The sequence below is a fragment of the Dapis hubbardiae BLCC-M172 genome (genome assembly GCF_050016015.1).
In the GTDB taxonomy this organism is placed as follows: Bacteria; Cyanobacteriota; Cyanobacteriia; order Cyanobacteriales; family Microcoleaceae; genus Trichodesmium.
On the sequence record NZ_JBNHEQ010000035.1, the window covers coordinates 1 to 45172 of the forward strand.

General features: G+C 34.5%; 26 protein-coding genes and 1 pseudogene. 8 read left to right on the forward strand and 19 right to left on the reverse strand.

The window, feature by feature from the left end; all coding sequences use genetic code 11:
* Positions 1–338 precede the first annotated feature (338 nt).
* Positions 339–905: a DUF1802 family protein gene (locus tag ACP6PK_RS03855; protein WP_426557912.1), complete on the reverse strand. Its 567-nt coding sequence runs from the start codon at positions 903–905 to the stop codon at positions 339–341.
* Positions 906–2471: 1566 nt separating this feature from the next.
* Here ACP6PK_RS03855 and ACP6PK_RS03860 point away from each other — a divergent pair.
* The 3 genes from ACP6PK_RS03860 to ACP6PK_RS03870 all read left to right on the forward strand — a co-directional run bounded on the left by ACP6PK_RS03860 (position 2472) and on the right by ACP6PK_RS03870 (position 11331).
* Positions 2472–3635, forward strand: coding sequence for a calcium-binding protein (locus tag ACP6PK_RS03860; RefSeq protein ID WP_426557914.1), 1164 nt, complete (start codon positions 2472–2474; stop codon positions 3633–3635).
* Between the two features lie 466 nt (positions 3636–4101).
* On the forward strand, positions 4102–10290 hold the full coding sequence (locus tag ACP6PK_RS03865; RefSeq protein ID WP_426557916.1) for a tetratricopeptide repeat protein: 6189 nt from the start codon (positions 4102–4104) through the stop codon (positions 10288–10290).
* A 390-nt stretch (positions 10291–10680) separates the two neighbouring features.
* Positions 10681–11331, forward strand: a complete 651-nt coding sequence (locus ACP6PK_RS03870; RefSeq protein ID WP_426557918.1) for an SDR family oxidoreductase — start codon at positions 10681–10683, stop codon at positions 11329–11331.
* Positions 11332–11662: 331 nt separating this feature from the next.
* On the opposite strand, the gene ACP6PK_RS03875 is transcribed toward ACP6PK_RS03870, so the two are convergent.
* The 10 genes and pseudogenes from ACP6PK_RS03875 to ACP6PK_RS03920 form a co-directional block, all read right to left on the reverse strand.
* Positions 11663–12946 carry a tetratricopeptide repeat protein gene (locus ACP6PK_RS03875; RefSeq protein WP_426557920.1) on the reverse strand — a complete coding sequence of 428 codons (1284 nt, stop codon included), beginning with the start codon at positions 12944–12946 and terminating at the stop codon, positions 11663–11665.
* 390 nt (positions 12947–13336) lie between these two features.
* The gene (locus tag ACP6PK_RS03880; protein WP_426557922.1) at positions 13337–13594 is read right to left on the reverse strand and encodes a sensor histidine kinase; all 258 of its coding nucleotides are present in this window, start codon (positions 13592–13594) and stop codon (positions 13337–13339) included.
* A gap of 36 nt (positions 13595–13630) precedes the next feature.
* On the reverse strand, positions 13631–13921 hold the full coding sequence (locus tag ACP6PK_RS03885) for a sensor histidine kinase (protein ID WP_426557924.1): 291 nt from the start codon (positions 13919–13921) through the stop codon (positions 13631–13633).
* 24 nt (positions 13922–13945) lie between these two features.
* Positions 13946–15397: a HAMP domain-containing protein gene (locus ACP6PK_RS03890; protein ID WP_426557926.1), complete on the reverse strand. Its 1452-nt coding sequence runs from the start codon at positions 15395–15397 to the stop codon at positions 13946–13948.
* 156 nt (positions 15398–15553) lie between these two features.
* Positions 15554–15805: pseudogene (locus tag ACP6PK_RS03895) on the reverse strand (Uma2 family endonuclease); the annotation flags it as partial.
* Positions 15806–15904: 99 nt separating this feature from the next.
* Positions 15905–16129, reverse strand: a complete 225-nt coding sequence (locus ACP6PK_RS03900; protein ID WP_426557928.1) for a hypothetical protein — start codon at positions 16127–16129, stop codon at positions 15905–15907.
* Between the two features lie 540 nt (positions 16130–16669).
* Entirely contained in the window at positions 16670–16810 is a 141-nt protein-coding gene (locus tag ACP6PK_RS03905; RefSeq protein WP_168186520.1) for a hypothetical protein, read from the reverse strand.
* A gap of 251 nt (positions 16811–17061) precedes the next feature.
* Positions 17062–17901: a substrate-binding domain-containing protein gene (locus tag ACP6PK_RS03910; RefSeq protein ID WP_094673836.1), complete on the reverse strand. Its 840-nt coding sequence runs from the start codon at positions 17899–17901 to the stop codon at positions 17062–17064.
* Between the two features lie 271 nt (positions 17902–18172).
* Positions 18173–18607, reverse strand: coding sequence for a hypothetical protein (locus ACP6PK_RS03915; protein WP_094673835.1), 435 nt, complete (start codon positions 18605–18607; stop codon positions 18173–18175).
* Positions 18608–18610: 3 nt separating this feature from the next.
* Positions 18611–20038: an SLC13 family permease gene (locus ACP6PK_RS03920; protein ID WP_426557931.1), complete on the reverse strand. Its 1428-nt coding sequence runs from the start codon at positions 20036–20038 to the stop codon at positions 18611–18613.
* A gap of 324 nt (positions 20039–20362) precedes the next feature.
* On the opposite strand from ACP6PK_RS03920, the gene cysC reads away from it, so the two are divergent.
* Positions 20363–20944: an adenylyl-sulfate kinase gene (gene cysC, locus ACP6PK_RS03925; protein ID WP_094673834.1), complete on the forward strand. Its 582-nt coding sequence runs from the start codon at positions 20363–20365 to the stop codon at positions 20942–20944.
* 751 nt (positions 20945–21695) lie between these two features.
* Here cysC and ACP6PK_RS03930 read toward each other — a convergent pair.
* Positions 21696–22844, reverse strand: coding sequence for a phytanoyl-CoA dioxygenase family protein (locus tag ACP6PK_RS03930; protein ID WP_426557933.1), 1149 nt, complete (start codon positions 22842–22844; stop codon positions 21696–21698).
* A 1453-nt stretch (positions 22845–24297) separates the two neighbouring features.
* Entirely contained in the window at positions 24298–25416 is a 1119-nt protein-coding gene (locus ACP6PK_RS03935; protein ID WP_426557935.1) for a RuBisCO accumulation factor 1, read from the reverse strand.
* 653 nt (positions 25417–26069) lie between these two features.
* Here ACP6PK_RS03935 and ACP6PK_RS03940 point away from each other — a divergent pair.
* The 4 genes from ACP6PK_RS03940 to ACP6PK_RS03955 all read left to right on the forward strand — a co-directional run bounded on the left by ACP6PK_RS03940 (position 26070) and on the right by ACP6PK_RS03955 (position 31766).
* Positions 26070–27008 carry a response regulator gene (locus tag ACP6PK_RS03940; RefSeq protein ID WP_426557937.1) on the forward strand — a complete coding sequence of 313 codons (939 nt, stop codon included), beginning with the start codon at positions 26070–26072 and terminating at the stop codon, positions 27006–27008.
* A gap of 29 nt (positions 27009–27037) precedes the next feature.
* Complete coding sequence (gene ubiE, locus ACP6PK_RS03945) at positions 27038–27739, forward strand: bifunctional demethylmenaquinone methyltransferase/2-methoxy-6-polyprenyl-1,4-benzoquinol methylase UbiE (RefSeq protein ID WP_426557939.1); 702 nt, start codon at positions 27038–27040, stop codon at positions 27737–27739.
* Between the two features lie 1005 nt (positions 27740–28744).
* Positions 28745–29971 (forward strand): DUF445 domain-containing protein, encoded by a 1227-nt coding sequence (locus tag ACP6PK_RS03950; RefSeq protein ID WP_094677148.1) that lies wholly within the window; start codon positions 28745–28747, stop codon positions 29969–29971.
* A 1531-nt stretch (positions 29972–31502) separates the two neighbouring features.
* A complete protein-coding gene (locus ACP6PK_RS03955; protein ID WP_426557942.1) occupies positions 31503–31766 on the forward strand; it encodes a DUF3493 domain-containing protein in 264 nt (87 codons plus the stop codon).
* A gap of 761 nt (positions 31767–32527) precedes the next feature.
* Here ACP6PK_RS03955 and ACP6PK_RS03960 read toward each other — a convergent pair.
* The 6 genes from ACP6PK_RS03960 to ACP6PK_RS03985 all read right to left on the reverse strand — a co-directional run bounded on the left by ACP6PK_RS03960 (position 32528) and on the right by ACP6PK_RS03985 (position 44772).
* Positions 32528–32758: a hypothetical protein gene (locus ACP6PK_RS03960; RefSeq protein WP_426557944.1), complete on the reverse strand. Its 231-nt coding sequence runs from the start codon at positions 32756–32758 to the stop codon at positions 32528–32530.
* A 1077-nt stretch (positions 32759–33835) separates the two neighbouring features.
* Positions 33836–36964: a translation initiation factor IF-2 gene (infB, locus tag ACP6PK_RS03965; RefSeq protein WP_426557946.1), complete on the reverse strand. Its 3129-nt coding sequence runs from the start codon at positions 36962–36964 to the stop codon at positions 33836–33838.
* 1370 nt (positions 36965–38334) lie between these two features.
* Entirely contained in the window at positions 38335–38586 is a 252-nt protein-coding gene (locus ACP6PK_RS03970) for a YlxR family protein (RefSeq protein ID WP_426557948.1), read from the reverse strand.
* A 956-nt stretch (positions 38587–39542) separates the two neighbouring features.
* Positions 39543–40865: a transcription termination factor NusA gene (gene nusA / locus ACP6PK_RS03975; protein ID WP_094672529.1), complete on the reverse strand. Its 1323-nt coding sequence runs from the start codon at positions 40863–40865 to the stop codon at positions 39543–39545.
* Between the two features lie 794 nt (positions 40866–41659).
* Positions 41660–42121, reverse strand: coding sequence for a ribosome maturation factor RimP (gene rimP / locus ACP6PK_RS03980; protein ID WP_426557950.1), 462 nt, complete (start codon positions 42119–42121; stop codon positions 41660–41662).
* A 1223-nt stretch (positions 42122–43344) separates the two neighbouring features.
* Positions 43345–44772, reverse strand: coding sequence for a hypothetical protein (locus ACP6PK_RS03985; protein WP_426557952.1), 1428 nt, complete (start codon positions 44770–44772; stop codon positions 43345–43347).
* Positions 44773–45172 lie beyond the last annotated feature (400 nt).

Genomic DNA, 45172 nt, shown 5'->3' on the forward strand with positions numbered 1-45172 from the left:
CAGGCAACAGGCAACAGGCAACAGGCAACAGGCAACAGGCAACAGGCAACAGGCAACAGGGGGAATAAATTGCCGATAATATAAGACTTTTAGCTCTTTGGCCTCTCCTGCAATTTGTAAATATACCAGCGCTCATTGCTATATTTAAGCTAATAGCTAATAGCTAAATTCTGAATGCTTAACAGACAAATCCGGGTGCATCTCATATTTGCCAAAATACTTTTTCCCTATTCCCTATTCCCTATTTCCTGTTCCCTGTTCCCTGTTCCCTGTTCCCTAAAAGCGATAAATTTTTGGCTTTCTTCACGCATTGAGATGCACCCACAAATCCTGATTGTTTAATCTATAAAAAATTGACAAATTTCTGAGGATAAGCTACGATAATTATCATCATTTAAAACAGGAACTAAGTCGGTAATATTGATTGGTATAGCTAACTCAATCCAAGAACGACAGCCACCATATTCAGGGCGGTAAAAAATCTCATAAACTTTCTCAAGTTTATAAGTTCTCAAAAGTAAAATATAAAGCTTTTGTTGGGTTTTCCATTTGAGGCGATCGCTGACAAACTTTTCATTCCAAATATGGTAGAAAAACAACTTATTTAAAATCGAATTATCCCTTACTGGTAAAATATTTGTAATCTCAGCAAAACTACTAATTTTAATTTTTTCAGGATGCCAACCAGAATCTACAATTTGTACCTGGTTAGCATATTCTGGTTTGAGTAAATTTGACTGTTGATGTTCAAAAGTCGGGTAGAGTAAAACCTGTTTATGCGCAACAGTAAATTTACCGCCCTCTTCTCTAATTCCACCCTTTCTTAGTAACATAATTGTGTTGCCATTTTCTAAAGCATTTACAGCAACATTCCATTCTTTAAGAGCAGCAGTAGTAGTTTCCATAATTATTTGCTTATACCTATAAATGAAACAATTGATAGTTATCTGAAAATCTGTTTAATTATTGATGATTAAACTAATAATTGTATTATGTCCGGCTAATTAGGGATCAAAAAATAACTCTATCTTCTTTTTTCTTACTTTAGTAGTCCTATAAAGGAAAGGATGAAATTTTTGAAGAACCTTGATATTTCAATAATTGATAATGGATAATTGATAATTGATAATTGATAATTGATAATTACCTCTGGTTAAAACCGCTCTTGATTGAAGATTGGGAAATATCATTTCTTTTTTTCCCCTTCAAAGGGGAGGCTTTAAACCACAATTATTTAATTAACAATTAATAATTAATAATTTGGTAAAGATTGATTCAGGTGAATATGCTTTCCTATTTGGCACTACTTTTAGCTTATGCTATTATAATAGCCATCTACTATCCTCCTTTCTCCCTCTGTTAGCTCCTGACTCCTATCCCCATTATTTATTTATCAGTATTCTACTGGAGATGATATTAGTTAATCTGCTTTTGTCTATACTTTTAATTCTAGCTACGAGAAAGTAATGGAAGAAGAACAAAAGCTGATGGCTCATGGATGAATGCTAATTATTATATTTATTATTTAATGAGCTATAGAGTTTGGGGACAATAGGGAACAAAGCGGAAGGAATAGGACTCAAAGAATAGGGTACAGGGAACATAGATTAAGATTAAGATTACACTATACTTCACTATCCTAAAAAGTGCTGTAATTTCCCAAAAATGGCCTATAAAATTAGCAATTTTTTGGCAAAATTTGAAGATATTAACCGGAAGTTGCAAAAAGTCTAAGAAGATATTTGTAAAGTATCTAGTCGATCTAGGAGGTAGAAAGTATGTTATGGCTTTTTGAGATGGGAAATAGGAGAAATGTCTTAGGGATGAACAATGTATGTAAAAGTTTGGATATACCAGCTTTACAAACATCCTCTAAGTATTACATTACATACAAAAGCGACTTAAATTGAAAGCAGGAGATGGGTTAGGTCGTAGGTCATACCTCACATAATTTTTAGAGGAAAGAAGGAGTAAGAAAAAAGTAAAGGTAGATATAAGTAATACTCTGTACCTAACACTAAATCTTAAACTTCTAAATTTTGAATATAGCTAGCAATAGGCTAAATCAAGAAACAAAATCAAGCTATCAAAAGTCTACTATATAAACAAAATATAATAAGTAAATCAGGACTTACGCACACCAAACTTCTCAAACCCAGTTATGCCTGTAGATGTCTATTTTTAAAACCAAAGATTTCTCATAGCAACCAGGTCTCACATCGTCAATTATTCTAAATAATAGAACATATAACTATTATCAATATATCTAAATGAAGGAATTATTACGAGTTTTTTATCTGATTAAATCCTCTATTTTAGATTTCAAAATCATCAGTGTGAATCTACCAATTACCATCTATGTCAACCTAAATATTTATTAGTGAAGTTACATTTTAGGGATACATTTGATGTTTGTAATTATACTTAAAACTTCACATTAACTGATGAAATTATCAATATAAATAATTAGTATGTCTACACACAATTTTGGAGTTCTAAACGCTGCGGATAGTTTGATTGTTCCAGATATTGTTCCAGATTTCGATAGCAACCCGATCGTCCCTCTTCCTCAACCATCAAATAATATAATTGGTACTTCTGGTAACGACTCACTTCTTGGGACAGAGAGTGGGGACTATATAGAAGGTAAAGAAGGAGACGATCGGATAGAAGCAAGACAAGGGCAGGATATCATTTTTGCTGGAGCAGATAACGATACTGTCTATGCAGGAAAAGATAATGACTGGATCGATGGTGGCGAGGGAGATGATGAACTCTACGGCGACGAGGGTTCAGATACTGTTCGAGGTCGTGCAGGTAACGATACTGTTTATGGAGGTAGTGGTAATGACTTAGTTAGAGGCGAAGAAGGAGACGACTTCATCTTGGGAATGCGAGGATTCGATCGTGCCATAGGAGGAATAGGCAATGATACGGTTTACGGTGGTAAAGATGATGACTGGATCGATGGTGAAGAAGGAGATGACTTACTTTCTGGAGATGAAGGCCATGATACTGTTTTAGGAGGTATTGGTAATGATACTGTCTATGGTGATGCAGAAAAAGGGGACGGTAATGACTTAGTTGATGGAGAAGAAGGCAACGATCTAGTTTATGGAAACCGTGGTAATGATACGGTTAGAGGGGGTAGCGGTGATGATGCAGTTTACGGAGGAAAAGGAGATGATTTAATTGAAGGTGGTCTGGATAACGACCTCTTAGTAGGTGGTAGAGGTAACGATACCCTCATCGGAGGTGAAGGAGCAGATATCTTCAGTTTTGAGTTTTTTGAGGATGAGAGCTTTATTTCCGATGGCACTCAGGAATTTGGCTTAGATACCCTCAACAGTTTTGTTCCGGGAGATACTGGAGTTGATACTCTCACTGACTTTACTCCAGGAGAAGACAAAATACAACTTGATGCTAATAGCTTCGATGAGTTAATTGTTGATGGTAATTTCGACCCCAATGAATTTACTACTCTTGCTGAGTTTACCGAAAACCCAGATGCGAATCTAGTTTACGACTCAGACCAAGGCTTAATGTACTATATTGATGAAAAGGGCAATGCAATAGAATTCATACAATTAGATCCTAACTTAAGTATTAGTCCTGATGACTTTGAAACAATATAAAATCCTATTATGTCTGATTGAATACTTGTACTACTGAATTAAGTATTACAGCGCTTTTCATGTAAGTAGACCACAATGTAGGGACGTTGCATGCAAGGTCTCTACAGGGTTATCGTTTTTTTGTGTGGTTCATTTACCTGAAAACTCCTGTATAGGGGATTTTATCAAGTGTGTTGTACAGCTATCACAGGCAAGACGCCTATGGTATAAAGATTTTATCATTAATATTTGTACTTCATATACTAGACCTAGGCGTGAAAAAGATCTAGATTTTTTGGAGGGGTAGGGAACAGGGAACACTTAACTGGGAACAGGTAAGATATTTTTACGAAAAAGGCAGTAAAAAGGATTTTTTCTGGTGACTTTTTCTTTCTTTAGCTAATATAACTAAAAGGTTTATTTATTTTCCACCAGATGTCTACTAGAAATCCGCTGTATTTATAATGCACTACCACCTAAATTAAATATGAACAACAAATCTCCAGAAAAATTTAAGTTAGCTCAAGAAAAAGCATCAAGGGGATTTTTATATCAAAAACAGGGCAAATTAGAAGTTGCTATATCTTTATATAAGGAAGCGTTAACTTTAGCACCAAATCTCCAATTCGTTCACTATAACTTAGGCATAATTTTTTACCATCAGGGAAATTTATCAGCAGCTTTTACTCATTATCAGCAAGAGATAATTCTTAATCCTAATCATATTCAAGCTCACTATAATATTGGCATTATTTTACAACAACAAGGTTTGCTAGTTGAAGCGATTTCTAATTATCAAAAAGTAATTAATTTATCTCAAACTCGGAATGAAAATATTTTAATTCAAGTTCAGGCTTATGGTAATTGGGGTAGTATTTTAGTTAAAGAAGGTAGATATAACGAAGCGAGAGAAATCTTGCAACAAGCAATTACTAAAAAACCAGATGATGCCAGTCTCTACAATAATCTGGGCAAAGCATTTTTAGAACTAGGAAAAGTAGAAAAAGCGATTGCGAATTATCAGCAAGCATTAGCATTACAGCCTCAATTAATAGTAAGCCGTTATAATCTGGGCAAAGCTTATCAAAAACAAGGTTTACACTCACAAGCTATTGTTCATTTTCAGGAAGTAATTAAACAACAACCAGAAAATATTTATGCCTATAGCGACTGTGGTTTTTCTTTCTTAGAATTAGGGGAAATTGAAGCAGCAATACCCTATTTACAAAAGGTGATTAACAATAATCCTTTTGTGGAAAGTTACTGTAAACAAACAGATTTATTAACAGAGTCAGATGAGTTAGAAAAAGCAAAAATAGCTTGTACTAAATTTCTTAGAACACTACAAAAATCAGATTTAGCAGAAGTCAGAAAAAATTTAACTTTAATCTACTTATATTTAGGGAATGTATTGTTTGAGTATGGCGAATATTCACAAGCTGAGAATTATTACAAAAAAGGATTAGAATTTCAGCCATTTAATGTTGAATTGTATATAAGATTAGGCGAGAGTTTAGTTAAACAAAAACGCTTTAATACCGCTATTATAATTTACCGCTTGGGGTTGACTGTTAAACCTGATAACTATTTGATTAACCAAGCATTAGAAAAAGTTTTAGAAGTACGAAATAATTCATCGAAAATTTCAAATGCAGATGGTGTCAAAAGAATATTAAATCTAGAGTTAGAGGGAAAATATTTATCCACAACTATTGAACTAGAGCATAAGGATAATTTGGGTAAATATTTAATTCCAAGAAAATTTATACACTGTTTAAACAATGAAGTTTTTCACCCCAAGACAGCCAATTTCCTCACACCTAATACCCAAGACTCAACTCCTAAAATACCTAAAACATTAGAGGGTAACAACGAGAAAATTCCTGAAACTGAATGTCATGGATTAAACTGCAAATCTTGTCTCAAACGAATCTTTAAACAACTTCAACCAATTCATTTAGGAAATGGTATCCATAGTTTTTCAACCACAGAAATACAAACATCTACAAATATTTCATCTGTTGATTTTCCAGAAACACCAAAATTTGTCATAGAAGTAGAAAATGGTAGAGCATGGATAGTTCCCCAAAAAAATTATTGGATGGTTTGTAATGCTATTGCCATTATTAATGAGAATAATCAATTATTAGCTGAAGTCTCCCGCGAATATCCTGGTCAATTACCAGGATGTGAAAAATACGATATCAATAACCATCAGTTTTTTACTACAGAAAAATTACCACCTTTAGAGCAAATAAACGGTACCGTAGCAGTTTTATCGGGGTTATCAGGAAATGTTTATTTTCATTGGATGGTAGATATATTGCCCCGGATTGAAATATTAAGACGTAATGGCATAAATTTTGAGCAAATAGATTGGTTTTTAATTAATAGTATTCAACAACCATTTCAAAAAGAAACTCTCCGGATTTTAGGAATACCAGAAGAGAAAATTATAGAAAGCGATCGCCATCCTTATATTCAAGCTAAAAAATTAATAGTTCCATCTTTTTCTGGCCATTTGGGGTGGCTAGAAAGATTTGCTCTGGAATTTTCTCGTCAAACATTCTTAAATAAGTCAAATATTGCTTGGATAAAAGATGGTTTGAGATTAGGAGAAAAACTAAATAATCAAGTAGATTATCCCTATCCTGAAAGGATCTATATCAGTAGGAATAAGGCTAAATATAGAAGAGTTATTAATGAAGAAAAAGTCGTTGATTTATTAAGTCAATACGGCTTTATAACCATTGAACTAGAAACTCTTTCTGTTTTAGAACAAGTAACATTATTTGCCAATGCCAAAGTCATAGTTTCTCCTCATGGTAGTGGGTTAACAAATATTATGTTTTGTCAACCAGGAACTACCGTAATTGAATTGGTGTCTCCTAATTATATCAGACATTATTACTGGGTCATCAGCCAACAATTAGGACTAAAGTATTACTACTTGATGGGAGAAGAATATTTCTATTATCCTATCCGCCAAATCATGTATCCTAATCCTCTAACCGAAGATATTCTTATTAATTTTAGTAAACTGGAAAAAATGCTATCTCAGGCAAGTATAATCAAAATAGATTCTCAGAAAAAAAATAACTTTTATAGTACAGAAAAAACTTCTCCAGAAATGATGATTTTTGAGAAAAAATTCTCTAATACTGAAGTTGATACTTCTGCTTTCTCTCAGAAACAGAAAGGAGATAATACAAATAGAACTGCAGTAAGTGATAAAATGCTATCCAATGTTAATTTAGCAGAAGCCGCTGCTCACTTCCACAAAAAAGCTCTATTTCATTTAGAGCAAAAGAAATTAGATGAGGCTAAAGCAGCTTGTGAACAAGCTATTAAAAATCAACCAGAATTTGCCCCAGCTTACAAAACAATGGGTATTATTCTCCAACACCAAGGGCAGATAGAAGTAGCCTTTGAGTGGTATTTTAGAGCTATTAAAATTCAACCAGATTTTACCGAAGCTTATGTTAATATTGGCACTATATATGCCAAAAAACAACAATGGCAAGAAGCAATTAACTATTATAAAAAAGCAATTTCTCTCAAATCAGATTTAATTCCAGCCTACCGTAATATAGTCAAAGCATATCAAAAATTAGGCAAGGTTTCTGAGGCAGCAAATTATCAATATCAAGCCTACTGTTTACAACCTGAAAAAATTATAGAACCAGAATATATAAACTTAGGAAATACTCTCCTGCAACAAAAGCAATTAACAGAAGCTATATCTTGTTATCGTAGCGCCCTAAAGTTAAATCCTAATTCCGCAGTAGCATATCAAAATCTTGCACAAGCATTATCCCAAACAGGGGATTTTGAAGAGTCAAATATCTGTTACCAAAAAGCAATTAAATTAGGGATAACAAACCCATCAAATATTAATCATAACTCAGTTAAAAAATTACCTCATTCATCTTCTAAAAATTCAGTAATTTCCATCAACTCAAAACGTCATAAAAAAGAAATATACCCAGAAAAAAACAATAAATTAATCAACCCAACTGTAAATCAAGATGCTGTAGAAGCTTATAAACAATTAGGCAAAATGCTGCAAAGCCAAGACAAACCAGCAGAAGCTTGGCAGTGGTATACAAAAGCTATATCTATTACACCAAAAGACCCAGAAATTTACCGAGATTTAGGTAGTTTGTACGGACAACAGCAACAGTGGCAAGAAGCAATTAAATGTTATCAAAAAGCCTTGGAAATAAATCCAAATATGGGAGATGTTTACCGTTATTTAGCAATAGCATTAACTAATGTTGGTAAACAGGCAAAAGCATCTGAATTTTGGCAGCGAGCTTATTCTCTAGAACCAGAAACAGAACCAGAAAGAGCAACAGCAACAGCAGAAGAAAACTTCATTTTGGGGAATACTATGCTGCAAATGAATATTGTAGATCGAGCAATATCATTCTACTGCAATGCCATAAAAATTAATCCCAAATTAACAGTGGCATATCAAAATTTAGGGGAAGCTTTAAAACTTCAATCTCATGCTCAAAACTCAAATTCACAATCTCAAACTTATGCAAATCATAATTATCTAAAACCTCAGATTTATAGTCTGAAGGATGGTATAGCAGATAAATATGATGCACAAATAAATAATCATCAAATAAATTATAATGAGCTTAAATTAGTAACAAATTCTGGTCTTGTTCAAAAAACATTAAAATATGTTGGTAGGTCTTTCAATAAGCTAGTTAGTCAAGTAAACTCTGTGCTTAATGCTAATAATCAATTGCCAAGAAAAGATTTACAAGCATCTGCAAATATTCCCAGACTTCAGGGTGAAAATAATTCTTTTCCTTTAAAAGGAGAAATAGATTTTCATATCAAAGATACAATAGAATTTTCTATTGAAGAGTTAAGTTTTTATGATCAAACAAATTTTAGCAATACTAATGGTAATGGCTATCAAAATGCAGCACAAAAAATAGATCAAACACAGAATTTATCCCCTATTGACCAAATAGAAGACACCGAGCAAACAGCCATACAGATAAATGCTCATCCTGTTGAGAATAAAGGATCAGAGATGTCACTAGCATTAGAGATATCCCTAGCAGATATTCATATTCAAAATGCTACCACTTATAACCAAGAAGGATTATATGAAAAAGCGATCGCTGAATGTCAACAAGCAATAGCAGTTAAACCAGAGCTAGCAATAGCTTACAAAATATTAGGTAATATCCAGCAAAAAATGGGTAGTGCTAGTCAACGTCAGGAAGCGAAAAAAAATTACCTAAAAGCAATATCTCTTGATAGTAAAGATGCTTCAATTCATTCTAACCTGGGCAGTCTGTATGCACAAGAAGAATTATGGGAGCAGGCAATACCCTGTTATCAGAAAGCGATCACTCTTAAACCAGATTTTGCTGGAGCATATCGCAACTTAGCCAAAGCATGGTCTCAGGTAGGTAAACAAGCAGAAGCAGCAGACTGTTGGTATCAAGCATATACCTTGCAACCAGAAAATATTACTCCTGACCAATATCTAAATTTAGGTAATACTCTCTGTCGTCAAAGTCAATTCACTAAAGCTATATCTTGTTATCAACGGGCGATCAAATTAAACCCAAATTATGCTGCTGCTTATCATAATTTGGCTGCTACTTTGAAGCGTCAGGGTAAGTTAGATGAAGCTCTAATTTACGAGCAAAAAGCTAAAGAGGTAGCTAATAATAAAGTAGAGGTAGAAGTTAATAGTCATAAACCTCAACATATTCATCCTGAAGATATTTTGCAGTCATCTTTAGACCACAAAGGAAAAGAGAAGTCGCCTAAAGTGGATCGAGCAAACTTAATTAAACAAGCAGAGGCAAATTTAGCCAATAGTAAATTCTATCAAGCGATCGCTACTTGTGAAGAGATAATTTCTCTGAAACCTAATGCTGTAGCTTATCAAATAATGGGTAAAGCTTGGGTAAAGATGAATAAAATAGATGAAGCCATGGGTGCTTATCAAAAATCCTTAGAAGTGCAACCAAATTTTCCCGAAGTTTATATCAGTTTAGGAGAATTATATGTTCAACAGCAGCGACAGTCAGAAGCGATAAGTGCTTACCAAAAAGCAATTAAACTGGCACCCGACTTAAAAGATGGTTATCGCAATTTAGTTGAGTTATTGCTAGCTCAAGGAAAAGTTGATGAAGCTGCGGAGCTATCCTACAATGCGCTTATCCAACATCCCAGTTGGACGACTCCCCAAGAGTTTTGTACTTTAGGTAATGGTTTAATAGAAGAAGGTAAAACAAAGCAAGGAATAACTTGTTTTGAGCAAGCTATTAAATTAGACCCTAAATTGTGGGAAGCTTACTATAGTTTAGGAGAAATATTTAGCTCCCAAGAAAACTGGGATGAAGCAGTTAAATATTATCGACAGGTAGTAGAGTTAAATTCTGAGTCTATAGAGTCTTACTATGCTTTAGGTAAAGCTTTAACAGAAAAAGAACAATGGCAAGAGGCGATCGCTTGTTATGAGCAAGTCATTAAATTAGACGCTAATAAAACTCAAGGAACTTTTCTGGAAAGTGAGAATAATATAGATATGGGAGAAGTTTACCATTTGTTAGGAAATGCTTTACAAGAAATAGGTCAACTTAATGAGTCTGTAGCAGCTTATAAACGCGCCATTGAATTAACAGGAAATTAATTATAGCAGGGAGCAGGGATACCAAATAGTTTCTATATAAATAGGACTTACGCATGAGGTACGAAAAACAGGGGTTTGAGATTGCTTCCCGACCGTCGCAATGACGAAAATACGTTGCAGTTGCGTAAGTCCTGATAAAATTAAGATCGCAATGAAAAAAACCTTCTGCCTTCTGCTTTCCTAAAATATCCGTAGGGGTTTGGTCTCCAAACCCATTCAACCAGACATGATATAATTGCTATACTATTAGGACTTACGCAAAGAAACCCAGTTTCTCGTAGACATCTATTGTTCAAAACAAGGATTTCTCGTAGAAACCGCGTTTCTGGGTTCGCCTGCGTAAGTCCTAACTATAAACCTTAATACCAAAATTAGAAAATTATCGCAAACATGACATCTGAATCTTACATTTTTTTAGCTGGTGCAAGTCGAGGAGTAGGGCGAGAAATTGCTAAATGTCTAATTGCAGAAAATCACAAAGTTAAAGCATTATTGCGTTTGCCCGACACTAAACCCGAATTAGAGGGAATGGGTCTTAAAGTTGTCATGGGTGATGCTTTAGATATAGCATCTGTGGAAACTGCAATACTAGGTGAGGAAAATATCGGCACAGTTATTAGCACTATTGGTGGTTTACCGAAAGATGGTGAGCGTGCTGACTATTTGGGTAATAAAAATCTGATTGATATTGCTGTCAAAGCTAAAGTACAACAATTTATCCTTATTTCCTCTATCGGTAGTGGTGAAAGTGCAGTTGCTTTGCCACCCCAAGCATTAGAAACTCTCGGTCCGGTCTTGCAAGAAAAAGAAAAAGCAGAGCAGCATCTGATTAACAGTGGACTCACTTATACTATTATTCGCCCTGGTGGTTTAAAGTCGGAACCAGCTACAGGTAATGGTTTTTTAACTACAGACTATAAAATTGCCGGAACTATTCATCGAGCTGATGTAGCTCAGTTAGCCTGTGAATGTTTAACTTCCGAAACTGCTAAGAATCAAGTTTTCTCAGCTATAGATCGCAATATGACCTATGTTCAATAATTAATAATTAATAATTATTAATTACCTCTTCTTATAAAGAAGAAGATTGATCTAAAGGAATTTTTTTTCTCTTTTCTCTATGAATGGAGAGGCTTTATACCTTGATTTTTCGGTAATAAGACTTAGGGTTTGAAGGTTAATATTTCTGAAGGCAACAGTGGGAGCAAGATGCTCCCATCAAATTTATAATGAATATTGTGTACCGGAAAGCTTTGCGCCAGCAAAATGCTTTTCATGTAGTATTTCATGTCGGCGACAGCCAAAAAGTAAAACAAAAATAATTATCCATTATCCATTATTAATTATTAATTATCCATTATCAATTAATAAATCAACTATCCTGCTGTTGCTGCCAATCAGATATAACTTTTTCCAAATACCAAATCCTATCTCTACCAGGATATTTCTCTTCAACTTTTGCAATTAATATTTCTGCCATTTCCCAATGTCCGCCAACCATTTTTAACAGTTGTTGTTTCAGTTTCTTATACTTAATATCTTCATCAATATTATTATTCTCACGAGGTACAGTTGTCTGAATTTTCTTCAAATTATCCAAAGTTTTTTGATAATTCTTCCAGTCTTCAGCTTCCCCAAATAATTTAGCAGCATTCTGATAGTCATCTATCGCTTTTGTCATTTCTTCTAAACGAGAATAAATAATACCTCTCTGATAAAAAGCATTTGCTTCATTAGGATTAATTTTTAATGCTTGTTCATAATCTTTTATTGCCTCTTGATACGCACCCATATCTCGATAAGCATTGCCTCTAGTAACATAAATAAGTGAATTATTTGGTTCAATTTTTAAAGCAGCATCAAAATCAGCGATCGCTCCTTTAAAATCTCCCATTTTACTACGAATCATACCCCTATTTCGATAAGCTAAAACATCTTGATTATTAAATTGCAAAGCTTGATTAAAATCTGATATTGCCCCTAAATTATCCCCTTGTTTATAACGAATAATTCCTCGACAACAATAAGCTTGAGAATCTGAAGCATCCACTTGTAATGCCCAGTTTAAATCTGCTATTGCTCCTCGGCGATCGCCTTTTTCAAATCTTCTCAACATTCGAGTTAAAAATGTTTTACTATCACCTTTTTTCCACTGAACATTACTATCAGTTTTAACAGCAGGAGAAACTACATTTTGCAATTGTTGAATATTATTCAAACATTTCCGACAATTAACAGCATCCTTCTGTTCTAAATATAATTCTCCGCCACGCTTAAAACTAGCAATTGCATCTGCTTGATTATCTTGTTTACGGTAAGCATTACCTAACAATTTATATGCTGGAGCATAATTACTATTAATCGCAATTATTTGATTAGCATCTGCAATAGTTCCCGAAATATCTCCTATTATTAACCTAGCAATACCACGACCTAAATAAGCATCTATATAATTAGGATTAATTGCCAAAGCTTGAGTATAATCTACTATTGCTTCTTGCCTATTACCTAAATCAAACCTTGCCAAACCTCTACTATAATATGCTTCAGCAAAGTTAGGATTAATTTCTATAACTTGACTAAAATCTTGAATTGCCTCTTGATATTTTCCAGCACGAGATTTAGCGACAGCTTGACTATATATTTCCTGTTCCATTGCACTAAAATTATTTTATTAATCATCCTAGCACTTTTATTTTATACAGCGCTTTTCACTTGAGTAAACCACAATTTAGGGACGTTGCATGCAACGTCCCTACAGGATTATCATTTTTTATATGGTTCATTGACTTGAAAACTGCTATAAAAGATTTTCAGTTAATTTTAACTGTTATAAAAAAAATTTTATCGTAGGGATCTAGTATCCAAACTCAAGCAAAAATCGTATTTTGAGACCAAACCCTTACAGTTTTTTTCACAAATAATTTCATACTACTATCAATATTTTTTTCTCTTCCCTATTCTCTATTCCCTTTAATAAGATAAAGTATTTTTTTTCTCTTCCCTATTCCCTATTCCCTATTCCCTATTCCCTTGATTTTGACTTTTAAGTTCCATTAATGGGAATCTCAATTAAAAACTCCGCTCCCTCTCCTGGAGCAGAAATAAAACTCAACTTTCCTTGATGTTCATCAACCACAATTGAGTAACTAATAGATAATCCTAAACCAGTTCCTGAACCGACAGATTTAGTAGTCATAAAAGGGTCAAATATCTTTGTTTTAACTTCCTCTGTCATCCCACAACCATTATCAGCAATTTTAATTTTTACCCAATCAATATCTGTCATTTCAGTCTTAATCAAAATTTGCGGATTCTTAACTTTTTCACCCTTATGTATTTAATTTTCCAAAGCATCTATAGCATTTTCAATGATGTTAAAAAATACCTGATTTAACTTACCAGCATTACAAACAACCAGAGGCAAATCCCCATATTCTTTGATAATCTGAATTTGCCTCTCACTTTGATTTCCTATCTTCTTATAAGCATAACAACGATGCTGTAAAATTGCCAGACTAGACTCAATATTTTGATTAATATCTACTGACTTTTTCCCAGATTCATCTAACCTAGAAAAAGTCCGCAAATTTCTCACTATATTACTAATTCTATCCCCACCAGATTTCATTGAATTTAATAAATTATGTATGTCTTATTCTAAAAATTCTACATCTATTTCTGATAGAATATCATTAACTAAAGGAGTAGGTTCAGGATATTCCTGCCGATAAACATTAATCAGTTCTAATAACTCCTCACAATATTGAACAGCGTGGTCAACATTCCCATAAATAAAACTCACAGGATTATTAAGTTCGTGAGCAATTCCTGCCACCATCCTTCCTAAACTTGACATTTTTTCTGTATGAACTAATTGAGCTTGATTACTCGAAAGTTTTGCTAAAATTCCTTCAGTTGTCAACAGCTTTTCTAAAGTTTCTTCCAATTGCTGCATTTGATGTTTAATTTTTCGCTCCCGTGCTTCGAGTTGTTCTGCCATTGAATTAAATCCTTTGGCTAACCTATATACTTCATCATTATAAATAACAGGAAGTCTAATATTTAAGTCACCACTAGCTAACTTTTCTGTAGCGTTAGTCATCATAAAAACTCTACCTGCAATTAAATTTGATACTAAGTAACCCACTAGAATAGCTATTACCGATCCTAGCAAAGACAATGAACTAATCAAAATCCAGAAATTTCTTTTTGTTATTTCTAAATCTGTTATGTTAGAGAGAATAACTAATTGTAATTCAGTAGCATATAATCCTAATAGAGTTATAGTTTTAGTAATATATAATTGCTCGCAAATTCTGATTTTTTTGAAGTTATTCTGAGATAATTGTTTGATTTGTTCATCAGAAAAATCGTAAGCTTTTGGGAAACTAGAAGCAATTATTTCTCCCTTTTGCAAAGCAATAATATCTTCACTTATTCCTTGAGTTACTTCTTCAAGTAATTTATCGCTGACAGCTCTACCGAGAATAAGACCGCCAATAATTCCTCTATTAGATTTAATTGCTGCAGTTCCTATTAATATAGATGGTGCTGGTTTTTCTGCAGTAATAATGCTAGAGAAATCTACCCCATTAATTACCTGTGAAATTGCTGTTTGATTAGAGATTTTTGCCTGGTACAGTGTGGAGCTGCGCAAATCTGCTAACTGATTACCATTTTTGTCTACAACCTTCATTAAATCTAGAGATAAATTTATTCTTAAAGGTAATAATTGTTGTAAAATTTCTGTTTTATTTTTTGATTGTAATGCTCTTTTAATTGTTGTTCCCTCCACCAGTAATTTAGCATCTAAGTGCATTTCCTTGATTTCTTGTTGGAATTCTCGCAAAATCAATGACCCAACATCTTTTACTTGTTGTATCTCCTTTTTTTCCGTATATCGAGCAAAGAAATAACCAATACTCAAGGTTCCAGAAATCCAGATTCCGAGGAATACTAAAACAAACGGCAAACTAATTTTTTCCCTTAAAGGTAGATTGGAATAAGGGTTTAACTGAAAATTTTTCACTAATTCAATTAAAGGAAATAAACGTCTATTAAATACCTTTTTATTTATAATTACTTGGTTTTTAATGCCTATCATTTTTTTATTAGCTAATCAAAAAGAGAATATAGATATTAATCATAGTCTATACCCCATTCTAAGACAGCTATATATTATTTGCCACTTTCCCTTGCTCCCTTGCTTTTTCTCTTGCTTCGTCGGCTATCCTGAAGTGGAAGGGACTTCTATCCCTATTTAATTTTCTGTCTCAAATACTGCGGAAACTTTTAAATTAATGGCCTTAAATCCAGGAGATGATACTAAATCATTACCAGAAAAGCTACCCACTTCTGTATAAGTATTTCCTGTTAATTCTAAGACTAATATGCTTTGATTTTCTGGGTCAACAATCCAATATTCAGGAATACCACAATCTTGATATTGAATTCTCTTAGCAATATAGTCTCTTTCTCTTTGTAACTCTCCAGGACTAACAACTTCAACAACTAATAAAGGAGGTTATTTCAGTTATCAGTTATCAGTTATCAGTTATCAGTACCTCAAGCAGAAGTATCGGAATTGAAATACCTATAGAAAATATTTTTTTCATTCCCTTGGAAGGGGAGACTTAAGACCTTGACCTCGGACTTTACGATGACCTAAAAGTAAAGCAAATTTTAGGAATAAAAAATTAGCAATTTCAACATTTAAACCTGATTCTGGAGGTACTTCAATTAATTCTCCATTAAATAATTCAGAAAAATTTTCTGAATTATCATTATCTGATAAATATTCTTCAAAACTTTGAAATTGATGGTTAACTTTTAGCATCAGATTAATTGCTCCATGAATCAATATTATTTTTTCAATGAGTTAAAAAAAAAGGCGTTAGTTAACTGAGCTATGAAATCTAAGCAGGGTATTATAAGAAACCGGGTTTGTTGAAGATAGATGTAAGTATGTTCAATAATTAATAATTCGGTAAGAATTGATTTGATGATTGGATTTTGGCAGATATCTAATACACCCCATCTCCCCATCTCCCCATCTCCCCATCTCCTCATCTCTCCACACTCCCCTACTCCCCCACTCCCCTACTCTCAATCTATAATTTTAAATAGACCCCAAATGGGTTCTATAGGGGACTTATATTTGACGAAAAAGATAATTTAAGGTACAAAAAAGTTCATGTAAACCTATTAATTCTGACTCCTGACTTCTGACTCCTTTGAAGTACACTAACTATTTGTAGCAAACATTTATAAAATTGCTGTTATACCTTAATTTTTCGGTAAGATACAGCAGTTTCCGAAGCTATGAGGTACGGTTGTTTTTATTCTTTTCTATTCCATATTTCCTGTTCCCTCAAACCTAAAATTTTGTCATAACAACAGGAATTGCTGTATCTAATATCAACTCGATTTCTACACTTGAAAAATCATAGCCACCCATCACCAATGCCAAAAAAATATCAATAGATAGCATAAAAATTTGTAGGGGTCTGTCTACCAAACCCCTACACCAACAATCTTTTTTTATAATAGGATTACTATACCAAATCCAGTTATTATAAATACCTTATCCTTCACCAGGTTAAACCTAAATTTATTCTCCTCAAGAAAAGTCTTACTATTATATTAGCTAAATCGGAAAAAGTGACAACTAATAATTAATAAAAATCCTTGCCGATCAACGCTGACTGCCGATTGCATATCCCTATTTATATCTAAATATTAGTGTCTGAAAAGAATATTGTTCCAGACCTAATTTTTGTCTACAACTATATAATTAGCTAATTCTAATTTTTCCTTAGCTTCTTGACTGACAACAAAATCAATAAATTCTTGAGTTCCAGAAGTAGGTTCAGGAGAAAAAATAATCCCGATAGTTTGACTCATTTTATATTTACCATTCTGTATATTAACTTTGTTAGGAAAGGTATTATTAATACTGAGTATATTAATACTAAATTCTTTTAGCTCTTCCGAGTTTGGCATAACACCAATACTGTAAGGTGTAGTTGCTACAGCTTCAAGAATTTCATCGTCTTCTTGAAAAATAATTGCTGTTGAAATAACTTGAAGATTTTCTCCTAAAATATTTTCTCGCAAAATCTCCTTTTCTGTTTCATCTTCAGGTATGTCTAATAAAACAATCTTAGCATCAGGTCCCCCTAACTCTTTCCAGTTGCTAATAGTACCATTGTAGATACTTTGAATTTGCTCCGTACTGAGATTAGAAACTCCTTTAACATTTTCATTAGTAATCAAAACCAGGAAATTTTTCACTATAGGTATGTATTTAAAATTTTCTGGTGTTTCTGCTGCTGTCAATTCCTTACTAATAACTCCGATATTAATTAACCCATCCTGAACACCTCTAATACCACCACTACTTTGACTACTAGGCATAAAAGTAATTTTAATGGAGTTATTTTTATAAGCATCTGCTAATATTTCCATGATGGGATAACCTTCAGAAGAACCACCTATTTTAATTTCTTCCTGAGCAGTTTCTTGACTCCCACTATTCCCTGTACAACTGGTCACGGTTGCCACAGTTAATATTCCCATAAATGCAATTAATAAATTTTTCAGTTTCATATATTACTCACTAAATAAATGAACTAAACTATGGCAGGGATAAAAAGAATGAGGAACATTCAATAATTGATAATGGATAATTGATAATTACCTCTACCTCAAAGGAAGAGGATTGAATAAAACGAAAATAAATTCATTGTTTCTCTTGAAATAGAACGCTTTAAACCTTAATTATTCGGTAAAAAAACATATCCTAGCCTAAAATTCATCATCTTCAATCAAAAAAATAAAGTGAGAATTTGACTTCTAACTTCTAACTTCGTTAAAATTCCTAATCTTCCTCAATATACTCTGCTATATTTGGTAATTCTCCGATTTTAGCAGTAAGTAATTGCGGACCAGCAATCACAATTTTTGTTGCACCTTCTTCTACAACCTCAAAAATATATTCCTCTATAGTACGTCTTTCTACTACTTCCTGACTTTCTAATTCCACTTCCTTTCCTTTTGCTTTGCGTTTCACCCGTTTCAAAACATCACCAGCTAAAGCGCGATAACCTTCCAACATAGAATTTTGTAATTTATGCAAAGGATTAGATCCCAACCAACCACTCTGCCCCAATTCACCAATAACATCATGAATTGAGTTATTATTAATAAAAAATACAACTCTCAATTTAGTTTGATTTTGTTGTGCTTCTGAGACTGCTTTCCACATTGCTTTATCGTAAGCGTAGGGGTTTGCAACCACCAACCAGATACTCATTTCTTACACTCCCAACCCAAATAAAGGCCAATAAAATTTCGCCATTACCAAGAATATCAAAGTCCCCACTAATTTTAGCAACAAGCCACGCTTAAAAGCTTCAGAAGGCGACACATAACCACTACCCATAATAATGGCCATTACCGGGGTACTAACTGGTAACAGAAAAGCTAAACCCGATGGTAGAGTAATACCCAAAGTCATTGCCCTTGGATCTATTCCATATTTAGCAGCCAAAGCAAGTCCAACTGGCATCAAAACTGCCACCGCAGCAGCATTACTCATTCCCTCTGTCAAAAAAGTAATAATCAAAACCATTGCCACAAAACAAACAATACCAGAATTAATCCACGATCCCAATAAAGTTTCTGCCAATGCTTGTGCTGCTCCCGTATCTCTTAAAACTGCACTTAGAGCAATAGCACTACCATACATCAAAAAAATACCCCAGTTAACATCCTCTTCTACTTCTTGCCAACTTGCTAAACCACAAATGAAGCTACACATCACCCCAAAAAAAGCTATTGTATCTAGTCCCCAAGCTTTTCCTCTAAAAATCCATAACAAAACTATTCCCGTCACTAATACCAATGTACCAACTTCTCTCGATGAAATTGCTCCAAGACTTTTTGCTCTAATTCCCAGAAATTTTCGGGCATTAGATAAAGAAACTACTTGACCTTTTCCTATTCGTAATAGTACAAAATAAGAAACTATTAACATGAGGACAACTAAAGGAATAGACCAAATAAACCACTCCACAAAGGTGATATCGTATTCTCCTTTTGTTGTGCTGCGCAAAACTCCTAATGCTAGAGGCGCTCTCGCACCCCCCAGTAAAGTTGCGATACCACCAATACCGCAACCCCATCCCAAGGCTAAAAATGCTGCTAGGCCAAAACGTCCACCTGGTTTAGCCCCTGCTGCTTGGACAACTTCTATAACCACCGGGAATAGCATGGCCGTGACTGCATAAGAACTAATCACAAAGGACATTACCGCTGAAAGAATTAAAATCGAGGCAATTAGGGTATTTTGACTATTGCCAAAACGGGAAACTACTGTTAAAGCAAGACGAGTGCTAAGTCCGGAGCGTTGAATGGGACTGGCTAGAATAAATGCTCCTAATACAAAGAATACTGCTTTGTTGCCGAAATAGGCATAAGTTTCTGTAGCGGACATGCTGCCACTGAGAGGAATTAAAAATAGTACCATTAAGCCTGTGACTGCTACTGGTAGGGTATTAGTTGCCCACAAGAAAGCTGTAACTCCAAATACTGCTAAGGCTCCTTTTGCTTCTTTTTCTACTCCTGTCATGGGAAACAGAAGAATACCTACATAGATGAGTGCGGCAGCTACAAACCAAAGCCAACGGTACTGAGGTTGACGAAGTATGCGTAACCAAGTACCAATATGTTTGATGTTTTCCATTGATGATGAATAATAAGTTTTAACGTAGAGATTTGATTATACTTAGTTACAGAATTTGAAAAGAGGGAACAGGAAGGATTAAAATTAAATTTTTATTGAAAAGATTTACTGGTAGATTCTTTTTTAGGGAGATTCAGATAATCTTTTGAGTTGACAATTACTTTTATTACTGATTTAGTATTTACATCTTAGAAAATTAGATATTAATTGTTACAAGGTAAATATTTACCTTATCATAGTCAACATCTTAAGTCAATAGATTAATCGAATTTTAAATCCCTTTTTTGTCAGGATTTAAACTTTGTTTTTAAGAGGATTTTGTCAATGGAAAATAATAATCAAACAGGTGTAACAGTATGGTTTACTGGTTTAAGCGGTGCGGGTAAAACTACTCTAAGTTTCGCTGTTGCAGAAGAGTTGCGATCGCTTGGTTATACAGTAGAAATTCTTGATAGTACCGTTGTACGTCAAGATATTGGTAAAAGTTTGGGTTTTAGTAAAGCTGACCGAGATGAAAATATCCGCAGAATTGGCTTTTTAGCCCATCTTTTAACTCGTAATCGTGTGATTGTTTTAGTATCTGCTATTTCTCCTTATAATGAAGTTCGTTCCGAGGTAAGAAAACGCATTGGGAACTTTATTGAAGTATATGTTAATGCACCTCTAGAAGTTTGTGAAGCACGGGATAACAAAGGACTTTATCAACTTGCTAGAGCAAGAGAAATTCAAGAATTTACTGGTATTGACTTACCTTATGAAGCACCAACTAATCCTGATATTGAATGTCGCACTGACTTGGAAACAGTCGCAGAAAGTAAAGAAAAAGTTATACTCAAAATGGTGAATTCAGGTTATTTAAAACCTCGTAATTTTCCCGATAGTAATGCTTATTTTTTCGAGATTTAAAAGAAGAATGGAAGCAGGAAGAAGGCTTCAATAATTGATAATTGATAATGGATAATTGATAATTACCTCTCCCTAAAAATCAGAGGATTGAATCAAAGGAATATTTTTTCTTGTTTCCCCTTTAAAGGAAAGGCTTTAAACCTTAATTATTCGGTAAATTTTGTATTTTGAAATAAAAGGGTAAAACGATAAAGATATCTATAGTAATCCCGGCATAAGTTGCAATATTTTATAGTAGTGGTTTGGTCTCCCAAAGCAAGCATAAATGGGATTAGGAAACCAAACCCCTACAGTTTTTTTCACAAATTATTTCCACTTACCAATGGATAATTGATAATTAAGCAGGTACACAAAATTAATTACACATTTTGTCATACTGAATCCTTTATACTGTATGCTTCATATCACATTAGGGTAGGTTATTTCAGTTATCAGTTAACAGTTAGCCTCCTACGGAGGAGCTTTCCTTCGGAATGCTAGCGCAAACATGTCGCGCAGCGTTTTGCCTGTCGCCGACATATAAAGCGGAGCTTTGCGTCAGCAAAACAGTAACCTCTGGCTGTTTGCGCAGCATGACAAACGGAAACCCAGAGGTTTGAAATAATGAACTTTTATCTTTTCATCCCCTTAAAAGGGGAGGCTTTGAACCTCTTTTTTTGGTAAACACTAAACAATTTTGTCATGGTGCTTATGCTCAAAAATAATTATCCATTATTAATTATCCATTATCAATTAATGAACTTCTTCCTTTTTAGCTATTTTGATAGAATTTCGTTCTTAATCTTTTTAATTCTGTCTCAAGTAGCTGATTTTGAGATTTTAATAACTCCAACTCTGTCTGAGAATTATACAGCTGACTTCGTAATTTTTCTAATTCTGACTCAACAGTTTGAAGTTGAGGTTTTAAGACATTCAGTTTATCCTGAGATTGTATTGCAATAGGTCGAAATTTTGCTAATTGCTCCTGAAATTGTAAGACTTCAGATTTTAATATTTCCATCTCATATTGTTCTGGATGAATTTCAATTTTTTCACCATTATAAATATGATTAACTACTTCTCCTGTGATAATATTCTTAACTTCTTTGAAATGAATTCTATGTATAAATGGATCGGAAAGTAAGGGAATATAATACATACAATCAGAAAAATAATAATGTGTCACCTGACTATATCTAGTTCGATTTTTATCTAAAACTGGACTGCCTCCATGAAGTAAATTTGCTGCCCAAATTAAAGCTTGTCCTTTCTTTACATAAAGTTCTACTTTTTCCAAACTATTGTGTTCAATTAATGACTGTAAAAACTCTTGATATATAGGATAAGTATCATAAGGTTTATTCTGATAACTGCCTGTAATTCCCAAATCGTTTAAATCAAAAGTTGGTAATTTCTGACTACCAGGATAATAATGTAGCGGACCGTTATTGGCATCTATATCTTCCAGAGCTACCCAAACTCCACACATAAATCTACTTGGAATTGAACTAAAATGTATACTGTCACTATGAGTAGTTTGTTCAGTACCAAATCTGAAATTTAGGGTTTGAAAAGGGATTGGTTCTCGCTGATAAAGTATTTTTAATAGGTTAATAATTTTAGGAGCAGTGGCAATTTTTTTGACATCTTGATTGAATGTCCAACCATCTTGAATTCTATCGTGATAAATCCAAGCTGATTCTACTCTGCCTTTGTCTCCATATATTGGAGTTAAATCTTTAACTATTCTATCTATAATTTCTCCAATATTTTCTATACCTAAGTCATCTATAATTACATAGCCTTGTTCTGCAAATTGTTTGACAAGTTCTTTGGTTTTATTGTCTAAATTTAACTGACTGAAAATTTGTTCAAAAAAAGGTGAATCTATCCAAGGCAGATTCATTACAGGAATTGTCATTTTTTTATCTAGGGAATAGGGAATAGGGAATAGGGAAGAGAGATTAGTAAAAAGAGAATAGGGAAGAAAGATTAGTATTACAGCAGTTTTCATTTGAGTAGACCACAGTAGGGATTAACCATGGTTACTCCCTACAAAGTTTTGGTTGTGACGATGTGGTTTATCCATCTGAAAAGCGCTGTAAAGTGTACCTCATTATACTCAAAAGTTTTGTAATTGCATCCTCATAAAATTGATATGTAATACCAATTTTATAAACTTAAACAACACTTGTAAAAGTATATATCAAGCTTGAAATCTAAGATGTAAAATTATTTCTAGCCTGACTTTAGGAAATTGCTAGAAACATTCAGCTATTAGCATTTAGCTCATCCTTTCCTGCGGAATGCTACCCAAACAGCTTTTCCTGGGCTATGATAATTTTTAATTCTCCAAGGATACTAATGTCTCCTGAGAGAATAAATAATGAATTAATCGGGGTTGCACATTAAAGAATGATAATAGATTTTAAACTGTATATATATTGAGAAAAGAATTATCCAAAAATATCTACTTTCAGATTTCATCATTCCTGATTGTGCAACGCCAATTAATAATATTAAATCCGTTGGCTTCAAAGTAATATAATTCCTTTGCTCGTCATACAATGCGTAGGGGCAAATGGCTATTTAGCGTTCCGCACAACGCGCGTTAACGCTACGCGACATGTTTGCGGAGCATTCCGTCAGGAAAACGCCCCTACAATATACATTCTTATTTTAAGATATCTTGTAACTAACTGCTCAAAAACTAATTCTCAATCTTTACATATTTCCTGCTAAAATTTGTATTTCCTACGGCTTTATATAGAATCCGGTTGAAAAGTCGTCCGCAGCGACGATAGGAAGCAATCTCGTGAAACCTCTGAGATTGCTATCCGTTCCGGAATGCTCCGCAAACCTTCCACTCCCTTCCAGTCGCTGCGGACGCAGGGTATAGTAATTATCCGGATTCTATATTATTGCATGAAAGTAGCGATAGAGCATCCATTGCCCAGCTATATCCCTCTCTTGCGATATTATTGATGTTATATTCATCTATTGGACAATAGTTATAGCTGGCTAATTAAACCTCAAAGCCTTTACAGGCAAAAGTTTCAGCCCCCTCCTACATCAACATTGATGTTATATTCATCTATTGGACAATAGTTAGGGCAGGCTAATTAAACCTCAAAGCCTTTATAGGCAAAAGTTTCAGCCTTTTTCTACATCAACGTTGATGTTCTATTTATCTATTGTCGAATAGTTACAACAGTTTCCGCACGTTATTATTGTCAATATGCACAAGCAAGTGTTGCAGCTATATGCTTTCATGCAACAAAACCATTTCCTACTGATAACTGATGTAGTAACACTCCGTGTTTGCGGAGCATTCCGGAACAGAAAGTGTCACTACTAACCGTTAACTGAAATGTTTATTCTTCAACTTGCCACAAGTCTTTAATAATTTCTTGATCGAGAATCTTTTTAGGTCTTAAGACTAACAAAGCTCTTCCAAGTAAAGGTATATTAGGTTCCTGATCAAACCACTGCATTACTATTTGACCGTCTTGGTCTACAATAAAATAACCATCTTCATGCCATTGACGTTGACTTCTATCAATAATTAATAAAACTTCTTCAGTAGTACCAGGTATAGGAGTAGGTAAGCGATCGCTATTTTCAATCAGCACTACTGGATCTTCTGCTTGCATGACAACTCGCCATCCGGGTATCGCTACCCAAGCACCCGCTCCACCAGAAAACTTGACTATTCTAAATGGTTCCACTTCTTCAACAATAGGTACCGCTTTAAAGTCTTCTGTGTTCAGAGGTAATTTTCCGACTACTGGTAAAATACGAGGTAACTCTTCTTCTTGCTCCAGTCGATAAACTGGTAAACGGGGAGCTGCTCTTTGAGAAACAACAGTAAAATCAGTTAATAGTTGTTCAAGTTGTTTTCTAGCTGTTTGAGAATCTGCTAATTTGAGACCTTTGGCAATTAGACGAGACCTATGTTGTAGGTCATTTTGTTGCCTTGCTTGTTTCCAACATTGATATGCTACTATATCTCCTGGTGCATCAGAAAATCCTTCTGGTATTGTTTTCATCCGAGCAAAATCTTTGATTGCTTTTGCTACATCTTTAGCATCATCCACATCAAGATTATGAGCAACTATAAACTCAGTTGCGATAATTCTTTGTTCCTGAGTTAAAATTCTCAATTCGTAGAGGATATCACTACCCGTTCTCTCGAAGCGTGATAGAACATTTGTTATGCTTGGCGATAAAGCATTTTCCTTAATATTGGCATTGACAATACTTGTATATACTTGAGACCCAACTATTACCTGATTTTGCTGTACTGGTTCAAATCCTGTTGCCTCAAATATTTGCTGAGAAGTATATCCAGCTTTTTGTAGAGCAGCACAAGCATTTCCCCACTCTACCCAATTACTTTCTTTGCGGCGCAGTAAACCAATTAAGTTTTCTGCATCTACTGGATTTGTTGATTTTTGTTGCTGGTTAGTAGAATTTTGTGGTGTTTCAGTCATAATTTAGAGGGCACTTTTTTTGTTTGCAAATAGAATATACTTTTGACCAGAAAATCAGGTCTCAAGACTCCCCTTTTAAGGGGATGTAACAATAAGGTTTGAGTATTTCCAGCCTCCTACTGGAAGTTAAACAAAACAAAACTACAAAACAGTTTCAAATATATACAGGCAGATGGTTCGATATTAACAAGGTGTAAATCCTTAAATATCAAGGCTTCCAGGCATTTTTAGGGAGCGACGTAATTCCTTTGTCTCGACTGACTTCCAGCTATTTTTACAACTGAAAAATGTCTAAGTACCACTACTTCAGTAGGAAGTGGTGTTAACTGATAACTGAAATAACCATGCTACCAAAGTTTGAGCAGTAGATTAGAGCCAGGCGCTTTTAACCCTGCTGATTTTAAATGACTCGCGGGATTTATTTAGTAGTCTCACTATGCTATAATATCTAACTATTATATATTGCTATGGCCTATAGATATTCTGGGCTTAATTGAAAATGCAACTGGCACTTAATCAACAATTAGCCTCATAAAGTAGTAAAGTAACAGTTGATAGCTATATAATTATTCAAAACTAGATATTTCTTTATAATTGATACATAGAATTATTATTATGCTACTTTAGAAATACAATTGAAGGGGTTTGTTTGAATGGAAGCAATTCCTCAACAGTTAGATAGCATTAGAATTCAACTGATGAGCCTAACCAGAAAAAAGAAACCTAAAATGCTGGTAGTAGATGATGAACCAGATAATTTGGACTTACTCTACCGCACCTTTCGACGAGATTTTAGTGTTCTCAAAGCTGAAAGTGGGATTCAGGCTTTGGAAATTTTGGCCTTAGAGGGAGAGGTGGCAGTAATTATCTCCGATCAAAGGATGCCAGAAATGAAGGGTACAGAGTTTTTAAGGAAAACTTTGCCCCAGTTCCCTAATACAGTCAGAATTATTCTCACTGGATTTACTGATATAGAAGATTTGGTAGAGGCGATAAATTCTGGACAGGTATATAAGTATATTACTAAACCTTGGGACCCCTGTGAGCTAAAGGGAGTTGTACAAAAGGCTGCACAGACTTATGAAGTTTTGAATCAACGTACTGAATATCTGGAAAAGTCTCAAACTCAATTGGATTTGTTAAATACGGTTGTTGATGTCTCTCAGAAGTCTGGGAGTATAGAAGAAGCTTTGGCAGAAATTACATCTATTTATAGTGAAACTTTTTCTACGGATTTATGTATTTTACAATTGATTGAGGATAATAGTTTAAGCTCGATTCAAGGATTGAGTAGTCAGCTTGGTAAGGTTGATAACTGGTTGGCTAATGACCCTCTGGTAATGGAAGCGATCGCTTCTGGGAATGTACAATCTGTGATGAATGTTTCAGAAGATACTAAGCTTTCTGATGTTTCACATTATCAAACTTCGGGTATAAACGCTCATATTGTCATTCCAATTTCCCATCGGCAAAAACTTCTAGCTTTGATGTCCCTCCAATGGCAACAACCCAGTACACTGCGCCCAGAAGAACTGAGTACAATTAATGTCTCAGCTCAATTACTGGCGTTGACTTTATATAGCTTTGAATAGCTTGAAACTGAAAATTTTGACTTAATTCTATGATTGATGATTCCACAGAGGTTCAGGCCATATTTAATAAAATTGCCCCTGTTTATGACCAACTGAATGATTTATTAAGTCTGGGAATACATAAAACCTGGAAACAAATGGCTGTAATGTGGAGTGAGGCTCGTTATGGTTCTACTTGTCTAGATTTGTGTTGTGGTAGTGGCGATTTGGCTTGGATGCTGGCCAAGTGTGTAGGAAGTACGGGTCAGGTCTTTGGGGTCGATTTTTCTGTGGAGCAGTTGGCGATCGCTCGTAAACGCCAACCCCCTTTATTGGGCAAGATTAGTCCTATTGATTGGGTTGAGGCTGATGCTTTGAGTTTGCCTTTTGCTGATAATTATTTCGATTGTGCTACGATGGGGTATGGTCTCCGTAATGTCTCGGATATTCCCCTTTGTTTACAAGAGTTATATAGAGTCCTCAAGCCTAATGCTAAGGCAGCAATTTTAGATATGCACCGTCCGAGTAGTTCGGCTGTACGAGGGTTTCAAAAGTGGTATCTGGATACGGTTGTAGTTCCAGTGGCTCGTAATTTGGGGTTAACTAAGGAATATGCTTATATTAGTCCTAGTTTAACCAAATTTCCTACAGGCTTAGAGCAAGTTAATTTAGCATATCAAGCCGGATTTGTCAATTGCAAACATTACCCTATTTTTGGAGGGATGATGGGAATATTAGTAATTACAAAATAATTTCTTTAGTAATTTTACTCAATGAAAAATAAGCACTCTTAATAGGAATAGGAGCAATATTTTTTGTGTTAGTTGAAATTCTGATAGATAAATTATTACTGTAATAGTTTACTTATTAGTTCTCTGAAGGTAGATAATTTGAATTGAATATCCAAGGAACTAAAAGTTAGGGAGATGCTTAGTATTTTACTAGCAAATGGTTAAGTCTATTTCATTCTAAATAAGTGCTTAAGCAAAATTAATTGTGCATTAACTTCTTAGTCTGTTCAGGCTTAAAGACGAAATTATATACAAATAATTTTGCACGACTACTTATACTACCTCTCAGTAGATACATAAATCTAGTTGTAGTAGTAGCTTAATATAACTCTAAAAGCTTTAATATATTTACTTAGGGCTTGCTGAATAAATCTCAAAGCTTTTACATATAAAAGCTTTAGGCTTTTTAACTCCTGAAAAAAGTACAAGGTTTTGGGTGTAAAAAGCTTAAAAAGCTAGGATTTTAGGCTGATGCGAGGCAAAAAAATCAAGGGATGATTCTTCCGAGACCTCCTCGCTTCCATACCCATTTCTCCTGACTCCTGACTCCTGACTCCTGACTCCTGACTCCTACTCCTAAAACTCATGCTTTTTCAGCAAACCCTAATTTATGATTAACACCACATACATTCTAATTATTTTTCGATAGAAATCTATTTACCGAGTAATTTAGGTAATTTAGGCAAAGTCAAAGCCATCATTGTCAACTTAACCTGAAATAGATTATTTTTAGTGGTGTAGTCATAATAAAATTTCTTGTCTATTGAGACGATTCTTTATTACTTAATTACTTAAGGAGTATTTATTTCTCAGTTACAAGATAATTACACTAAAAAATTTACTCTACCTAACTTTATGATAAGTTAGCACAGTCTAGCTAAAACTGTCAAGCTTAAATATCTCCCTTATTTTCATTCCCGCTTACCCATAGACGGGGCTTTCAACTTTGCTTTTAGGTAATCAAAATTGTCTAATATCTGGCTTTATTTTGTACCACCAATTGCAGGTGGAATTATTGGCTATTTCACTAATGATATAGCTATAAAAATGCTATTTCGTCCTTATCGTCCTTATTATATTTTTCGACGAAAGCTACCCTTTACTCCAGGCTTAATTCCTGCTAACCAAGAACGTTTAGCAAAACGAGTTGCTGATACCATAATGGGTTCTTTGTTAACTCCTTCAGAGTTGCAAAATTTAGCACGTCGTTTGTTACAAACTGAACGGATGGAGGCAGCTATTCTTTGGCTATTGCGAATGGCTTTAGAACAATTAAAGCTTGATACAAATACAAGAACTACTAAAATTCTAGCAAATATTTTGCGCGATTTATTAGGTCAATCTTTGCCACGACTTCTGAAAGTTTGGGCAAAGAGAGAAGATTTTTTGGAAGCTCAACTAAACCAAATTTTTGACCAGATTTTGCTAGAGTTTCAACTAACTGAAATGCAGGCGGCTCAACTATCAGATTGGTTGCTTAAAGTTGTTTTACCGCCAGATGTATTAAGACAGACTTTAATTGATTTTCTCACAGATCAAAATATTTCAATTATTGATGAAGGTTTTCGTGAAAAAGCTAGTGGTACTTATTGGGTAGTAGCTAATTTGTTTGGGCTGCGTAATACTCTTACTAGATTAAGAACTTTTTGTTTAGATGAGAGAGAGCTAACTAATCAACGCTTAACGGAATTAATTACTGCATTGGGTGTTAGAGAAAGAATTCAGGAATGGTTACACAATCTTTCTATGCAAAATTTACCTGTTTCTACGGTACGCCAGTTAAGAAATACTATGCGGGATAGTGTACGTTTATATCTACAAGAACGTGGTGCTGATTTGATTCAGGCTGTAAGTTTATCTGTTGATTGGGAGCATATTGCGGATTTAATTATTAATCGTTTACAAGCTTCATCAATAATGAATAGTTCTCTGGAGTTAGTGAGTCAAGAATTAGCTTTGATTTTAGAACGTTATTTGGAGCGAGATTTAGAAAATATTGTCGCTATGGCAATTCCTATTTTAGATATCGATCAAGTAATTATTGACAGGATTAAAGGTACTTCTGCTGAAGAGTTGGAAGTTGCGGTTAATGTAATTGTTAAAAATGAGTTGCAAGCTATTGTTAATTTGGGTGGAGTTTTAGGTGTTTTTGTTGGTTCGTTGCAGACAGTTTTGTTGTTGCTACAAAGGTAAGTTTAATTATTAATTATTAATTATTATTAGGGTTTGCTGAAAAAAGCAGACTGTGTGATTTATGGAAATACAGAGAAAGTAGAAAGAATAATTTTCTCTTGATTTTTCTATGCCTGTCTGCCTTTTATCCTAACTTTTTGAGGGTTTTCATTTGAGGATGAAATCCTTATGATAGATAGCAAGAAACACTTGTCTCAATCTATAGCAATTCCCAAAAAGCGTGAGGTACAAAACTCTTTTGTTTTAGGGAGTAGGGAGTAGGGAGTAGGGGAAATGGGGAAATGGGGAAATGGGGAATAGAAAAGAATAACAACAACTGTACCTCATAACTGTGGGAATTACTATAAAGTTAAACGACTATAAAAATTAATAATTAATAATTCACAATTCACAATTACCTCTTTTTAGAAATAAGAAAATTGGCTAATTAAAGAATTTTTTCTTTTTTCTCTATGAAAGGAGATGCTTTATAATTGAATTTTTCGGTAAAGTCAAGCTGAAGCTTGAGGATAAATGCTATTATCTTTCTAATTTTCTACTCAAATATATCCGATTATCTGGGCATAATATTTATAGATATAGCAATCAGCGTATTGGTTGTAATAATTTTTCTAATAGTTTATTTGAGCTAAAAACCTTGAAAATTCTGACTCCTGACTCCTAACTCCTAACTGCCACCAAAACATCACAACTTAAATAGGATTGCTATATAGAAATCACGAATAAAATGTGATAGTTTTACTATTCTCTAACAGTCTAGAAAATAGTGGTTTAAGGATTCATGTATATTAGTTTTTTCTTTATTATCTGTTCCCTGTTCCCTAAAAGTCTAAAATATCTCACAACTCAAATAATATTGCTATATTTAAGGTTCACAAAATTAATTACACATTCTATTAATACCAAATGCGGTTATTAAAAGTACCTTTTGAAAAATCCTCTCTAACCATCTCCCCATCTCCCCAAAAGGGTACTCTATAAACCGGATTTTGTATGACTCCCTGTTTCCTATTCTTTATCTCAACTAGAAAATTTATTTTCACAACTACTTAAGTGATTTTGAATCTTTGAATTTCACTCTTATATTTAGGTTAATTATTCAGTATTTATAATTTGCTTGGCTTCAACACAGTGTGATTTTTCTCACCTTATATATATCAGATTTGACCGTAGAGTATGGAGTAGTTTCTAATTTTATAATCGTACTGTTTTTATAATAAAAAGTATAACTATTTTGCTGATTGTTTAAGCTGACTATAAGTTCCGTTAATAAGATATAAAACATAGTCAAAACTAGATTCCTTATGAGGAAATTTCATGGAACATCTTGGAGCATAGTCTACTAGAATGAAAACTACTATCAGTCAATTATGTAGAATATAATTCATTCAAAAATAGAATCTTATGAGATAATATTAAATTCAAAATTATTACTTATAAGTATTAAACTTTTTTATCAATTATCCTATAGAAGATTGCATTACCTGATTAATGCGATTAAAAATATTAATTAAGTCTGTTTCTTAACACTATGCCAACTCCAAACTCAAACAATTCTCACAGTCAAACTAAACTCGATCCAGAAAAATATGCTCGTCTAAAAGCTGAACTAGATGCTCCCTATCGAGGATTACGAAAATTTATCTATGTGGCTTTCGGAGCTTCTGGTTTTATTGGAGCTTTTATTTCTTTCGCCAAAATTATCGCTGGCCAAAATATTGGCTCTGCTTTTCCTAACTTTGCTTTACAAGTTGGAGTTATGGCTTTGATGATTTGGCTGTTTCGTTTGGAGTAAGGGCTTAAGATTTTTAATATAGCAGTATGCAAATAGGGCGCGGACATTTATTAAGATCCCGCGCCGTTCCATCGCGCACCTGGTAGCGCTCCAAGTAGCTAACCACTTAGTCAGGGATCACTTCTAACTTCTAACTTCTAACTTCTGACTTCTGACTTCCTTAACGTCCTTCTGTCCCAAGTCATAAAAGTTTACATTTGGCAACAATGATATATATTTGGCCATAAAAATATATAAAAATAAAGAAAATATTACGAAATCACCGATCCCTGTAAAGTTATTGTGAAATAGTATATATAAATCAATTGAGGTCAGCTCATATAAAGACCTTAAACTTTAATTGGGGTTAACTAATATAAAGACCCTAAATATAAAAAATCTGTTTTTAAAAGCAAAATGCCTAGTTCTAGATTTGTAGAACTAGGCATTTTGTGATTTACTACTGTTTTAAGAATTAAGGCTTGCTGATTAAATCTAAAAGCATTTATATATATATAAATTTTAGCATTTGCGTGTAGGAAAAAAGTGCAAGCTTTTGATCCCTTAAGCTTAAAATCTGAGGATTTTGAGCAGACAAGGGTGGAAAAGTTGAGGGACAATTTTTCCGACTACATTCTCTGTAATTCCCCTAACTCTTAACTCCTGACTCCTAACTCCTAACTCCTGACTTCTACCCCTACAAAAAGACTTTTTCAGCAAACCCTAAATTATGGCAAAATTAAAAAATTAGCCAGGAGAACTGTAATATAGCTTACTTTTTTTTAGTAAGCTAGTGTTTCCAGAGTTTCTCGTAAATATAAACTAACTTGTCTATCTAAGGGTATATTTTGTTGCTGATTATTATTAACATTACGTTCTAATTGCCATCTCTGAAATCCTGAAGTTAAAGCGATCGCTTGCTTCAAACTATCCCAAATCCGAGATTCTGCCTCATTTTTTTTAATTGCCTTGGCTGAGTTATTTTTCCCAGAAGTCGCATTAAAATTACCCATAAAATTTACCTAATGAATAAAGGACACACTTTTAGTGATAAAATTGCTGATATTTCAGCTTCTTCTTTAAAGATAACTCACTAGCCATAAACCAGACATTCCTATCAGATTATATATGTCATCAAATCTTGACTTTTAGATTCGATACTGACTCAAAAAAAATCAATTTGACAAAAGAATTTTAGAAATAATTTAGAAGGCTTGAAATATTTTAGGTATGATTTTTACTATAATAAAAATAAACCCTTACTTTGATAAATCCTGTATAGAATATTCCTCTATGCCTCGTGAATCTTGAGTTATACCAATAATCCAAATTTATACCAAACATTTATCAAACTGGTATTATTTCTCTGTAGTTTGTCCAAATCAACCATAGTGATAACCACGGAAACATTACCCCCTGGAGATAAATCACCCCATCAATTAGCAACTTCCAAAAATTATCCCCTACTTGCCACTCTGCAAGGTAATTTTGGTCTATCTCTAGTTGCAATATTATAATAAATACAAATATAGCAGTCCTATTTTATTTGTGTATAAAAACCTTACCGCTTTTAGGCCACAGGGAACAGTGAACAGGCGGGAGTTTTAAGTTGTTGATCTACTTTTTGATTACCCGCAACCTATTTAGGGTTTGCTGAAAAATTATTATGGGTAAGGGTAGTAGTCCTAGGGGTGATTTCCGTTCCGGAATACTTTCCTTCGGAATGCTCTGCAAACGTAAACGCGTAATTAGGAGCATGACAAACGGAAATAATCCGTACAGGAGAAGTGGGAATTATAGAGGAGGCAGGAGGAAGAATAGTAAGAGTGATTTTTTGGCCTCGCGTCTACCCAAAATGCTAACCTTTTCGGCTTTATCAATCAAAAAGCTGGTACTTTTTCCAGAGATAAAATTGCTCAAACCTTTATCTGTCATTGCTTTGATATTTAATCAGCAAGCCCTATTTAGGATTGCTATACTTTATCTAATTCTGTGTAGTTATTTAGATAACATTAAATTTGAGTCAAACATAGTACTTTGTAATTTAACGGAAATTGCATCAAAGCAATTTCCGTCTAATGCTAACTATTTTAGGTAGATAGTTTCCGACGCTTAGTTACCATTTGGTAACCTTCAATTATATCTCCTTCACTCCAATTACTAAAGCTGTCGAAACTAATACCACATTCATAACCTGCATTTACTTCTTTAACATCATCCTTCATACGTCTGAGGGAGTCTAATATACCTTCGTGTATAACTTCTCCATTCCGACGTACTCGCACTTTGCAATTACGGACAACTTTACCAGATAAAACATAGCAACCAGCAACAGCACCACGGTTAATTGTAAACACAGCACGGACTTCTACTTCACCTAATGGCTCTTCTACTAGCTCAGGATCTAATAGACCTTCCATTGCCCCTTGGATATCATCCAAAAGTTTGTAGATAACATCGTATTCTCTAACATCTACTCCAGCAGCATCTGCAGCCGGACGCGCTCCTGATGCCATGGTCGTATTAAAGCCAATAATCACAGCTTCACTAGCTGCTGCTAAGTCAATATCCGTTTCTGTCACTTCTCCAGCTCCAGATAGTAGTAACCTTAGTTGCACTTCCTTTTGAGGTAGTTGTCGTAGAGCTCCAACAATAGCCTCTATTGAACCTTGAACATCTGCTTTTAGTATCAAGTTGAGTTCTTTGAGTTCTCCTTCCTGGGCACGAGCTGAAACAGCACCCAAACTGGTTCGGCGCATAATTCGCGATTCTCTTTTCGCATCTGCTCTTTCTCCTGTAATAGCTGAAGCTTCTTTTTCATTCTCTAACACTTCAAACTCATCACCAGCTTGAGGCACATCTCTAAGACCAAGAACTTCCACAGCAAAAGATGGACTAGCTTTCTCTACTCGATCGCCTCGGTCATCTATCATTGCCCGTACTTTTCCATAGACTGAACCGGCAACTACAATATCTCCTACTTTTAAAGTTCCATTTTGTACTAATAAAGTAGCTATTGGACCTCTAGCTTTATCCAAATTAGCCTCAATAACTGTGCCTTTGGCCAAACGTTCTGGATTAGCTTGTAAATCTTCTACTTCCGAAACCAGCAAAATCATTTCCAGCAAAGTATCCAAATTTTGTTTCTGGATAGCACTAACTGGAACCATAATTGCATCCCCACCCCACTCTTCAGGTACTAGACCATGTTCCATTAATTCTTGTTTAACACGATCAGGGTTAGCTTCTTCCTTGTCAATTTTGTTAATTGCTACTATCAGTGGTACTTCCGCAGCTTTAGCATGGCTGATAGCTTCTATAGTTTGTGGTTGTACCCCATCATCTGCAGCTACAACCAAAATGGCAACATCCGTAACTCTTGCCCCCCTAGCTCGCATTGCCGTAAAAGCTTCGTGACCAGGAGTATCTAAAAATACTACTTGCTGCATCTGGCCTTCATGTTCCACGTCAACATGGTAGGCCCCAATATGCTGAGTAATACCACCTGCTTCCCCTGCTGCTACTTTAGTTGCACGAATAGAATCTAGGAGACTGGTTTTTCCATGATCGACGTGTCCCATAATTGTTACAACTGGAGGACGGCGTTTAAGACTTTCCAAATCTGCATCTTCCAGCATTTCAGTAGTTTTCTTGGCTGCTGATTGCTCTTCTGGAATTTCTATAGGTATTCCTTCCTCTTGTACAACCATTTCTATGGTAGGAATATCTAAGCTTTCAGTAATATTGACTGCGATGCCTTTCATAAACAGTCTTCTGATAATCTCTGTTTCTGGCACTGCTAAAGCTAATGCTAATTCCTGCACTGTCATGGAAGCACTAATAACTAACTTTTCTACAGGTTTTAGTTCAGCAGGTTGAGTTTGTTCGCTACTTTCAGACTTGACAGATTCACGAGATTGACTAGATTTCTTTTTAATGTTGGAAGTATTGCTACCAGACTGAGGCTTATTTTTTTCCGTAAAACTTTTTGGTTTTGCCGGACGAGCTAAAGATAAACTCATTGTTACTGGTGCAGGCTTATTCAAAAGTTCTGCTAATTCTTCATCTTCATCTTCCAGCATAGGTTTTGGACGAAGACGTTTGGCCTTGGCAGTAGATTTAGCATTTTTCTGCGCAATTTCGCTGGGATCTTCTTCTTCTTCATCCCACTTTGAACCTTTCTTCGCTTTCGCTAAAGTTGGCTTATTTGGAGCTATTGCTTTTCGTCTTGGTTTTTCTAAATCATAATTTACAGTTTCTATAACATTCTCTTCTTGCTCTTTTGCTTCCACATCTACAACAATATCTGTTGATTCTTCTGTCACAGATGTTGTTAGTTTCGGCTTGGGTGCAAGTTGAGGTTTCTTTTCTTGCACCTGCTTTAGTTTAACTGTAGGTTTCTCTCGATGTTTTGGTTTTGCTTGAGGGGAAGTTTCAGGGGCTGGAGGAGATGTTTTTACACTTTCTCTATCTCTATGGGGAGTATCTTTATTGTCTTTTTTAGATACAAAGGGCTGTTTTTCAGTGGGTTTTTCTTCTTTATCTTTTCTTTTTTTACCTTCTTGTTTTGGTTTTTTGTTTTTTTGATTTGGCTTACTAATGCTAGTATTTCGTGGATTTCGATTTAAGCTAGGAGGAGCTGGCCTTGCTGGTGGAGCTACTAGCTTTGGCACTTCTGCTGTTTGCTTTTCCGTAGTATCTTTTTGATCGGGAGTACGGTCTTTGTTTAATGGTTGATTCGGATGTTGTGCCAGAGAATTATTGCCTACTTCTAATCCAGATTTATCTTTTACTACCTCTGACTTCACGGGAGAATTTGGCCTTGGTCTACTGGGTGCTTTAAGTTGGTTATCTAATACTGAAGGATTTGGAGGAGTTGTCACTAAATTATTATCTATTTTGCTGTAATTTTTTTGTTGAGATTTTTCTAATAATGGTTTAGGTTTGCGTATTTCTAGTATCTGTTGTTTTTTCTGTTCGTTATAATTTGCAGTTGAATCTGATGAGTGAGAGTTACTTTTTTCTGGAGCAGCAGACTTACTGGGAGAGTGGGGTAAGTTTTCTGCTGTTGTGCGAATTAGTTCTGCTTCTGATTCTGTAATAGTGCTACTATGACTCTTCACTGATATGTTGAGCCTTTGACAAACTGCTAATATATCTTTGTTATCCAAATTCAATTCCTTTGATAATTCGTAAATTCTTACTTTTCCATTGTTCATCCACTCTAACCTCTCTTTAAAATATCTATTTTTACATTGCCATAATCTTGATTTAAGGACTACACTAAAATTATACTAGCTTTATGTTCAGTTTTGTGCCTGAAAAGGTTTTTTTCAGTTTTTACCTTAGCAGTTTCCACACTTGGAAGTAATTGCTTGGTAATTTGAGCTATGATATTTTTTATCATCAAAACTAATCATTATTTTCAGATAGTTAATTATTATAGAAGTTTGCTAACTATATATCTTTAACTTTAGATTTGAGCGTTTGAATAAACATTAAGATACTGAAATAGTTTCTATACTTAGGGTCTGTCAGTTATCTATCGGGCTTACCTAAGTTCCACCAAAGCTAGGTGAAAGTAAGAGTTTTTCTGCCGAATGCTCGGCCAAAATCTAAGTTGATGAATCAGAATCTTAATAGTTTAAGTTGAATATCATAAATCAAGTTATACTTGAGGCCAGTTTATATTTTTTTGCTTGTTAACTTTTATACCTATAATATCTCTGATACTTAAGTCAAGGGTTTGATTTTATAGATATCACTGATATACTAGATTATATCTAAAAATCTATTTAGATTTGACTCATTTATTGAATTTAACTACAGTCACAGCTATTATGCTTCACTAGGCAACATAAATCAGGTTAGCATTACTCAGCTAAGGTTGTTTAAACATAGGATAAATCTACTTATTTAAACTTTTCATAAGTTAACGGCAATTGCCTTCTTGATCCTTGAATTCCTCAAATCATTGATCACCATTACAGATATAGCTTTCTGTAGGCTTTGCCTGGTATAAGCAGAGACTTAAAGGAAATAAAAATCCTAACTCTTGAGCGATATTTTAAATATTCGTTCCAATGATAGTTATATTTTTAACCGTTATAACTAATTAAACTATGTCTAACCACTCTATATACCACACTATTACGGTAGTTCAACTTACTTTTATATGGTGGTAGTAAAGATTTAACAGTTATATCTGCTTTGATAGCCTTATATCTAGTAATATAGTTTTAATCGAGCAAATATCTAAAAATTTGTTAATATTGTCAATTATTATTTCTATAATAGCATTAATTATAGAAATATGATTAAATTTTAATTTAGCTTACTATCCATATTTTTTTTGAGGGTAGTTGCTTTTTGGGAAGTATTTTACTGGTTCAACTTTTATACTAACAGTCTTTGTCGTTTTTGGCTGGTATCAATACTCTCCTAACTATCTATAAGGTCAATATTAGATTATACTAAATTATATCCTAAATATTTAACTGCTAGAGAATATACAAATTAATAATGGTTTTCAATTTGTTTAGTGAAATTATTTTAAGTATTATCATTAGTGACTTTCGGTAGCTTTGGATTATGAGTTTTCCAATCTTTGCCATAGTGATTGGTATATTCCTGTTGGTACATAAGCTTTAAGTGAACGTCCTAACTTATTTTTTTTATCGGCAATTTTCAAACATTCCACTTCTGGACAAATGTAAGCTGAACGACCTTCTCCCTCATCTAATCTAATAGTATCAGATTGTTTGATCCGAACAACTCGCCAAAATTCTTCTTTAGGAGCAAGTTTTTTACAACTAACACACCGACGGTAATTTTGTTTCATTTAGGCTCTGTTTTTTAGTGATTTTTTTAGTCAATTCTCTAGATTTTTTTGCAGAACAATCAGTCAAGATAAACCAAATATTTTTATGGATACTCTCTATAATATCATTAATCTTTACTGCAATCGTAAGTATTCAGGTATTAGACTTCAGCTTTTCCTTGGTAATAATGCTACACCAAATAATACTATTTATCACAAACTTTTGAACCTGTATCTTGAGCCAGGGAGTAAGAGAGTAGGGAAGTGGGGTAAAATTAAAAAGATGAATAATTAACACGCTATAGCAATCCTAAAATAGGTCGCGGGTAATCAAAAAGTAGATAAAAAACTTGAAACTTACGGCTGTTCCCTATTCCCTGTTCCTTAAAAAGCGGCAATATTTTTGCCACAAATAAAATAGGATTGCTATACTAGCTAATAATTATTAAAAAGGTTTCATCGACCTATGTTAATTACTTAATAATTGAAGTATCACCTAAGCATAGCATTAATGGATGGTAATTGGTATAATGATAGCCTGATGAATAAATGGAAAAATCTTAGATAAATTTGATAAATGTTTACTACAAATAGCTAGGGATTTTTTTAGGAGTCAGGAGTAGTAGGGGCGATTTCCCTTTGTTATGCTCCGCATTGCAGAGCATACTGCTTTCGCCTTCTTTTTATAAGTTAAAATTATCTCTTAGTCAATAATGATATTTTTTGATCGTCATAAGCTTTGCTTGAATAATTTTTCAATACTATTCCGAACTATTCCGATTTTTTTCACTAAACCCTAATTAGATTAACTGTGATTTTAATTAATGAGCTTGACCCCTAAAATTATTACCTAAAAATTAAGGTATAAAGCTTCTCAATATCATGGAGAAAAAAGAAAAAAATTCCTTTTAGCTAATCTTTCTATTAGAACAAGAGGTAATTATTAATTATTAATTATTAATTATTGAACCTTATACCTAAGTTAATTCTACAGGATATTCAGTTTCACCTTCATCAACTTCTAAAGAATCATCTGGTTCGTCAAAATTTTCGTCAAAAGTATTTTCTATTACCTCTAACTCTGCTTCCTCAGTTTCATTTTCTTCTTGTTCAGCCAATGCCTGACGATGAGATACTTCAGCCGCAACTTTGCTATCTTCTTCAGCATGGTCATATTTACCAGTGTCCTTTATATCAATTTTCCAGCCAGTAAGACGAGCTGCTAGACGTACATTTTGTCCTTCCTTACCGATCGCCAAACTAAGTTGGTCCTCAGACACCAAAATATGAGACCTCCTTTCCTCTGGATCAATCAAACGAACTTCATCTACTGTAGCTGGACTAAGAGAATTAGCAATATAGGTAGAGGGGTCTGGAGACCAGCGAATTACATCTATTTTTTCACCCCTCAATTCATTCACCACTACCTGAATTCTCGATCCCCTTGCACCAATGCAAGCTCCCACAGGATCTACATCTCTTTCTAGAGTATCAACTGCTATTTTAGTTCGGGGACCAACGTGCCGGGATGGTGGATTAGCCTCTCTGGCAACTGCCACAATTCTCACTATTTCATCTTCAATTTCTGGGACCTCATTTTCAAATAAATAAACCACTAAACCAGCATCAGCTCTAGACACAAGTAACTGAGGCCCACGAGTTGAGCCTTCACATACCCGTTTCAGATAAACTTTGAAAGTTGCATTAGCACGGTAGTTGTCGTTAGGTAGTTGTTCTCTTTTCGGCAGTTCAGCTTCTACTTCTGGTCTACCAAAGCCACTACTTACAGCTAAAATAACTGATTGCCTTTCAAATCTCAAAACTCTGGCCTGAAGAACTTCTCCTTCTAAATCTTGAAATTCTTCTTGAATCATTTTTCGCTGCTGATCTCGTAACTTTTGAGCTAATACTTGTTTAGTTTGGATAGCAGCCATGCGACCAAATTCATTTTTATTGGGTGTCACATCTAAGAATACTGTGTCATTTAACTGAGCCTCTGAGGCTACTTCTAGAACTTCTTTTAGAGCTATATGGTGATCTGGATTAGTTACTTCTTCAACAATAGTTTTAGTAGCTAATACTCGATAACCTTCTTCTTCAACGTCCAACTCTATTTCAAAGTTGTCAAAGTAATCATCTGTGAAATGGACTCCATCTATACGTTGAGTGCGTCGGTAGCGTTCATATCCTTTTAATAAGGCTTCTCGTAAAGCAGCTTGAACTGCTTGTTTTGGTAAATTGCGATCTTTACTAATATTTTCGATCAAATCTCTAAGTCCAGGCAAACTAACCATTGACATAATTTTTTATCCTCTAAATTTTTATAAATTATAGTTATTGAGGCGAATTGGTTTAAATTTTAATGAGATTAGGACATTAATAATTTAGGTATTCAAGTGCAGTATTTTTTTGTTTTTTTGAGAGCTTAGATGTTGGAGATAGAAAAAAACTAGGAAAAAGGACAAATATGAAGTATTGGTCTTGGACTTGTATCTACTTAAGACTGCTCCATTTTCAAGAGAGTAATAAGAGAGTAAATACAACAAGCAATAGGGACGGCGTATGGTAAATGATTTTATCCACCCGAAGTATTCAGCAGAAAAGCTTTGCGAAGCGCAAAACGCCAATCGGTAATTGCCGGATGGGGGTCATACCCATTGCATTGGGAGAGGAAATGAAGAAGAAATAAGACCAGTATATTTGATAAAAAAACACTGTTGCTAAATGAACTGTTTCCCGTTAACTCTCCCAAAGGAATTTGATATTTTTTATACAGAATCTCAAACCCTGATTTTTGATTTTGGCTCTGTAAGTGCTAAAAATTATCAAACAAAAAACCTAGAGCATAATAGTAATATTTGTTCCGATAACATTTTCTATTTTCCTTTAACTTAAATATCAGCTATTAATCTTCCCTTGGTCATGCTCCTCAAACAGTTTTTAGCAAAATATTACTTGTCTGACTGCTGAAAAAGCCTGGGTAGAAATCCTTGGAGTTCTAGAAGTTAGATGGTTATTCCGATATAAAGCATCCTCTTTTTAAACTCTTAAAAATCTGATTGCTGAGTATTAAGCATTGACCCCTTTTTAATTTCTACCTTCCTTCTTGTAATTCAACGGTACTAATGAGAGAACGTGGAATGGTCACTTGTCGCCCTTTTTGGTTAATGTAAACGGCTGTTTGATCCCGACGAATAAGTTGTCCTGTCCAGTTATTTTTACCTTTATAGGGTTCGGAAGTATTGATAGTTACACGAAAGCCTTTAAAGGCAATGAAATCTCGGTCATTATCCAAAAACTTAGAAATACCAGGACTGGATATTTCTAATAGATATGGTTCCGGAATTATATTTACTGCATCTAGTTGTTCTTCTATGGCATGACTCATTCGTTCACAGTCATCTAAACCTGTGTCTTGATGAGGGTGTCGAATGTCCAATCGTAGAACTGGAGGATGCTGGTTTGTATGAAATACTGCTCCTACTAATTCCAATCCTAGGGATTCAGCAATAGGGGTAGCAAATTTGATAATTTGTGGTATTAATGGGTGAGTCATGGGACAAATGCAACAAAAAAAGTGGGCTTTACCCACTCCCCGTTGACAATTTTGACATCCTATCCGCTGTATAACGGACATAGATTCCTACTGAGCCGTAGCTCCTTAACGGGTTGACGCTTCATTGGCTGCTGCTTTTCATGTCGCGCAGCAAAATTTGACGCCAGTCTTACCTTGGCCTCCATGTCTATTTAATGTCTCGGACTGTCGGTCTAAGACTAATATACTGACTGCCGAATTTTCTAAAGCGGTAGTGCCTACTACCTCTGCAATTTTATCTCTTTATTGCTCTTATGGTAACTCCTCAGACTATTACCGTAGCCCTGGGACTAAAGCATTTTTATAATTGTACCATTTATTTGCGTTATTTGCATTCTAAGGACTTTGCATGCAACGTCCCTACAAGGTTTTGGTTATAGGGATGTGGTTCATCAAGAGTGAAAAGCGCTGTATATGGGTTCTAGATTTATTTACCGAAATAATTAATAATTAAACAATTAAATAATTAGATAATTCACGCCTTGAAGCCTCCCCTTTCAAGGGGAAAAGCGGTCGTTTGCGGAGCAGTCCGTCAGGATGAGATGGCGTTAACGCTACGCGACATGGAAAGCGGAGCATTCCCTATACGAAAAAGCGTTTCGCGGAGCGACATGAAACGCGGCTCTGCATTCTTCGGGTTTCCGTTCCCTCCGGGACGCTACGCGTTTCGCGGAGCGACATATAAAGCGGAGCTTTGCGCTAGCAAACGCCATATCTAATCGACCAAGAGAAATAAATATTTTCCTTATTTGTCAATCCTCTCCCTTTTAGGGAGAGGTAATTATCAATTATCCATTATCAATTATCCATTAATGAACAGACCATACTTAGCTACTTATTTATAGAAGCCCTAAGCGTATCTTGGGCTTTGTTGCGAGTTTTTGGCTCAGTCCTCAGTCCTCGTAGGGGCGTTTCATGTCGCTCCGCGAAACGGCCGTTAGCTTCGCATAACTATCGTTAACGCCCGTACAGTCCTCAGGAGATTAAGAAATACTCAGAGGGGAAAAAGGTAGAATAAGTGGCTCCCATCTCCCCACCCGGACCACACGGACCACACAGACCACCCCCATCATGTATAAAAAAATAAATACCTTCAGGGGTTCTATACTATCAACGTTTTTGTGAACAAGAAAGGTTATTTTTTTCCCTAGTCATAATTGATTATCTTTTGAGATTATAGCATCTTAATTTTTATTAGCTTTAAGCTGTAATTGTCGAGTTTCTTCTAAAATTTTCTCCACATCTTCGTCACTCATTCCCATAACATAGTTAATCTTTACTTCTTCAAGAAATGCTGATACTAAAGATTGGAATTCTTCTAAAGTGTGTTCCTGTTGTAATTCTCTACCTAGCGCTTTGCTGAAGTGTTGAACTAATTCTTCTGATAATTTTTTGCCCTCTGGATCTGCCATGGCAACTTTAACTGTTTCGTAAGCATTTTGGGGCACTTCAGTAGCAAGATTGGATAATTCTTTGACTAATCTTTCCGATAATTGATTTCCTAAGTTTTCTACTCCTGGTATTTGCTGAAATCTCTGAAAAGTTGGAGATTCTACAACTATTTTTTCTACGTTATAACGGATTAGAGCTTCTATATCTGATTGAATTTCAGGTATTACTTTACAGACAGTTATTTGTACTAATTTACTAGCAATAACTTCTATTTCATTTGTGTTATTTAAGTCTATATAAGTTCTATCTTGCGAGGAAAATATTCGTTTGGCTAATTCACCGTTCGTTACATCTTTTTGTACCTGATTAATTACTTGTATTATTACTACTTCTGTTAGTTCTTGAGCAATAGCAGCAAGAAAACCACGGCTAGCTTGTGCCCTGATTGTTTCAAGGTTAATAATTTGAGCATCATTGAGACGAATTGTTACAGGAATTATTCGTAAAAATTGTAGAAATGGTAATAGTAAAAAAATGTCATACCAACGCCATAACATTGCTTCTAGCCAATTAACGCTAGGATAACGGCGACTAATTAAAAATGTTCTACCTAAAAATTCTAAACCAAATATCAAGATAAATGGTATATCAATTATGCCAAAATAATCAGTTAATCTTCCACTTTCATCAATACCTCGATAATAATTTTTAGCAATTAATGGTTCTACTTCTACTTCAAACCATTCAAGTTCTTCACTCCAGTTATTTTTTGTTAAGTGTTCTTCACTCCAAAATATTCTAAATGATTCTTTGGCAGAATCATTATCCATTTTATCTCTTATGCGGTTTTTTATTTTTTCTAAAGAGCCACTTTTATTCGCAACTTCAAAGGGATTTTGATTAATCATATCTACAGAAAGTTCTTGTAGCTTTTCTAATTGTTTTTTTACTGCTACAGACTCAGGATTTTCATCAATTTTTGTTTTCAATTCTTCAAAACTATCTAGGTATTTTTCTGTGTATCTATTAGGTTCAATTCCTTTAATAGGGTCGTATACTTTAATGATAATTGGAATATGGTCAAAATAGAAATCTCTGAAAGTAACATAGGTGATGTTAAATAGCACTAGGGTGAAATTTAGTAGGGCTAAAAGTGCCATTATTCTTTCAAATATTGGTACTTTGCGAGTCTTTCGGCGGATATATTTTGTAGTTGTCATTTATGGTTTACTGGTTTATAGATTTGCGATATTTTATATTTTATATTTTTTGAGATTCCTACAAATTATTAGACTTAAATTATTAACAATATCTAAAAAAAGCAGGAATAAAATAGTAAATCCAGTTTCTGTGATTTTCTGACCTTACTAAACCCAGGATTTTCCCATTGACTATTGATAATTTTCTCGCTACAACAATTTTTAACTCTCAACAACAGAAATAGAAAATTGAAAACTTAATCAGACTTACATCGGTTTTTGCCATTGAGCTTGTCTATAACTGTAGCGCTATAGTTTTGACTTACTATATATATTTGCTCGTCACTCTCCACACCAAGAAATTTCCCCATTGACTATTGATAATTTTCTCGCTACAACAATTTTTAACTCTCAACAACAG

What these genes read in the sequence shown, in the direction of transcription:
- ACP6PK_RS03890 (WP_426557926.1), bottom strand. Translation starts at nt 15,397, where the DNA reads ATGATAGGCATTAAAAACCAAGTAATTATAAATAAAAAGGTATTTAAT.
- ACP6PK_RS03935 (WP_426557935.1), bottom strand. Translation starts at nt 25,416, where the DNA reads ATGACTGAAACACCACAAAATTCTACTAACCAGCAACAAAAATCAACA.
- ACP6PK_RS03985 (WP_426557952.1), bottom strand. Translation starts at nt 44,772, where the DNA reads ATGACAACTACAAAATATATCCGCCGAAAGACTCGCAAAGTACCAATA.
- ACP6PK_RS03855 (WP_426557912.1), bottom strand. Translation starts at nt 905, where the DNA reads ATGGAAACTACTACTGCTGCTCTTAAAGAATGGAATGTTGCTGTAAAT.
- nusA (WP_094672529.1), bottom strand. Translation starts at nt 40,865, where the DNA reads ATGTCAATGGTTAGTTTGCCTGGACTTAGAGATTTGATCGAAAATATT.
- ACP6PK_RS03910 (WP_094673836.1), bottom strand. Translation starts at nt 17,901, where the DNA reads ATGAAACTGAAAAATTTATTAATTGCATTTATGGGAATATTAACTGTG.
- ACP6PK_RS03865 (WP_426557916.1), top strand. Translation starts at nt 4,102, where the DNA reads ATGAACAACAAATCTCCAGAAAAATTTAAGTTAGCTCAAGAAAAAGCA.
- rimP (WP_426557950.1), bottom strand. Translation starts at nt 42,121, where the DNA reads ATGACTCACCCATTAATACCACAAATTATCAAATTTGCTACCCCTATT.
- ACP6PK_RS03900 (WP_426557928.1), bottom strand. Translation starts at nt 16,129, where the DNA reads ATGCTAAAAGTTAACCATCAATTTCAAAGTTTTGAAGAATATTTATCA.
- infB (WP_426557946.1), bottom strand. Translation starts at nt 36,964, where the DNA reads ATGAACAATGGAAAAGTAAGAATTTACGAATTATCAAAGGAATTGAAT.
- cysC (WP_094673834.1), top strand. Translation starts at nt 20,363, where the DNA reads ATGGAAAATAATAATCAAACAGGTGTAACAGTATGGTTTACTGGTTTA.
- ACP6PK_RS03960 (WP_426557944.1), bottom strand. Translation starts at nt 32,758, where the DNA reads ATGGGTAATTTTAATGCGACTTCTGGGAAAAATAACTCAGCCAAGGCA.
- ACP6PK_RS03955 (WP_426557942.1), top strand. Translation starts at nt 31,503, where the DNA reads ATGCCAACTCCAAACTCAAACAATTCTCACAGTCAAACTAAACTCGAT.
- ACP6PK_RS03970 (WP_426557948.1), bottom strand. Translation starts at nt 38,586, where the DNA reads ATGAAACAAAATTACCGTCGGTGTGTTAGTTGTAAAAAACTTGCTCCT.
- ACP6PK_RS03940 (WP_426557937.1), top strand. Translation starts at nt 26,070, where the DNA reads ATGGAAGCAATTCCTCAACAGTTAGATAGCATTAGAATTCAACTGATG.
- ACP6PK_RS03870 (WP_426557918.1), top strand. Translation starts at nt 10,681, where the DNA reads ATGACATCTGAATCTTACATTTTTTTAGCTGGTGCAAGTCGAGGAGTA.
- ubiE (WP_426557939.1), top strand. Translation starts at nt 27,038, where the DNA reads ATGATTGATGATTCCACAGAGGTTCAGGCCATATTTAATAAAATTGCC.
- ACP6PK_RS03930 (WP_426557933.1), bottom strand. Translation starts at nt 22,844, where the DNA reads ATGACAATTCCTGTAATGAATCTGCCTTGGATAGATTCACCTTTTTTT.
- ACP6PK_RS03875 (WP_426557920.1), bottom strand. Translation starts at nt 12,946, where the DNA reads ATGGAACAGGAAATATATAGTCAAGCTGTCGCTAAATCTCGTGCTGGA.
- ACP6PK_RS03885 (WP_426557924.1), bottom strand. Translation starts at nt 13,921, where the DNA reads ATGAAATCTGGTGGGGATAGAATTAGTAATATAGTGAGAAATTTGCGG.
- ACP6PK_RS03915 (WP_094673835.1), bottom strand. Translation starts at nt 18,607, where the DNA reads ATGAGTATCTGGTTGGTGGTTGCAAACCCCTACGCTTACGATAAAGCA.
- ACP6PK_RS03860 (WP_426557914.1), top strand. Translation starts at nt 2,472, where the DNA reads ATGTCTACACACAATTTTGGAGTTCTAAACGCTGCGGATAGTTTGATT.
- ACP6PK_RS03920 (WP_426557931.1), bottom strand. Translation starts at nt 20,038, where the DNA reads ATGGAAAACATCAAACATATTGGTACTTGGTTACGCATACTTCGTCAA.